The following is a 57,671-nucleotide window of genomic DNA, read 5'->3' on the forward strand; positions in this document are numbered from 1 at the left end:
CGATTATCAAAAGCATGGTTTCCTAATGTCACAACATCTGCACCCGCTTGTAATAATTGCTTATAAATTTTCTCCGTAATGCCCTTTCCATTCGCAGCATTTTCCCCATTGACAATCGTTACTTGAGGTTTATATTTTTTCTTTAATTTTGGTAAATAATCTTCAATTGCTTGACGACCTGGAGCACCAACAACGTCTCCAACAAATAATAGCTTCATGTGACTCCTCTTTCTATTTCATCTTCTATTAGTGTAACAACAAATGTTTTGAAATGGTAGTATTTTGCTGAAAGAAATTCGATTGGAATGAAAAAAACTCCTAAAGTTGAAGTGACCCCAAAAAGTTAGACTTTTTTGAGACGACTTAAGTCGTCTCTTTTTGATTAATAAAACAAAATGTATGAATAACCCCCTAGGGGGTTCGCGCCAAAATTTTTGGCGCGTTTTTTCTTGGAAATATTATTAAACTTTCAATTAGATTTACTAGTTAAGCAATACGAGCAGAGTTTGAATGAGTTATTCTGTAATTTACAGGACTTAGTCCATCCAGTTTAATTTTTATACGTTTGTTGTTGTAATAATCAATATAATCGATAATAGCTTTCTCTAATTCCTCAAGAGACTTAAATTCTTTTTCAAATCCATAAAACATTTCTGATTTCAAAATACCAAAGAAAGATTCCATCATACCATTATCTGCACTGTTCCCCTTACGTGACATAGACGGCTTTATATCTTTACTTTCTAAAAATCGATGATAAGAATCATGCTGGTATTGCCAACCTTGGTCACTGTGGAGAATAGTATTTTTGTATTTTTCATCTGTAAATGCCTCGTTTAACATTGCCTTTAGTTGATGTAAGTTAGGTGAACGAGAAAGATTGAACGCAATAATTTCACTGTTAAATCCATCTAAGACTGGTGATAAATATAGTTTCTGTTCACTACTTGGAATGGCAAACTCCGTTACATCTGTGTAACATTTTTCCATTGGTTTAGATCCTTCAAAATCACGTTGAATCAGATTATCTGATTTCTTTCCAACATCTCCTTGGTATGAATAATATTTGCGTTTACGACGAATACGGGCAATTAAACCAAGTGCTTTCATTAAGCGTTGTACCTTCTTATGATTCACTTTAAAGCCACGATTTCTTAATTCTAAATGAATTCTACGGTAACCATAGTTTTCCTTATGTTCTGTAAAAATATCTTGTATTTCATCTTTAAGCTGTTGATCCTTATCCGGTTGGTTCATTTGTTTTAAATGGTAATAGTACGTTGAACGAGCTAAATTAATTACTTTAAGAAGAATATCCAATGGAAATTCATTGATTAATTCTTGAACAATTTCAGTTTTTCTTCTTTCTCTTTTTCCTCCTTCAATCGTAGTTCCCTCAACTTTTTTAGAACAGCAATTTCCGCCTTTAAGTATAGATTTTCTAATTCAAGATGTTCTAATTCTGTCATTTCTTCTAATTTTTTCTTTGGCTTACGTCCCATTGAATTTGGTCTCCCTCTTGTTTTCTCAACAATAGTATACCCATTTTTCTTATATTGTGCTAGCCAATTTGAAAGTAGGGAACGATTAGGAAGTGCATAATCAATAGCCACACTTGTTTGTGAACGACCTTCTAAAAGAACTTTATTCATTATTTCCTGCTTTAGTTTTGGTGAATAGTAACGATTTTTTTCTTTTTTAACAATTTCTATTCCATATTGATCAATCAATCGAACTAAGTATTTAATATTAGAATCGGCAATATCGTATTTCTTTGAAAGATTCTTTAAACTTTCACCTTGTTTTCTTAGTTGATAAATTTCTATTTTATCTTCATAAGTTAATTTCATTAAAAAACACCCCAAAAGTTAGATTTTTCATGTCTAACTTTTGGGGTGCAGTACAAGTCTTCACTAGACCTCAAGAGTTTTTTCCCTCATTATGCAAATACTACTTGAATTAAAATCATATAAATCATCGTTGGAACAAAGATACTTAATAAGGTATTTTGCTTCCACCAATGTAACACTACTACACAAGCAATACTAATGAGTTCTGCTACCCCAAATGGCGCTTGTGTCCATGCTACATCTTTGACACAGTAAATGACTAATGTCGTCATAATGGCCTTAGGCAATACTTGCGCAATAAATTGCAAGCGAGGAGGTAATACATCATGATGACGGAACATCACATAGGGGAATAATCTCAATCCGAATGTTACAATAGTGGCAACCATCATGCTTAAAAAAATCATCATTGGTGTCATTTTGATACTTCCTCCTTCAATGAATGTTTCATATTTCTTTCAAAAATTATCATTAATAAAATTACTGTACAAGCTAAACTTGGTAGTAAGAAATATTTTGGACCAACTGTCATTAACCAGAATAAGGCACTACTTCCACCGATAAAGAATGGATAATAACGATCACTTTGCATGATTTGATTCACAACAATTAACACGAATAATGCCGTCATTGAAAAATCAATTCCTTTTGCTGAAAACGGAATAAAGTTACCAGCAATAACACCAACCATTGTTCCGAACACCCAGTACACATGATTTAAAAAGGCAAGATAGACGTGAACAATATCAGAATAAGTTCCCTCTTCCTCTTGTTTCATACCAACCATGACAGAAAATGTTTCATCCGATAAGGCAAAGATTAAATAGAATGCCTTCCATCCTAATCGCTTAAATAATTCAATAAAACTAATCCCATAAAACATCATACGAGCATTAATAATCAAGGTCATAATAGCAATCATTCCTAGCCCTAATCCAGCATTCATAAAGCTGACAATGGCAAATTGCATCGAACCAGCATACATAAAAATACTAGAAAATATTGCCCACCAACCGGAATAACCATCTTGTACCATTAAAATAGCAAAGGCAATTCCTAAAAATAAATAACCAAAGAAAATTGGTAATGATAATTTAAATGCTTGTTGCCATTCCTTCATTTCTTAGCTCCTTTTCTTTCATATACAAATGACAGTGTACCTAATCTTCTACAAGCTTGCAACTAATAACTATGGAAATCGCGTAATAAAATAAAATCGTAAAGTTTCAAAGTAACTTTACGGCCTAAATTATAGAACCAGAAGTTTTTACCGTATTTACAAAATACTTGTGAGTATCCAACTCTTTCAAATGGACCTATTGAAGGAATTAACAACAAGATTAAAGTACTTAAAAGAAACGCTTATGGCTACACTAGTTTCACTCATTTTAGAAATAGAATTCTACTAATGTCTAAACTATTTACTCCAACAACTAAAAAAGGAATTAAGCAACCTGACGCTGCTTAATTCCTTCACTAAAATTGTTTCATCAACCCTATTTGACAAAGAGCCAATTGTTTCATCAACCCTATTTGACAAAGAGCCAAAAATCTATACAGACCAATGCCTGTATAGATTTCATTTACTTATTCTTTTTTCTTAAAAGTATAAGTCCTGCTCCGCTTAAAGCTAACATGATTATATCCAAACCTATTCCTGGATCATATGTTTCTGGAGCTATATAATCTTGTGGAGGTGGCACTTCCTCTGATGAAGGTGGCACTTCCTCTGATGGAGGTGGTACTTCCTCTGATGAAGGTGGCACTTCCTCTGATGGAGGTGGTACTTCCTCTGATGGAGGTGGCACTTCCTCTGATGGAGGTGGTACTTCCTCTGATGGAGGTGGCACTTCCTTCGGTGGTGGTGGCACTTCCTTCGGTGGTGGTGGCACTTCCTTCGGTGGTGGTGGCACTTCCTTCGGTGGTGGTGGCACTTCCTTCGGTGGTGGTGGCACTTCCTTCGGTGGTGGTGGCACTTCTTTATCGATTATTGAAAATGTTTGGTCCTTATTTTCCAAATCATATTCTTTTCCTGCTAGAAGTCCATCTTCGAAGATTTCATAAGTTAAAACAAACTCATCTCCATTACTATATGCACTTGCGTCAAAAGTTATTGTTATAGATGCTTCACCTTTTGCTGATGTAAGTTTTCCTGTTTCATAAATTATAGGGTCTTTTGTTTTTACTTCTTTCCCACTTGCTTTATGAATTAGTTTACCTACAAATTTATATGATTTACCTTCACTTAGTTTATCAAATTCAATTTTATCAGTCACTTTTGTTTCTGTTGATTTATCTAAATTTTTGCCCTTTTGATTAGGATGAGAGGCATAAGTTTTGAAGTCAAATTTTTCATTAACTATTGTGAAAGTCGGGATACCTTGGCACGCTGTAGGTGGAATTTCACATCCACTTTCACTTCCACATCCACTTCCACTTCCACCTACAGAGCTTCCTCCTCCTCCTCCTACTACTAATTCAGGTACTGCTTGTGGGCTTATAGGTGGAACTTGTCCAGCTTCACCTCCACGTCCATGAGCAGGTATATTAGGTATATTAGGTTTTTCACAATCACCTTGATTGCCTTCAAAAATAAGCTTAGCTGGTTCTGTTATATTTTTCTCATTATCTCCAATATAGAATCTATCACGAATATCTCTTTTTATATAGAAAGTTTTTAAGCTATATCCGTTATTGGTATCTGTTCGTAGCTCTTCTACTTTATATACATCATCTACATTAGTCATTTCATCGCGGTAAACATTAATGTTGAATCCGTATTCATCTGAAAAAATTATATTTCCACCTTTAGAATCCTCTATTAATTTATAGGCTAAACGTTTTTTAGCGTAGTCAATTATTTTAGAATAATTAACTTTATTGAATTTTTCTGCATCTAGTTTTCCATAATTAATAGTAATTTCGTTCATTGCAGAATCAATTCTATATCCAGGATTTGTTTTTGTAATTTTATCAAAATAAATATCAAGTTTTAAAGATCCTACTCCATAATTAGTATGATAAAAATTAGTCGTAGTGTTTTCACCTTTATTAAGTTCTTCATATTTATAAAGATCTTTAACTATACCTTTTTCAAGAAACTTATCATTTGCATTTGGTGATGGCAGATCTGGTGGTCCATCTGATTCTCCTCCTAGAACTGGTGGTTCATCTTTATTTTGTGAATCGCCTGAAACTGGTGGTTTTTTTGGTCCTACTGGAACTGGTGGTCTTCCTGGTACTCCACCCGGAAATCTATGATTCCTAAAATCATTAATATTTCCAAATATATCAGGATTATCTTTTTCAGGGTCTATAATTTTCCCAGACTTTCTAAGTTCTTCAACTATTTTTTCTATCTCTTTTCCACTAATTTCTTCATATCTATTCTCTCTATTCTCAGGAAATAATCCGTATTCATCTTTATGAATATTCTCATTTTTATTCAAAAATAGTTTGTTGCTTTTGCCATTAGAGTCAGTTACTAAGATATGTGTTTCTCCTGTAATAAGATTTGTTATTTTAAAAGCGACTTTCATGGGATTTCCATTTTCATCTTTTTTAATTATAAGAAATCCATTTGTGGGTCTATAAAAAAAACCGCCACCACCACCGCCAGATGAACCACCCCCAATAGGTTCTGGAATTTTCTCTATTACTGTTTCATCTTCTTCTGTTGATGTTTTTGTTTGATTATCATTTTGAGTATTTTTATCTTCTACTACAGTTACAGTGTTTTCTGGTACTGTACTAGTATTTAGATTTTCAGATTCTGCTCCTACACTTGCTTTTGCTGGCAATAATAATAATAATAAAATTGTAAGAAAAAATATTTTTTTGAATTTTATATTTTGACTCATGTCTTTCATCTCCTTTCTTTATATATTTATCTTTGCTTTTATAGACAGAAACATTGTATTATTTTTTAGTGTTATTTCAAATCTTATGCTTTTTTTAATCCTTGTTTCTCGGCTTTTGAAATCATGACTCTTGCATAGTAGATTCTTAAGAATTTGTTTAAGCCTGCAAATTTATAAACTTTTTTGGTTTTTCTTTCTTTTTCTTTTTTTATCATGTATTTATATATTTCGTTTTCTGGACTTTTAGCACTTATCATACATTTCATTGCCTGGTAGCCTACTTTTCGTAGTATTGCATTTCCTCTTTTACTTATTTTCCTTTGATTTGCTTTAAAGTTTTCTAATTCATATGATGGTGCGTCTATTCCAACAAAAGATATTAGATATTTTTTAAATTTTAATAAGTCACCAAATTCTACTACTATAAATTATAGAACCAAAAGCACTACAGCAAAAATGCTTCCTTTTGAAAAGCCTCCTGATCCATGAGGGATTAGTTTTTTTTCTGGAAATGTTTAATGTATTGTTAGGAATTACTTCCTTTTTTACACTATTTATGGTACTAAAAAGAGAGCCGCATGTCTCTTAAGTTTTATTTTTGCAGTACAGCCTGTACCGTCATTCTGTCATCTAAGTAGGAACAAGTTGACAGAGTCAGAATCTTGTCTTCAAACTTAGGCAGTGGATAGTCTAGAATATTTTTGTCTTTAATTCTAGATAAAAAATCGCTCCATTTATCTTCATTATAGGACTTTGATCTGTAATCTTCGTAAGCCCCAACGTCATATACAGCAAATATCTTGTATACAAATCTTCCTTCCAAAGAATCTACTATTATATATGGATTCTTTTCAACGTACTCTCTATCCCTATACTTATTAAGAGCATTGAATACAAGTCCCGAACTTACGTTATGTCCGTAGAGGATAGTGTTTTGATCAGAGAAGTTATTGGAGTTTCTCGCATCCATGAATACCGATCCGAAAGGATGATAAGTGCCCGTGTAATCATGGTCAAGATAGAATGAATTGTCCTTTCCTTGTACGATAGGAAAATCCAAATCCAAATTTTCTATAAATATTCGTCCAATCACTTCTGGATATCGTTTGTTAAGTGACTCTACAATTTCTCTGCCCGCCTGAATCTCTTTTTCTTCTATATCATCATCAGAACTATCTATAATATCTCTAGATATTTCTTCCACCCTAGAAGAATAGTCCTTTTTCAAAATATTATAAGATTTATTATCCATCTGATAGTCGTAAATCTTATAAACGGACCAAGCGATTATTATTAGAAGGGGGATTTGTAGAAAATTTATTATCTTTTTTTTAATATAAATCCTCCTTAAAAATTAGTCTTTTTTATCTTCTTTCTTTTTCTTTTGAAGATAAGCAAGAAGTATTCCCGCAATACCTGTAGCGCCTACATATCCTCCGATTCCAGGGTCATAAGTCTTAGGAGCCTTTGAATAATCCTTCTTAGATGATTTTATGTTTTTACCTTTTACAGATTCAGAACCTTCGTTATCAGAAGCGTAATCTTCTCCAGGTTCTTTGAATGGGTCTTCACTTGGTCTACCTGGTTTATTTGGCTTTTCTCCTGGTGTACCTGGTTTGTTTGGCTTTTCTCCTGGTGTACCTGGTTTATTTGGTTTCTCTTCACCTGGCTTTTCTGGATATTTTGGATTTTCTTTACCTGGTTTTTCCAGATCTTTTGGATTTTCCGGTTTTTCTGGATCCTTACCTGGTGCTGGTGGGTTATCTGGTTTTTCGCATTTGCACTTAGTTCCCACTTTTACAATCTTCTTAACTGGTTTTTCTGTTACATTTTCTTCCCTAGAAACTTCCTTACTATTTTCGATAGTAATTGTAATTTCTTTCTTACCAAGTTTACCTTCTTGGGCTGTTTCAGTCTTTCCAGCTTCCATTTCAGGATCTTTGATAATTTCAACTTCGAAAGGAATTTCACTCTCAACTTTTACTTTGCCTTCAGTCTTAGAACCATATTCATACTTTGCATTAGTAGGTTCAGTTCTTTCAACTTTAGTTTCTATCTTACCTGTTTCCTTATTGAAAGTAGTTGTAATAGTAACCTTACCTGGAGTGCCGTCTTGAATTTTCTTAACTTCTCCGGCCTTCAATTCAGGATTGTATTCGTATTCTGTATCGTGAGGAATTTTCTCTTCTTGAACAACTGGCTTGATACCAACTTTTACAACTCTCTTAACTGGATCTTTAGTTTCTTCCTTGGTAACAAGTTTGTTTTGGTCTTTGTCATAAGAAGTTGTTATAGTAACTTTTCCTTTTTCTCCAGGTTTTACTTCTTCTTCCTTACCCATTTCAACATTTTCATCATAGATGTATTCAGTCACTAAAATTGTTTCATCAACCCTATTTGACAAAGAGCCTATTTTTTTATTTAAGTTAATGATAAATAAGTTGCCACTACATTTTCTACAGTAAATCCATAATCTTTCATAACTGTATTTCCGTTACCAGAAGCTCCGAATTTATCAATCGTTACTAATTCTCCATCGAATCCTACATAACGATGCCATCCTAAGCTTGCACCCATTTCAATAGCAACACGTTTACGAACTGAACTTGGTAATACTGCTTCTTGATATTCTTTTGATTGTTCTTCGAAGCGATTCATCGCAGGCATTGAAACTACTGAAACATCATATCCTGTTTCTCGTAATACTTTTTGAGCTTCTATTGCTAGATTCACTTCAGAACCAGTTGCGATAAGAATTCCTTCAGGAACTTCACCTTCTTGTTTGCTCACAACATATGCACCTTTATCAACTCCATCAAAAGCTAATTCCAACGAATGTTCTAATACTGGAAGATTTTGTCTAGATAGAACTAATAAGGATGGTCTAGTAGTATCTTCTAAAGCTGTTTTCCAAGCTGCGGCTACTTCATTTCCATCTGCTGGTCTAAAGACATTTGTATTTGGAGTTGCACGGAATGCTGCTAATTGCTCAATCGGTTCATGAGTTGGGCCATCTTCTCCAACAGCAATAGAATCATGCGTGTAAACATAAATTGTTGGTAATTTAGATACTGCAGCTACACGCATTGCTGGTTTCAAATAGTCTGAAAATACAAAGAATGTACCAATATATCCTCTTGTACCACCATGTAATAAAATACCATTTAGTGCTGCCCCCATTGAAAACTCACGTACACCAAACCAAATATTACGTCCAGCATAATTACTAGCTTCAAAATCAGTATCTGCTTTATTCATTGTATTATTTGAACAAGATAAATCTGCAGAACCTCCCCAGAATGATGGAATATGTTTTCCTAATTCTTGAATCACTTCTTGGCTTGTGACACGAGAAGCTTTTGCAGGACTGTTAAATTCATATTTTGGTAAGACTTCTTTCCAATCCACTTCAATTTTTCCAAAGAAAGCATCTTCGAATTGTTTCGCTAATTCAGGATATTCTTTACGATATGCTTCGAATAATTCTTGCCATTCTTGATAATCTTTTTCCCCAGTTTGTACTAATAATTTATCAAAACGATGAGCTACTTCTTCTGGCACTTCAAATGGAGCATATTCCCAGCCATAATTTTGCTTCATGATTTTAATACCTTCTTCTCCTAAAGGAGCACCATGAACTTTATTTGTTCCTTGGTTTGGAGCGCCGTATCCAATAATCGTTTTCACTTCAATTAAAGTTGGTTTTTCAGTTTCACCTTGCGCTTCTTCAATTGCCTCTGCAATTTCATCTAAGTCATTACCATCTTCAACTCGAATATAATTCCAACCTTGAGCAATAAAACGATCTTTCACACTCTCATTAAATGATTTTGATAATTCACCATCTAATGTAATATCATTTGAGTCGTATAATACAATTAATTTATTTAATTTCAAAGTACCTGCTAATGAAGTTGCTTCATAAGAAATACCTTCCATTAAATCCCCGTCCCCACACATCACATAAGTATGATGATCTACAATTGGAAATTCTGGACGATTGTAAGTTGCAGCTAGGTGTGCTTCAGCCATTGCCATCCCTACACCATTGGCGAATCCTTGTCCTAGAGGACCTGTTGTTGCTTCTACTCCATCAGTGTGACCGACTTCAGGATGCCCTGGAGTTTTACTATTAAATTGACGGAAATTTTTTACATCTTCAATTGAAACTTGATAACCTGATAAATGTAATAATGAATATAAAAGTGCTGAACCATGTCCACCTGATAAAACAAAGCGATCACGATCGACCCATTTAGATTGTTTTGGATTTACTTTTAAATATTTTGACCATAATACATAAGCCATTGGAGCAGCACCAATTGGTAACCCTGGATGTCCAGAATTTGCGGCTTGAATGGCATCCACACTCATTGTACGAATTGTATCTACCGCTAATTGATCTACTTTATCAAACATATTAACACTCCTATTCAAATAATTATTTTATTTATTTCCTATTTTGATGAAAAAATTATTCTTCGTTACGACTATGTAATCCTTTTTCTCTTTGAATTTGCTTCAATTTTTCAGGAGTTACATCATTACCGTCTTCATCGACAACTTTTAATCCTTCAATATGATTTTTCATTCCTCCACGGAACGCTTCTAAATATTCTTGACGTAATAACAATTGTTCTTCTTGCTCTACAGATGTTAATCCAACTGTTTTTTTCTTACGAGCTAATTCATTAATTCTCGCAATTTTCTTAGGATCTAACATATCAGACTTCCTTTCCTCATTTCTATTTCTACCTTTTTATCATACCATTATTTGTATAAAAAGAAAACACACTACCATGCGAACATTTGTTTGATTTAGTGTTCAATTTGTGCTATGATTACCTAAAAGAAATAGAGAAGGTGATACAATGTCAAATGGAAAAGATTCAAAACAAATCGATGTTTTACGTTTTATATATGAAAAAGTTAAAAAACATGGTTATCCACCAACTGTTCGAGAAATTTGTAATGCCGTTGGACTTTCTTCAACATCGACTGTACATGGACACCTTTCTCGTTTAGAAAAAAATGGATACATTCAACGAGACCCTAGTAAACCTAGAGCCATTGAAGTAACACCAATTGGTCTAAAAACAATTGGTGCTACAGCTACTGCTATTCCAATGTTAGGAACCGTTACTGCTGGTGCTCCTATTTTAGCAATCGAAGAGGCAAATGGATTCTTCCCCATTCCACCAGACTTACAACAAGATGCAGAAGACTTATTCATGCTGACCATTAAAGGAGACAGTATGATTAACGCAGGAATTTTCGATGGCGATTCTGTTATCGTACGAAAACAATCCACTGCTTCTAATGGTGAAATCGTCATTGCAATGACTGAAGAAGACACTGCCACATGTAAAAGATTTTTTAGAGAATCTGACCATATTCGTTTAGAACCGGAAAATGATCAACTAGATCCGATTATCTTACCTAATGTAACTATCTTAGGAAAAGTAGTCAGCCTCTATCGTAATCGAATTTTTTAATAACAATTATAGTAAACTCTTTGTTTTTTAACGAAGAGTTTTTATTTTGTAGAAAAAATCTTTCATAGTAGTAAGCGTAAAAGTTGCCGATGGGCAACTTTTACTAGGAAATTTCGAGACCTTAGGGTCGAAATTTAGACATGAGACTCACTTTTGCGAGGCTGCTACCGTCCTTTACTACTATATAGAAAGATCTATTTCAAATATTAAAATGTTTTTTGGACTTTCAACATATTTGTTGAACCTGTTTCTCCAACTTTAAGACCTGCAGTAATAATTAATAATTCTCCTTTTTCAGCAAATCCTTTTTCTAACACGGTATCATTTGCAAGCTTAAACATTTCATCAGTTGATGTAGGTCTATCGATTACAAAAGGTTGAACACCCCATACTAATGCTAACGCACGTTGTTGACGTTCAGTGTATGTGATAGCCATAATATTTGCACTTGGACGATATTTAGAAATCATTTTTGGAGTATGACCAGATTGAGTTGCAGCTACAATTGTTTTAACATCTAAGTTTTTAGCTGTATGAGCTACTGAACGAGCAATCGCTTCTGCCACATCTGTTGCATCATAAGTTTTTAGTTTAAATTTATCTTGTCCACGTAATTCTCGTTCAGTACGTACACAAATGCTTGCCATTGTTTTAACAGCTTCTACTGGGTAGTCCCCTGCTGCAGATTCACCAGATAACATTACTGCATCTGTACCATCGAAGATAGCATTTGCTACGTCTCCTGCTTCCGCACGAGTTGGGCGTGGATTACGTTGCATTGAATCTAACATTTGTGTAGCTGTGATTACTGGTTTACCACAAGCATTACATTTCTTAATTAAAGCTTTTTGAACGATTGGAACTTCCTCTGCAGGAATTTCAACACCCATGTCTCCACGAGCAACCATTAAACCATCAGATAAAGCTAAGATTTCGTCAATGTTGTCGATACCTTCTTGGTTTTCAATTTTAGGAATAATTTGAATATGAGTTGCATCGTATTCTTCTAATAAATCTCTGATTTCTTGAACGTCTGATGCACGACGAACAAAACTTGCTGCGATATAGTCGATATCATTTTCAATACCGAAGATAATATCTGCTCTATCTTTTTCAGTGATTCCTGGTAATTTAGTACTTACGCCTGGAACGTTAACACCTTTTTTGTTTTTAACAACACCGCTGTTATTTACAACTGTTACGATTTCGCCATTTGCATGGTCAATTTCAGTAACTGTTAAACCTACTAAACCATCATCGATTAAGATAGTAGATCCAACTTGAACATCGTTAATTAATTCTGGATAAGTAATAGAAATTTTTTCTTTAGTTCCTAATACTTGTGTCATTGAAATACGTAATACATCTCCAGTGAAGAATTCTAATGCTCCACCTTCCATATCATGTGTACGAATTTCTGGTCCTTTTGTATCTAATAAGATAGCAATCATTTTACCAGTTTCTTGACGTACTTTTTTAATATTGTTAATACGTGCTAAATGTTCTTCATGGTCTCCATGAGAGAAGTTTAAACGTGAAACGTTCATCCCTGCTTCTACTAATGCTGTTAATTTTTCAATTGATTCACTTGCTGGTCCAATTGTACATACAATTTTAGTTTTTTTCATAAAAAATTACTCCTTAATTAAAATGAAATTTCTTTATTTAATTGATATAATTCTAAGTTTGGTACATGTTTTCCATTTGCTAATGTTTCTACGATGTCGTTATAAACAACTTCTTCGCCACGAACACCAACGCAAACTCCACCAACGCCTTCTTTTAATAGGTCGATTGCTTTCGCACCTAAACGACTTGCTAATACACGGTCACGAGCAGTTGGTGAACCACCACGTTGAACGTGTCCTAATACTGTTACACGAGTATGGAAATCTTCATCGTATTCCCATAATTTCTTAGCAAATTCATCGCCACTCATTACACCTTCAGCCAAAAGAATAATCGTGTGTTTTTTACCCTTTGAACGACCACGTTTTAATTCAGTAGCTACTTCAGCAATATCAAATTCTTTTTCAGGAATTAAAATTTGTTCTGCTCCACTACCAATACCAGTCCATAAAGCAATATCCCCTGCATTACGTCCCATTACTTCAACAATAAATGTACGAACGTGACTTGTTGCAGTATCTCTTAAACGGTCAACTGAATCCAATACAGTATTAATCGCTGTATCAAAACCAATTGTAAAATCTGTACCTGGAATATCATTATCAATTGTTCCTGGAACACCAATCGTTGGGAATCCTAATTTCGTTAAAGCTACCGCACCTTGGTAACTTCCATCTCCACCAATAACAACTAAACCTTCGATACCGAATTTTTTCAATTGTTCGATTCCTTTTTCTTGACCTTCACGGTGTGCAAATTCAGGATAACGTGCAGAATATAAGAAAGTACCTCCACGGGCAATTATATCTCCAACATCAGAAGCTTCCAATTTACGGATGTCTCCTGCAACTAATCCTGCAAATCCATAGTTAATTCCATAGACTTCAAATCCTTCATAAATCCCTTTACGAACGATGGCACGAACTGCAGCATTCATACCTGGTGCATCTCCACCACTTGTTAAAACAGCAATACGTTTCAAGCTATTCACCTCTTAAAGTTAATTTTGGAACTCTTTTCCAATTTCTTTTCCTATTTTACCACTTTTCTACAAAAATGTCTTTTCTTTTCATTAGCGAAAAGGTTTTCGTTTTATAATTTTTACATTTTCTTCTCCGACAATATTAGAAATGGCTTTTAAAGTTTCAGCATCGACAACTATTCCAGAGTTAAAATTCATTTTTAGAACCTGATCTTTACTCTCGATGTATAAAAGAACGGTTGTGTCTCCTGGATTATTAATAATGACATTTCTAATTTGATCAAACACTTCTTTATTTTGTAGATCTTTTGTAATTTTAATATAGCATTTTATCGAAGTTGCCTGCGCTAATCCTTCTACTTCAAATAAGCTTAACACTTGTTGAACTTGTACTTGCCATTTTGAATGCAGATTTTTTCTTGTTTTTCCTTTTAATAAGACTAATTGATTTTCTTCTAATGCGGAAAACACTATTGGATAAACTTCTGAAAATACAACAAATTCCATTTCACCCGTTTCATCTTGAATGGTTCCGAACGCCATGGGTTCACCTTTTTTTGTACGAGTCTTACGAATATTTTTTAGAATTCCTAAAACTGATACTTGTTTTGATTCATAAATCGATGAAATTCGATTCGCTTTTTGCTTTTTATATAATATTTCATAAGGTTCTGTTGGAAATGTTGATACAGGAAATCCTAATACCGCAATTTCTCGTTCAATTCTCTCAATAATATTACCGTCTTCTTCTTCGAAATATTTTGGATACATTTCTTCATTCAATTCTAAAGAGAGATTACTTCCATGGAACTTGACGCTTTCAACAACAGCATCAATCGTAGCTCGTAATGTAGCACGATTTTTTCCTAATTCATCAAAAGCTCCTGCATCAATTAAAGCTTCCAACACTTCTTTTTTACAAAATCGTTTTCCAATTCTAAATGCAAAATCCATAAAGTCACTATATGGACCATTTTGTTTTCTTTGAGTAAGAATTTCTTGAATAAGATCCCTTCTTAATCCTTTAATGGCATTTAATCCAATAAAAATCCCATCTGCCGTTGCATGATATTCTTCTAAGCTTGTATTAATCGATGGATTTTTAATAACAATCCCTCTTTGTTTTGCTTCTATAAAGTAAGTTTGTAATTTTGGAGAACGATCTCCAACAAATCTTAAAATCGCCGTATAAAAAGCACGTGGATAATGTGTCTTAAAATAAGCTAATTGGTACGCCAATAAGGAATAGGCAAATGCGTGCGAACGGTTAAACCCGTAATTCGCAAAGCGCTCAATATATTGATACACTTCTGTTGCACTAGCTACATCGATGCCTTTTTCGATTGCTCCTTCGATAAAATGAGATTTTTCTTTTTCTATTACTTTACCGTCTTTTTTCCCAATAGCACGGCGTAAAATATCTGCTTGTCCTAATGTAAATCCAGCCATTTGAGATGTTACTTGCATAACTTGTTCTTGATAAACCATAACTCCGTATGTAGATTGAAGAATCGACTCTAATATTGGATGTGGATATTTCACAACTTCTTGTCCATGCTTACGCTTAATAAAAGTATCAATTTGCTCCATTGGACCTGGTCGATATAATGCATTCACTGCAGCAATATCTTCTAAATTCGTTGGTTTAAGTTTCTTTAATACCCGGCGAATCCCATCTGATTCAAATTGGAATATTCCATTTGTATCAGCATTTTGGAATAATTCAAGAGTCTTCTCATCATCTAACGGGATTTCGTTTAAAATAATTTCTTGTTGATAAATTGATTTTGTTAATTCAATTGAATCATGTAAAATCGATAAATTCGTTAACCCTAAAAAGTCCATTTTTAACAATCCAATTTGTTCCACATATTTCATCGTATATTGTGTAATTGGCAATTGTTGATCTTTATCCATTAAAGGAATTACTTCTGTTAGTGGTTTATCATATAACACTACTCCAGCAGCATGTGTGGATAAATGTCGTGGTAATCCTTCAATTCGACATGCCGTTTCAAAAATCAATTGATTTTTTGGACTTCTCGAAACTAATGCTTGTAAACTTTTTGACTGTTCATATGCACTTTTCAGATTAATCCCTAGCTGATTTGGAACTGCCTTAGACCATTCTCCGGCTTGCACGGTTGTAACACCTAATACTCTACATACATCTCTTAGCGCTTGCTTACTTCCAAAAGTTCCAAAAGTCGCAATTTGCGCAACATGATTTTCCCCATATTTTCTTCGTACATACGCTAATATGTCTTCTCTTCGATTATCTGGAAAATCTAAGTCAATATCGGGCATCGTATATCGTTCTGGATTTAAGAACCGTTCAAATAATAATTGATACTCAATGGGGTCTAACTTTGTAATATTTAATAAATAGGAGACTAATGAACCTGCGGCAGAACCACGTCCAGGGCCTGTTTGAATACCTGCTTCATGCGCATATTTCATAATATCCCATACAATCAGGAAATAATCGTCAAATCCCATTTGATGAATAATAGATAATTCGTAATTTAGTCGAGATTGATACTCTTCATTCACTAATTCTTTGTCGTTTAAAGATTGCTGACAAATTTCTTTTAAATATTCTTGACTCGCTTTTCCTTCAAGAGTTTGGAATTTTGGAAGTAACAGTTTATGCTTTGGAAGTTCCCATTTCAACGAATCAACAAATTCTTTTAATTGATGAACTAACTTTCCTTCTAATAGAGTTGACCATTGTTGCGTCAAAGTCTTCTCATCTTGCAAATAATATTGCCCACTCACTTCTGCTTGAGTTGTACTAAGTGTTTCACCTTCTCCAATAGCTTTTAATACTCGATAACTAAAATCATCTTCTGCTTTTAAATAGAATATTTTAACAAAAGGAAGAAGTTTCATCGAAAAATCTTGTCCCCATTTTTCCAATTGTTCTAATGAAATTAGCAAAGGGCGGTTTGGTTCAATCCCTAAATAAATAGTTGAAAAATAATGCTCTTCAGCTTCAAACAACCATCGTTGAAAAGCCACTTCCCCATTCGAACATTCCAATGCCCATTCACTATTTTCTTGTGGGAAAACTAATTGTAAATGTTTGGAGCCTTCTTTCATTTTTTGTTCCATGTCTTTTGTAACTACTTTGGATTTTTGATATTGAGTCGATAATTCGATTAAGGTTTGATATCCTATTTCATCTTTTGCATAGACAATCATGGATGATAAGACTTCAGCATTTCTCCATTGCTTATATTGAAAAACACAACCAATAATTGGTTCGATATTCTGCTGACGACATAAATTATAAAATTCAATTGCGCCATGCAAGACACCTTCATCTGTTAAAGCTAACTTTTGATATCCTAACGATTTTGCAGTCATGACATATTTATATAAATCAATGGTGCTTTTCAATAAGCTATAGCCACTAGTAACTTGTAAAATTGTAAATGTCATAATGATTCCTTTCTATCATTTCTTCTCATTCATTATAACGGCTGAATAGAATTTTGTACAAATATTGTGGTGTTGTTTTTGATAAAAGGTTTCCTCAAACTTCAAGAAATTTTACTTGTATGAATTAGTAGGATTGACTATAATGAAATTGAAAGAAGGTGTCGAAATGAAATACCTCGTAACTTTTGTTTGGGGATTTATTTTAAGTCAAGTGACCTATTATTTAGGTTCTGCATTAGCTCAATCTCCATATAACTTTACAAATGCTGTAGTCGTTGGAGTATTAATTTCATGCGGAATTGTTTTAATCCAACATGTCTTCATGAAACCAACCAAAACAGCACCACAAACACATCAATAAAAAAAGCATCTCTTGGAGATGCTTTTTTTATTTTAAGAAATTACACAAAACCACTCATAGTAGCTCAATAGCAGTGAGACTCGCTTCGCAAGGCTGCTTGCGTCCTAAGCTACTATAGATTAGTCTTATTTAAATATTTATTGTAATTATTGTTCAATCTCACGTTCTTGCGCCCACTCAAAATGGAACACTCCAGATTTATCCACACGATTATAAGTGTGAGCACCAAAGTAGTCACGTTGCGCTTGAATTAAGTTAGCTGGTAATACTTCTGAACGATATGAATCATAGTAAGCTAACGCACTTGAGAATGTTGGAACAGGAATTCCTGCTTGAACAGCTGTCACAACAACTTCACGAACAGCTTCTTGATAAGATTCTGTAACATATAAGAAGTATTTATCTAATAATAAGTTTTTCAATTCTGGATCACGTTCAAAGGCATCTGTGATTTTTTGTAAGAATTGAGCACGAATAATACATCCAGCACGGAAAATTTTCGCAATTTCCCCATAATTTAAGTCCCAATCAAATTCTTCACTTGCCACACGCATTTGAGCGAATCCTTGCGCATAACTCATAATTTTAGAGAAATACAAACCTTTACGAACTGATTCGATTAACGCTTGTTTTTCAGTATTTGATAATTCAGGAACTTTAATTGGAGATAATTCTTTACTAGCAATTTCACGTTCTTCTTTTAATGTAGAAATATAACGTGCAAATACAGATTCAGTAATTAACGGAAGTGGAACACCTAAGTCTAATGCACTTTGAGAAGTCCATTTACCTGTTCCTTTATTTCCAGCTGTATCCATAATCACTTCAACCATTGGCTTACCTGTTTCAGGATCTTTTTTCGTTAAAATATCTGCAGTAATTTCAATTAAGTAACTATCTAATTCACCAGTATTCCATGATTTGAATACTTCTGCAGTTTCTTCTACTGACAATCCACCTACACGGCGTAAAATATCATAACTTTCAGCGATTAATTGCATATCTCCATATTCGATACCATTATGAACCATTTTTACATAATGACCTGCTCCATTTGGACCAATATAAGTTACACATGGTGCACCATCATCTGCTTTCGCAGCAATTTCTTCTAAAATTGGTGCTACTAAATCGTACGCATCTTTTTGTCCACCTGGCATAATAGCAGGGCCTTTTAATGCTCCTTCTTCACCACCAGAAACTCCTGTACCGATAAAGTTAATGCCCGAGTTAGCTAACATTTCATTACGACGCATTGTATCTTTGAAGAATGTATTGCCCCCATCAATTAAAATATCACCTTTATCTAAATGTGGTAATAAACTTTGAATAGTTTTATCTGTTGCTTCTCCAGCTTTAACCATTAATAAAATTCTTCTTGGTTTTTCTAATGAAGCTACAAATTCTTCCACTGTATAAGTTGGAACTAATTTTTTTTCTGGATGTAATGCAATCACCTCATCTGTTTTTGAAGATGAACGGTTAAAAATTGAAACCGAATAACCACGACTTTCAATATTTAAAGCTAAATTACGACCCATTACTGCCATACCAACGACACCAATTTGTTGTTTTGACATTTAAAATTCCTCCAATTTTCAATTTAATTTACTTACACATCATACCAAAATTTGTAATTTTAGGAAAGCTATTTGCATTTAAAGAAAATTTTCATTGACAATACTACTTGAGTATTTCTTACAATTCATGTAAACTAACAATGATTTTAATTAAAGGAGAGATATTAGTGTCAAGAAAACCAAGTAAAAAACAAAAACGTAATCTTTCAACAATGGAAAAAATCACTCGTGTTGTTGTATGGTTTATGTTATTAGCAACATTAGGTGTAATTGTATTCCAATTTGCAATAACTGTTATGAATTATAAATAGTAAAAAGAGGCTGGGCAAAAAGTCTCAAAAATAGAAGAAAGCACGTCCCGATTTTGACTGAAATCAAAATTAGGACGTGCTTTTTAATAAATTCAGTAAAATCAAGGGGGATAAACCACCCTTGATTCATATTATTTAAGATATATTTCCTTAATCTCTGCAAATTCATCCCTAAAAAGAGCAGACCAATGTCATTATGAACTGCATTTTTACCTCTAACATGAGTTCTGCGCATGCCAAAATTGCGCTTCATTTGACCGAAAACTGGCTCAACTTCAATTTTTCGTTGAGCATATATACTACTTCCACGGTCACTATGTAACGCTTCTTTAATCGTTTCTTTATAAGATTCCCAAACTTGGTTTACACGGATTTGACGTTGTTGTCCAGTAGGAGTTTTCGCTAATTCATCCAATGCTTCTGTTTCTTGAATTGAATCTGTCTCATACACTTTAAATCTACGAGTAAATCCATTCTTATCGTTTCTTGTTGAATAATATTTAAAACTAAATTTTACACCTAAATGATCAATATAATAATCTTCCTCTTCATTGTAATACCAATTTTGTCTATTAGATGGATCATTTTTAAATTTCTTCGTTTGTTCTTTTTCGTACATTGTGTAAGGAATCAAAGGTGTCTTTTCATACTCTTCAAGAATCAATTGATAGTTTTCTTCACTACCGTATCCAGCATCCGCAATAATAATAGAAAATTTGTCTAATAGTTTAAATGAATTTAAAAATGGTTTAAGAGTACGCATATCTGTAGGATTAGGAAATACATCAAAACCTAAAACATATTGATGATTCGTTGCGATTTGAAGATTATAGCCAGGTTTTAATTCTCGATTTTTCATGGCATCTTCTTTCATACACATAAAAGTAGCATCGTTATCTGTTTTAGAATAACTATTCCGGTTATCAAATGTTTCCTTAGCTATCGTATATTTTTCTTTACGAGGCAGAAAATCTTTTTCAAGTTGACGTTTAAAAGAATTTAACAAGCGTTTTTTCTGTTTGTTTTTAGAACCACCAACAATATGTTTAGGTTCTTCTTCAATGAGTTCTTCTAACTGTTCTAGAGAGTTATTAGTAGCTTCAATCATGGCATGAACACCATATTCAGTAATTTTTTCTTCTTCTGATAAAGCAATATTCACTTGATTTTGAATTAATTGATCATATAATGTACTAATTTTTTCATTTAAAGCTTCATCATATCTTTCAATAGCTTTACGCCATACAAATGAATAACGATTGGCATCTGCTTGAACTTTTGTACCATCAATAAATAAACTATCTGAATCAATAATATGATAGTGTTGGAGTAATAAAGTAAAGTATACGAAAATGTTTTTAATGATAGAGGAAAACTGTTCATTACTTCTAAAATTATTAATAACATGGTAACAGACATAAGTTTGTTGAGAAAGCCACTGCATCGGAATATTTTCTTCATTTAATTGAACAATTTTTCTACCACTATACGTAGAACGAGTATAAGCGAAGAGAATCATTTTTAATAACATACGAGGATGATGAGCAGGTCTACCCATTTTTGATGTTGTATTAGGAAAGATAATAGAATCTGGAATAGAATCTACAAACTGATTAATAAATTGAGCAATGTGGTTTTTAGGGACGGTTAATGTAAAATTTAGTTCTAAAGTATCTGTTGGTGTGGTATAATTTTTGTACATAGGAGTCACCCTTTCTTATTTTATTTCATTCAAACTTATTATAACAGAGGTAGACTCCTATGTTTAATTTATAAGACTAAAAAGCACTATAAAATCCTGTTTCAGAATTTTATAGTGCTTTCTTCTATTTTTGAGACTTTTTGCCCAGCCTCTTTTTCTTTCGTTAAAATTCAGCTTTTAAAGCTTCTACTTTATCTAATTGTTCCCATGGTAAATCTACATCTTTACGTCCAAAATGTCCGTAAGCAGCAGTTTGTTGGTAAATTGGTCTACGTAATTGTAATGTTTCAATAATTCCTTTTGGAGTTAACTTGAATACTTTACGAATCGCGGCAATTAGTTTTTCTTCTGAAACATGATTTGTTCCAAAAGTATCCACAGAAATCGATACTGGTTGAGCTACCCCAATTGCATAAGCTAATTGGATTTCACATTTATCTGCTAAACCTGCAGCTACTACGTTTTTAGCAATATAACGAGCAGCATAACTTGCTGAACGGTCTACTTTAGTAGCATCCTTTCCAGAGAAGGCTCCTCCACCATGACGAGCATATCCACCGTAAGTATCTACGATAATTTTACGTCCTGTTAATCCAGAATCTCCAACCGGTCCACCGATTACAAATTTTCCTGTTGGATTAATGAAGTAACGTGTCTCATCATCTAATAATTCACTTGGTACAACAGGTTTAACAACATATTCTAAAACATCACGATGAATTTGTTCTTGAGAAATTTCTTCATCATGTTGTGTACTAACAACAATCGTATCAATACGTTTTACTTTATGATCAGTAGTGTACTCAACAGTTACTTGAACTTTGCCGTCTGGGCCTAAGTAATCTAATTGTTTTTCTTTACGAACTTTTGCTAATTGATAAGCTAATTGATGACTTAGATAAATTGGCATTGGCAAGTAAGTATCTGTTTCATTAGTAGCAAAACCAAACATTAACCCTTGGTCTCCTGCACCAAACTCTTCTTGTTGTCCACGAGTTTCTAAAGCATCATTAACCCCCATTGCGATATCTGGTGATTGCTTATCTAAAGAAACCATTACAGCAATGCTATCCGCATCATAGCCATACTTACGATCAGCATAACCAATGTTGCGAATCGTATCTCTAGCAATTTGTTGATAATCGACTGTAGCGGTTGTTGTAATTTCACCAACTAATATGACTAAACCTGTATTAACGACTGTTTCGCAGGCAACACGAGCGGTTGGATCTTGTGCTAAAATAGCATCTAATACTCCATCACTAATTTGGTCTGCGATTTTATCGGGATGTCCTTCTGTAACTGACTCCGATGTAAATAAAATTTTTTCCATTGTTTTCCCCCATTCAATTCCGGTTACAAGGCATCTACACATTGTGCATCCTCTCGGGAATATCATATTTTTTTAAGACTCAACCATTATAGCATTATTTTTCAAAATTCCTAGTATTATTTCTCTTTTTTATTCATTTATTTTGTGAAAAGGTTATGTAATCGTTTAAATTCTGCTTGACAAGCTGGATTAATTTACCTATCATGAAAATAAAAAAGTAAATTCGAGGTAATTTATATGTCCGTAAATACATTGGCACCTCAAGAAATATCTTATATGAAGCAATTGACAAATCCATTATGGAGTTTCATTTTAGCTCCTATCAGTTTTTCATTTTTAGGATTTTTTCTAGCCATTAAAACAAATGCTATTCCAATTTCTGATGTACTCGTATTATATTTTTTCTTGTTTATTCTAAACTTACAAGAAATGATGTATTCAAAATTTTATAAAGTTCCAAAACGTGGGCAATCCGTTGTACTACTCTTTACGAACTTCTTGCTACTTCTTCCAATTGTTTATTTTGTACAAACCTTTGGAATTCGAATTGGAATTATCGCAGCTTTAGTTGTCGGAGTAAATCATAGTTGGATTTTCCATTTACAATCAAATCATCCAGCATATGCATATCATGTACTATTGAATGCTTTAGCAAAATTCACAGTTGGAAACTTTTTAATGTATTATACAATTACTCATCAAATTCCTAACAGCATTTTCCAAGTATTTCTCTGCTATGCAATTTTTGGAATTAGTATCATTCAATTTAAACAAAAGGCAATTGAGCGTCATCAGTCTGAAAAATTAGAATTTCCTGTTTGGAGCTTATTCTTATCATTTGCATTAAACTTATGTTGGATCATTTCTTATCCAATTAGTTTTTATGTTTTAGGAGATCACTTTTCATTATTTGCTTTAATTTTAATTAGTATTAGTGGAATTATTCCAATTTTGTATCATCTTCTTTTAAAGAAATCTGAGAAACCTAGCCGAATTGGTACCTATTTCTATTGGTACGCTACATTATTAACGATTTTAATTGGAATTTTTTATCAATTATAGAAGAATCCCTTCGTCTTTTGGATGAAGGGATTTTTTAGTACAAAAAACCTTCTTGATTTTTCAAGAAGGTTAATCTTTCTATTAACGACGACGTTCTTGGATACGTGCTGCTTTACCACGTAAGTTACGTAAGTAATATAATTTAGCACGACGAACTTTACCGTAACGAACTACTTCAATTTGTGCTACACGTGGAGTGTGTATTGGGAACGTACGTTCCACACCAACACCGTTAGAAACTTTACGTACTGTGTAAGTTTCGCTGATACCAGCACCACGACGTTTAATAACAACACCTTCGAAGATTTGGATACGCTCACGAGTTCCTTCAACTACCTTAGCGTGAACACGTACAGTGTCACCAGGACGGAAAGCAGGAATATCAGAACGTAATTGTTCTTGTGTTAAGCTATCGATTAATTTGCTCATGTTTTTTCTCCTTCCAACAAACATTCATGATTTGGCCGAATGTCCAATCAGCGGAATATCGTTCTATATGGATAGTCTCCTATCCACTTTTGAGAGTTTATCATATAAATGAATACTTGTAAAGTATTTTTACTTTACTTTTTAAAATTTTCTTTTGAGTGTTCTAAAGCCATACGATATAAGGACAATACATGTGAATCATCTAAAGAATACCAAACATATTTTCCAACTTTTCTTGATTTGACAATACGATTGGATTTTAATTTTCGGAGTTGATGGGAAATGGCCGATTGTTCCATTTCCATAAAAGATACGATTTCTTCTACAGTCATTTCCTGTTTTTCATATAATAACGCAATAATCTTTAAACGAGTGACATCTCCAAAAACTTTAAATAATTGACTCATTTGTAGCCATAATTCTGATTCTTGAAATATTGTTTCCTTTTGCATTTGATCATTCTGAGATTGTTTCTGATTCATGATTTATGCTCTCTTCTTGAATAATTTCTTGTAATAATTTTTCTTCTTCTTTATCTAATGAATAATTCTCTAATAAATCAGGTCTTCTTTGATAGGTTCTTCTTAAAGATTCTTTTTTCTGCCATGTAGCAATTTTTGCATGATTTCCACTAAATAATACTTCCGGAACTTCCATTCCTTCATATTCTCTTGGGCGAGTATATTGAGGATGTTCTAATAATCCCATCGAATGAGAATCCCCAATAGCTGATTCATAATTGCCAAGTACATCTGGAATTAATCGAACCGTCGCATCAATCATCACCATTGCCCCTAATTCTCCACCTGTTAAAACAAAATCTCCAATGGAATATTCATCAGTTACTAGTGTTCGAATACGTTCATCATACCCTTCATAATGACCACAAATGAAAACAAGATGTTCTTCCTTAGCTAATTCTTCAGCATCGGATTGACTAAATTTCTTCCCTGCTGGATCTAGTAAAATTACTCTCTTTTTAGTTGTTGGAGTTTTCTGCTCTAAATCTTTTAATGCACGGTCAATCGGTTCTACTTTTAATAATAAACCGGCTCCTCCACCAAAGACATAATCATCTACTCGATTATGCTTATGAAAGGCAAAATCTCTAAAGTCAATAGTATGAAATGAAATCTTTTCTTTCTCAATAGCTCTCTTCATCATCGATTGTTCCATCGGTGCAAACATTTCAGGGAATAACGTTAAGACATCAATTCTCATTTTAGTCAAACAACCCTTCTAGAACATGGATAAACGCTTGTTTATTTTCTTTATCGATTTTATAAACGACTGGTTCGATAAATGGAATTAATAAGTCTTTCTTTCCTTTTTGTTTGACGACCCAAACATCATTGGAACCTGGAGATAATATTTCAGATACTTTTCCTAAATATTCTCCTTCATCAGTAATAATCTCTAACCCAACAACTTCATGATAATATAATTCGTCATCTTCCAATTCTTCTAGAGCATCACTTGACACTTTTAATAAACAATCTCTATAGCCTTCCACATCTTCAATTCGAGGATGATCTTCAAATGTTAATAAATCAAAATTTTTATGACGTCGGTGGCTTTTAATCACAAGTAATTTTTCAAACTCACCATCTCTAAATAAAGCTAATTCTACTCCTTTTTGATAACGCTCTTCTGCGAAATCCGTTGTAGAAATCACACGAACTTCCCCTTTTAATCCTTGTGTATTTACAATTTTTCCTACTTTAAAATATTGTGACATTTTTTCTACTTCCTCCTCACAATTCATTACTGTTATCATACGTGAGAATTGAACAAAATTGCAAACAAAATCCATTTTTAATGGAAATACTAAATAAAAAAGTTCAACAACTTCTAAGAGAAATTGTTGAACTTTTTTCTAGTCATTGTTTTCAATGCTTAAACGAACACGTTTTTGATTTCTAGTGCGTACACTATAAACAATTGTACGAATTGCACGAGCAACACGTCCTTGTTTTCCAATAACACGTCCAATATCTTCAGAATTCACACGTAATGTGTATTCTAAAAATTCATCTGATTCTGCAACTTCAATTGTCACATCATCAGGAAAATCAACCAATGGTTGAACGATTGCTAAAATTAATTCACGAATATCAGGCATTCTTTTCACCTCTTTACCGAATTATCTCGATGCGAATAATTACTTAGAAAACTTTGATTCGTGGAATTTCTTCATGATACCTTGTTGTGATAATAAGTTACGAACAGTATCTGAAGGTTGAGCTCCGTTAGCTAACCATTTTAATGCTAATTCTTCGTTGATTGAAACTTCTGCTGGGTTTGCAACTGGGTTGTAAGTACCAACTGTTTCAATGAAACGTCCATCACGTGGAGAACGTGAATCTGCAACTACTACACGATAGAAAGGATTTTTCTTAGATCCCATACGTTTTAAACGAATTTTAACTGCCATTTTTTACACCTCCATGTTTTCATCTCACAGTTAGTAATATTATCAGAAAAGAAATCAGTTGTAAAGTATTTTTTCTTTACACCCTTATTTTTTTGTTCAATTTTCCACCTTGCCCTCTCAACCCCTCTTGTTTCATGAAGAAATTAGCGTTTTCTTGAATTATTTGATATAATATGGCTAATATTATACTTAAAAAGAAAAGAGTTGAAAGCATGCCAAATTTAAATAACTTTCGAGAAGTTTCAAAAGAATTCTTGAATTTTTGGAATCAACCCTTGCAAAAAAACTTACGTTTTATCTTTAATGTGAGTTTCTCCGTTATCAAAAATCTATTATTTATCTTTTTATGCGGATGTATTTTATTAGGAATTTTTGGTGCGGGTATTGGTTTAGGTTATTTTGCAAGTTTAACTGCCAATGAAAAATCTTTAACACAAGAAGAAATGGCAGATGCGATTACAAATCTGAATTTAGTTTCAAGTTTCTATTATCAAGATGGTGAAAAAATTTCTGATGTAACAAGTGATGAAGTTCGATTAGTGACTACATTAGATAAGATTTCTCCATATGTAAAAGACGGAATCGTTGCGACAGAAGATAGTTATTTCTACCAACATAAAGGAATTGTTCCAAAAGCTCTAGTCCGTGCACTACTTCTAGAAGCGACCTCTTCTAGTTCAGGAGTTTCTGGTGGTTCAACTTTAACGCAACAATTAATTAAACAACAAATTTTGACAAGTGAAGTTACGTTTAAACGGAAAGCAAATGAAATTTTATACGCTCTTCGTTTAGAAAAACATTTTTCAAAAGATCAAATTTTAGAAGCTTACTTAAATGTTTCTCCATTTGGACGAAATCATAATGGATTAAATATTTCAGGTATTGAAGAAGCTGCGCAAGGTATTTTTGGAGTATCAGCAAATGACTTAACTTTACCACAGGCGGCTTATTTAGTCGGAATGCCTCAAAATCCAATTGCGTATACTCCTTATACGAACTACGCTACTCTAAAAGAAGATGTTTCTGCAGGTCTTTCTCGTATGAAGACTGTGTTGTTTAGTATGTATCGTGAAAAGAAAATTACCAAGCAACAATATGATGAAGCATTAGCTTATGATATTACTCAAGACTTTTTAGAACCAGAAGAAATTTCAACTCAACGTCAATCGTATTTATATCAAGCAGTTAATCGTGAAGCTACAAAAATTTTGATGAAAAAAATGGCTGAAAAAGATCGATTAACTTACGAGCAGTTAAAGAAAGACACAGAATTATTCAATCGATATTATGATCGTGCGAATGCAGAATTAGCAACCGGTGGATACAAAATAACTTCTACAGTTGATCAAGGCATCTATGAAGCGATGCAAGAATCCACAGCTATTAACGGAAGTAAAATTGGTCCGACTTACCAAACACCTTATATTGATCAAAATACTGGCGAAGCAAAAAAACAAACGGATATGGCACAAAATGGTGCTGTTTTAATTGAAAATAATAGTGGTCGTATATTAGGCTTTGTAGCTGGACGAGATTTCCAAGTAAACCAAGTGGATCACGCTTTTACAACTCATCGTTCACCTGGTTCTACGATTAAACCAATTCTCGTTTATGCACCTGCAATGGAAAATAATATTATTTATCCAGCAAGTATTATTCCAGATACAAAAATTAGTATTTTACAGCAAAATGGAACTTATTGGGAACCTACGAACTACGGGAACCGAATTTCCAATAATTTCTTAACAGCTCGTCATTCATTGAAGAACTCATTAAATAATCCAACCATTAAAATTTTCCAAACAATGCTTTCTAAAGGCATTAATGCTGGTGGCTATTTAAAGAAAATGGGCATTCAAGGAATAGGGGAAGAAGAATATCAAAATATTGCACTTTCAATCGGAGGTACTAAAACAGGTCCAACCGTAATGGAACAAACAAGTGCATTCTCTACATTAGCAAATGGTGGTGTGCATCACGAAGCCTACTTAATTGAAAAAATTGAAGATATTCGTGGAAAAGTTGTTTATCAACACGAAGATATAACTACTGAAGTCTTCTCTCCTGCAACGGCTTATCTAACAACCGATATTTTACGTCAAGTTGCAGCAACAACCGATTTTTATAATATTAAAAGAAACTTAAAATTCACTTCAGATATTGCAGGAAAAACTGGTACATCTGAATTTGAAATCGATAACTGGTTCGTTGGCTATACTCCTGAAGTAACACTTGGTTCATGGATTGGATACGATAACTTCTATAGTGCTCGTTACTCGATTACTGAAGCGGATGGTTATGGACATCCAACTATGAGAAGCTTAAGAAACTGGACTAGTTTAATGAATGCCATTTATAGTGCAAAACCAAGCTTGTTCAAGCAAAATGCAAAATTTGTTCAACCTTCAACCGTGTATCAAGATTCCGTTATTTCTGCAACTGGAACAAAATCAGGATCAGCCACTTATAATGGACAAACTTATTCTATTGAAGGCAGCACCACTTCTGATTTATTCAAAAAAGACTTCGGTCCAATTGCAGCAACTTATCACTTTGCTGTAGGTGCTACAAATGCTGAACTTGAAAAATACTGGAATGGACAAAGCGATAAAGAAAAAGAAGAAAAGGAAAAAGAAGCTAGTGAAGATAAAGATAAGAAAAAATCTTCATCTGAAAAACCAAAACCTTCTTCTTCAACACAGACAACGAAATCCAGAAATTAAAAGAAAGACTTCGAGATTAACCTCGAAGTCTTTTTTGGTAATTATTTAGTTGTTTGACGATACTCAATCTTATAAGGTAAAGTAATTTCAGTATCAACTACTTCTTCCTTATTCATAATTTTTGTTAAAAGTCTCATTGCAACAGCACCAATATCATATAAAGGAGGTGCAATTGTTGTTAATGTTGGGCGAGTCATTTTTGTTAATTTTGAATTATTACTTGAAATCACTTCAAAATCTTTCGGTACATTTACGCCGTGATCATACAATCCATTTAATAAACCTACTGCTGCTTCGTCATCCGTTACAATTGCAGCTGTAATTCCCGCATTCAATAATTTTTCTGATAAAGTTTCTCCTGATTGATAAGTCAATGGAATTTCAAAGACGAATTTTTCATTGTAGTCAATTTTAAATACAGATAGAGCTTCTTTATATCCATCTAAGCGTAAATCAGACGCAAAAGTATTTTTTAGCGAGGCTGTTACGAAGGCAATTTTTTCATGCCCATTTTCAATTAATGTTTGTACAGCTTCTTGAGTTGCTACTTTATAATCGATATTAACGGAAGCCACAACATGATCAGAATCAATCGTTCCAGCTAAGACAATTGGAGTTTTAGAACGTACAATTTCTGCACGTAACTCTGGAGTTAAATTATTTCCCATGTATAAAATACCATCTACTTGTTTAGATAATAATGTATTTAATACTTGGATTTCTTTATGATTGTTTTGATCTGAATTTGCTAAAATAATATTATATTTGTACATTGTAGCAATATCATCAATCCCTCTTGATAAACTTGCAAAATATAAATTTGTTACATCAGGAATAATCACTCCTACTGTGGTTGTTTTCTTACTTGCAAGTCCTCTTGCTACCGCATTTGGGCGGTAATCTAATTCATCGATAACATCTAACACTTTTTTTCTTGTTGCTGGTTTAACATTTGGGTTTCCATTTACTACTCTGGAAACAGTTGCCATTGAAACATTTGCTTCACGGGCAACATCATATATTGTAATTGTTTGTTTTTCCATATAAATTCTCCTCTAATTATTAAAAAACTATTTATTTGCACACTAATCTAAGTAAAGGTTATCATTTTTCACGAAGTTTTGCAAGCGTTTCATATAACTATTTTCATATTTTTTGAAACTCTTTACATTTTTCGAATTTTTTGTGATAAAATATGCTTACAACTATAAACATGGAGGCTTCATTATGAGTAATAAACAAACTTATTCTAACTTTATTTCGAATTTAAAAACACTGAATTGCGACATTGCATTCATTCAAGATCCAACAACGATTAGCCTACTAACTCACTATACAACAGACCCGCATGAACGTGTTTTAGCAATGGTTGTATCTGCCAATCATTCACCTCTTCTCTTTGTGCCAGCTCTCGAAAAAAATATGGCTCAAACTGCTGAACCAACCTATACGGTTATCAGTTATCAAGACCATGAGAATCCATGGTCAATTTTAACTTCTGCCATTCGAGAACAATTTGATTCTCCTACTAAATGGGCTGTAGAGAAAAACTTTATTACACTCCATACTGTTGAAAATTTGAAAAATGAAATTCCTAGCATTCAATGGACAGATAATTTAACTCCAGTTATCAATGATTTACGATTAAGAAAAGATGCTGATGCCATTCAAAAATTAAAAGATTCTGGAACATATGCTGATAAGGCTGTAGAAATTGGAATCCAAAGCTTAAAAGAAGGGATTACAGAATTAGAAGTGGTTGCCACTATCGAATATGAAATGAAAAAATTAGGCATCACTTCGATGAGTTTTGATACGATGGTGTTGTTTGGAGACCATGCTGCTGATCCACATGGACTTCCAGGAGATAGAACATTAGAAAAAAACGAATGGGTACTCTTTGATTTAGGAACCATGCATAATGGATATGCCAGTGATATGACTCGTACTATTTTCTTTGGAGAAGAAAATGCTAAAGATGTTCGTCATCAAGAAATCTTTAACATCGTAAAAACTGCTCATGATTTAGCAATTCAAGCTGTTAAACCAGGAATGAAAGCTAGTGAAATTGATGCAATTGCACGCAATTATATTACAGAAAAAGGATATGGCGAATACTTTATCCATCGTTTAGGTCATGGAATTGGTCAAAGTTGCCATGAATTTCCATCTATTATGGAAGGCAATGATATGGTGCTAGAAGAAGGCATGTGCTTTTCTGTTGAACCAGGTGTATATATTGCAAAAGACTATGGAGTTCGTGTAGAAGACTGTTTAGTTGTCACAAAAGACGGAAGTGAATTATTTACTCACTTCCCACAAGAAGTTACAAAATATTAGGATATAAGAAAACCGAGGAATCCAAAATTTCCTCGGTTTATTTTTTAATTTAAATAGAGAGACGTAGCTTGAACAATGAGACTCGCAAATACGAAGCTACTTGCGTCCTTTAGCTACTTCAGGAAAGTCTAATTTACTATTTTACCTCTTCTTTTAGTTCCGCAACAACTTCTTCTGCTTCTTCTTTTTTAGCTGAAAAAGTATCCTGAACTTTACTTACCGTTTGAGAAACTTCTTCTTTCAAATTAATTGCAGATTTTGTAACAGTATCTTTTAATTGAGAAGCTGAATCTTTTAAATTCACACGAATATCTTCTGTAGCATTTAAAGCTACTTCTGATAATTCAACACCTTTTTCAATTGAAATATCAACATAATCAGATAATTGATCCTTTAATTCATCTGCTTTTACTGCTAAATCTTCACGTAATTCTTTACCAGATTTTGGTGCAAATAATAATGCTGTCGCAGCTGCTGACACACTACCGATAAATGCTCCTAAAAGAAATCCGCCTGTTTTTTTACCCATTTTTCTTCACTCCGTTCATTATTTTTTCTTTCTTGATAAAATCGCTTTTCCAACAGATAAAACCCCTAAAGTTCGAGTTGGTTTAATACTTGATACTTTAGTCGCAAGGGAACGAGTTGAATGATTTACATCAGAAACTGTTAATCCTAAATCTCCAATAGCTGTAAATAATGGATCCGTTCTTTTTACTTTTCCATTAATATCATCTACTAAAGCATTTGTTTTATTCAATAATCCCTCTACTTCTATAGATAAATTATCGACATCCCTTGTAATAACCTCAATAGAGTTGTTCACATGGTTCAATGTTTGATCAAATTTACTTAAAATTGGATTTAATCTTAACACTAAAAAGACCACTAACCCTAAAAATGAACAGGCTGCAATTAAAGCTGCAACTTCTATTCCAGACATTTTGAACATCCCTCCTCAATTTCCGATATTATTAATCATAATACCATTATCATGCATAAAACGCTACTAAAAGTGATATAGTATTTTCTAAATTATTGTAATTATGATAAACTATATCAAGTAGTATAAAAGGAGGTAAACCTATGGATATTCGTTCGACAGTACATAGTTTTTTTGAACAATATTGGCTTTCCATTCCGTGGGAAATGATTTTATCCGATATTTTGTCAAAACTAATTTCGTTAGCTATTCTATGTATTTTATTTATAGTTGGAAAAAAAGTTTTACATAAAATTTTTCAAAAAACAGTACTTTCATCTATTAAATTATCCTCACAAAGTATTGCTAGAAAGCATACTTTAATGAGATTATTGGAAAACTGCTTAGACTATTTACTCTACTTTGTATTAATTTATTGGATTTTAGTCATTTTAGGAATTCCAATTACAAGTTTATTAGCAGGAGCTGGGATTGCTGGTGTTGCTATTGGTTTAGGTGCTCAAGGATTTCTAAGTGATGTCGTAAATGGTTTCTTTATTTTACTAGAACGCCAATATGATGTTGGAGATACCGTTATTATTGGAGCAGTGACAGGGACTGTTGCAAGTGTTGGTGTAAGAACAACTCAAGTGCGTGGATTTGATGGAACACTTCATTTCATTCCAAACCGTAGTATTTCTGTTGTCAGCAATCAATCTAGAGGAGATATGAGAGCTTTAATTGAAATTCCTCTTTATAATGATGTAGATTTAACGATTGTTTATGATACAGTCGATCAAGTCAACACTAAAAATACTGGACAATATCCAGAAATTGTAAAAGGTCCAACTATTATTGGTCCACAAACTCTTCCAAACGGACAATTTGTTTTCAAAATTAGTATTTTTACGAAAAATGGAAAACAATATATGATTTATAATCAATTCTTAAAATTGTATCAAGAAGCTTTAATTGAAGCAGGTATTTCTCTTCCAACAAGTAATACTGCACTAAATATGACTAGTAAATAAAAATGTTACTCCCGTAAAAAGGAGTAACATTTTCTTATTTTTCGACTAATTCATACTTTTTATTCAATTCATGAACCATATAATTCACTCGTTTTAATACTTCTTTTCTTGTCACAATTCCCACAAATTCTTTTTCATCATTCGTGATACATAAGAAATTACGATCCACTAATTCATTCAATACATCTTCAATTTCTGTATCAAATGTAATCGTTGGAAAATCCGTTTCCATTGCTTCTTTTACTTGAAAATCATGTAATTGACTTAAATCAATCTCTTCCAATGTTGCAACTTGATTCAAAATCATCGCTAATGAAATTAATCCTGTTAATTTATTTTGACGGTTGACAACTGGAATGAGAGAATAACGTACATGAGTTAAGACTAACATCGCATGATCTAATGTATGATCCTCTTCCAAAATCGCTACTTTGTCTGCTGCAATAAATAATTTATCCTTTTCTTCTAGTAATAAGTCTTGTACTACTCGATTAATCATGAATAAATCCTCTTTCTGCATCTAAGTGATACTGATAATGAAGTCCTTCTAACGGGTGATGTTTCATATCAAAATATTGTAATTCAATTTCTGATTTTGAATGAATCGTTAATACAGCATAAGTAGGAGTCATGGCAAAATGTCCTCTTGGATAAGAAACACTTCCTGAATTGATACATAATACTCCTTCATAAGTTTCCTCGTATAGTTTATGCGTATGCCCATAAAAAGCTACTTGAGCTCCTTGTTCTTTAGCAAACTTTGCTAATCGATACACTCCACTATTCACTGCTTGTAGATGACCATGCGTTACTAAAAATCGAATGCCACCTTCTTCAAACACTTCTACTTCCGGATAATTTGTATCATAATCACAATTTCCAGTTACTCGAAGACAGTTTTGAAAAACTTCATCTTCGTATGGAAATTCTGAATCGCCACAATGAATAAAACGAACATTTGCTTCTGATTGATAGTGTTCAATTACTTTTTGTAATGCCATTTTTTGACCGTGATTATCACTCATGATAATAATTTTCATACATTCACCTCTGACTATTGATTCACCGATTCTAGCCATTCTTCCCATTGTTCCACTAATAAGTGAACAGCTTTTGCACGATGACTGATTTTATTTTTTTCTTCACGTGTTAATTGCCCAAATGTTTTTTTGATTTCTGGGACGTAAAATAATGGATCATATCCAAATCCACCTTCTCCTGAAGGGAATTTTGCAATTTCTCCATCACAAATACCTTCAACAACTAAAGATTCATGATTTGGTGCAGCCATTACTAAGCAACAATGGAAATGTGCACTTCTTTTATCAGAAGGTAATTCCCCTAATTCAGCTAATAATTTTGCATTATTGGCAGCATCACTTTTTTGATTTCCAGCAAATCTTGCAGAATAAACTCCAGGTTGTCCGTCTAAATCATCCACACATAATCCTGAATCATCCGCTAATACAATTTTTTGAAGTCTTTCTGCAATAGTTTCTGCTTTTAAACGGGCATTTTCTTCAAATGTATGACCTGTTTCTGCTACATCTTCTAGTTCAGGAAAATCTAATAACGTTTTAACACAATATCCTTTTGGTTCAAAAATACTTGCAAATTCTTTTGCTTTTCCAACATTTTTTGTAGCGATGACTAATTCTTTTTGAGACATATTTTCCTCCATATAAAATTCTAAACAAACTTTCTCAACGGTTAATGGACTTCTATTTAACCAATTTTCCGCAATTTCTTTAAATAAAATGGGCGAACCAGTTGTATAGATTTCTAACGTTGGAGAAGGATTTGTTTCATAATTTTCTGCTAAATGATTAAAATCTAATAACGCACTAACGGTAGAAACCGTTTCTGCACCTGAATCGATTAATGTAACTTGAGGTCCTACAACTGCTTGAATTCTTTGTTTTAACAAAGGATAATGAGTACAACCTAATATTAAAGTATCAAATTCTTTTCCCATTAAAGGTTGTAATGTTTGTGCGACCACTTTTTTTGCAATCGGTGAATCCGTTTGATTACTTTCCACTAAAGGAACAAATTTTGGACATTCTAAACTTGTGACCCTTAATTCATAGTTTTTCTTTTGTAATGTTTTACGATATACATCACTTTCAATCGTTGCGTGAGTTCCTAATACTGCAATTTTCTGTGTTTTTGTTTGTTTAATCGCTGCTAAACTTCCTGGCTGAATTACGCCCACTACTGGTATTTCTAATGTTCCTTGTAACTCTTCTAAGACTACTGCTGTTGCAGTATTACAGGCAATAACAATCATTTTTACATCTTTTTTAAGAAGAAACTGAACCATTTCTTTTGTAAATTTTTGAATTTCTTCAACTGTTCGATTTCCATACGGGCATCTTGCAGAATCTCCTAAAAAAATCATTGATTCATGAGGCAATTGTTTTAAAGCTTCTTTTAAGACCGTTAGTCCTCCCACACCAGAATCAATGAATCCTATTGCTTTTGACATGTTGTTCACTCTTTCTTCTTTTCTCTTGATTCATTATACCATGGATTGTTCCATTTTGTAGGAAAAGCCGATTTTTCTTAATTTCTTCTTAAACGTGCTATTAAAAGAAATGTTGTTATTTCAACGTTTTTAAACATCCAAAATAAATAATCAACTAAAAAAACAACCAGTGAGACGAAAAAAGGTGCTATTTTTAGTAGCACATTGATTTTTTCAATATAATTTATTAATGTGATTCGAAATCTACTCTAAACGATTTTGTCTTCCAGTTAGAAACACATGATTCAATTAAAATTGGATTTTGGCATTTTCGTCCACAGTAATATTTGCACATTCTAGCATATCACCATCAGATAAATTCAAATAGTACCATTTGTCATAATATTCTAACCAACCCTCGTGCATACTGCCATCTTCATGGAAGAAGTACCACTTACCATGAATGAATTGCCAACCTTTCGCCATTGCTCCATCAGATTTTAACCAATACCATGTATCGTCTTGAGCAATCCATTCATTCGTTAAAATGTAGCCTTCCGAGTTAAATTTATACCACGCCCATTGATTTCTTTCCATTGATTAGTAGGAGTACCATCTGTATCACGATAAGTCCATCCATTTTCATCTAAAAACAGTTTTGATTTGTCTAATAAGCCATTCACAATTGAAGTATCATGAACTTTGCTACTAATTTGCATTGAAATAGCGTAGTTTAATTTCATATCTGCCATTTCTAGTTCATATTCTTCTTTTTGCGTTTTGTACTTCTTATCCAAATCATTGTATTTTTGCAATAGTTCAGCATTACCTTCAGTTTCTTTTTTGAGTACCTTCAAATCATTGTCACGTTCGTCCAATAATTTCTGCAGACTAGTTGCGTTACCCTCCGCAGTAGATAACATATTTTGCAACTCTTGAGTAGACTTGCCGTGTTCTGCCATGATTTGAGCAATCTGTTCTTCAGATAACCCTATCTTTTCCAAAAATTTTCTATTCATTTCTTTCTCCTCCTTACGACTGTTTAACGTGGCAACGACCACGCTGTCGGACAAAATAAAAAAGCCTTTTTTATGTCGTGCTTAGGACAAATTTTATTTAAAAACTTTATTTGAAACTTTTGAATAGACATCAACATAAGTTTCGTTTTTATCGCCATTATGAGTAATTTCAGCGTAATCTCCGCATGGTTCGTCAGAAGAAATTTCGTTCGTTCCTACTAACACTTTCCAATTCTGAAGAACTTTGCTAAACCACACTACATAGCAATCTTTTGCTTTGATTTCACGTCCTGACAATCGAGTAAACTCTTCAGACGCTAATCGTCTAGCTTTATCCAACATATACACCCCTCCTTTCGTTTAAAAAAGTGTATAAAAAAAGCACTTAGATTTCTCTAGGTGCTTCTATAATTACTAATAAGCAAATTCAATTTTGGTTTTTATATCTTGATAAAGTTCTAATATTTCAAGAGGAGTATCTTCACGGAAGATAAATTGTTTCTTTCCTGAAATAGTTTTATCACCAATAATCCAATGCCGGATTTTTTTTGTAAAAATCAAAATTTCTTTACTAGGCATAGCCATTACTTCCACGATAACACCTCCTTGACTTTCTTTAACAGAATTGAATTCATATCTTAATTATACATATTTTTCCTATCTATCTCAAACAATGCTTTAACTAAGTGCTTTATTTTCTTGTTCTTTACGTTCTAGTTCTAAAACTTTAATTTTGTTTTCCTCGGGCAGTTCCTCCCATAATTTTTTACACATTTCTATTAAGTCTACTTCTGGTTTTCCGTCTAATTTTAAAAAATGGTCTTCCATAATGGGTCACCTACCTTAATTTATATTTCACACCAACATTATACAATTCATCTAACACTTTCTCAAGGTCTTTGTTAATATCACCAGTTGAATTAATATTACTAATTGATTTTAAAGCTCTATCATAACTATAATTTGATGTTTTAGTTATAAACATAACCTTACCTTGATTTGTAACAATAGTTAATGTTTTAACAGAATTTGTTCTTAAAAAGAAATAAATATCATTTGCAGAAAACGTAGACCCACCCGGATGATTATGTAAAACAGTTAAACTTTTTTCAGGAGCTACATTAAATAAATAAACCGCATCAGAGAACTTGAAAAATCAACGTATTTCTCATTTCCCCATATTTTTATTGGCTTACTATTCGTTAATACATAAGCTATTTCATTTGAGTTATTATTTAACATTGAATCTCTCAATAATTGTTTATGCATTAATTGTATATTGGTGTTTTCTTCAAAGTTATATTCTGGAATATCAACTAATTTAACTTTCTCTATCGCTTGTTCCATAATCATAACTTTTTTACCTTTTTGTTTGGCTTGATTAATGATAGGATATGTAATTTTACCAAGTAATCTATCCCCTTCACGTTTCCATTCATCAAATACATCACTCAATGACTTATCACTCGGAGCTACATTCACTTTATGATCGTTCATTAAAATATCAATATAAGGATTGTCGCTCTTTTCTCCATCTTTTGATTGATGACTTGGCATGATAGTAGAACGACAACGAACATGAAAAGGTGGTGCAGTTTGACCTGCTTCATATTCTGAGATAGGATATATTTTTTTATTCTCATGACGGCAAATATCTGAGGTTCTAGTATCTTATTAAGGTAAAATACATTTGTGACAAAAAGAGTACAAAAAAAGAGAACCAATGTTCTACTGAAGTTGGGAAAAAATCAGGAAAGAGGTTCTCTTATGAAATCTATTATAACAGAAGAAATCAAATTAAGACAGCGTGCAGTAGAATATGCCATAAAACATGATAATAACGCTAAAGCAGCAAGAAAATACCATACAACTAGACAACAAATTGCTCGATGGAGAAGTCGATATGATGGCACTGCACAATCATTGCTTCCAAAGAGTCGAAGACCTTTACATCATCCGAATGAACATAAAAAAGAAGAATTAGAACTGATACGTAAAATGTACAAACGTTATAACAGAGATGGATTAGCAGAGGTTTATGTACAATGTCAAAGAAGAAGGTACACACGTTCATATGGAGCTATGAAAAAAATGATTAAAAAACTTCAATTAACTGAAAAGAAAGAAAAAAAGAACGTATCCTATGACCCAGAAGTGACAACTAAAAAAACGATTTTCGAACAAAAATTAGAAGAAAAAGGCATCAAACATATAAAAACTAGACCATACTCACCATGACAAAACGGAAAAGTAGAACGTAGTCATAGAGAAGATGGAAGAAGATTTTATAATCGAGTATTTAAGAGTTTAGATAGTTTAGTTAAAGCACATACAAGATATATTAGTAGAGGTAATCATGTAGCTAGATGTGTATTAAAATTTAAATCTCCCAATCAAATAGTACAGCAGCACTTGTTACAATCGGCTTAATGTATTATAGTTCAACGCCTTCTTCCTTTGTCAAGGGACGCTTCGCTCTAAAGCCCTTGACAAATCCAGGCGTTAAACTGTTTTGTGGCTAAGCCAATTGTCCCACAAGTTGTATTGACACTGGTTCGTGTCACAAATGTTTGTGTTTCTTAGACGAAATATTTCTCCTAAACTTTCCTATATTGATTATAGATAACTTTCCGTCTATACTGATGTGTAAAAACAATGTGGTATTTACACATCCATTTTGTATGTGATAAACTATTAGCTTTTTCAGCCATATTTTTTCTCCTCTCGCTATATGATAGGCTTGAACACCTTTATTGTATCGAGATTGGAATTTTTTTGGTATAACCTTTGACGCGCACCTACGGAGCGTGACGGACTGAAAGTCACTAAAATAAAATTCGAGACCTAGGCTCGAATTTTAGCCATGAAACACCAAAGGTGGCTACTGGCGACGTTGCAGACAAAGGAAATTTTCTCTTTTTGAATTTTATCATACGAAAAAAATCCTGTCGAGAATCAATTTGATTCATCAACAGAATTTATCTATCAACCTAAAAGAAAAAGACTTTTAGCAAGTAAACAGCAAAAACTGTCTACTTGCGTCCTTTGCTACTTTTAGAAAAGTCTATTTCCTATAAATATTGTTCTAACAATTCTTCTAATTGTTCTTTAGAATGGTAGCCAATAACTTTATTTACGACTTCTCCATCTTTCTTAACAATTAAAGTTGGAATACTCATTACTCCAAATTGACGAGCAGTATTAGGACTTTCATCAACATCTACTTTTGCAAAAGTTACTTTATCTCCCAATTCTTCGTCTAATACATCGATAACTGGAGCTTGCATACGACATGGTCCACACCAAGGTGCCCAAAAGTCTACTAACACAACTCCTTCATTTGTTTTTTCTACAAAATTGCTATCATTTAATGATTGTACCATTAAAATCACCCTTTCTCTCACTTGTAAACATAGTATATCAAGCCTTATTCCATTTACAAAACATTCTGCTCACGAAAAAATTCCACAGTAGTAAGAAGAATGAAACTAACATTTTTGCAGGGCCGCTTCTATCTTTTGGATACTAGTACTAGGGAAAATTGAGACCTTAGGCTCAATTTTTAGCCATGAGACTCGCTTTTACGAGGCTGCTGGCGTCCTTTGCTACATCAGAAAAGTCTAATTCTAAACTATTTGAATAAAACTACAGTAGCCCCGTTTCCGCCCATATTCATTGGAGCAAATTCATAAGATGCCACACTACGATGTTTCTTTAGAGTCTTATGAACTCCTTGTTGAATCGCACCCGTTCCACGACCATGAATAATCGTCACACGAGGATATCCAGCTAATAAAGCTGCATCTAAGAATAATTCTAAATCCTTAATAGCTTCTTCATAACGTTTCCCACGTAAATCCAATTCCGTTGAAACATGACTCGAACGATGACTCTTCACAATAACTTGAGTTGGCTTACTTGGTTCTTCCTCAATACTAATCAAATCTTCAACAGGCAATTTCATCTTAATAATGCCCATTTGAACAACCCATTCTTGCTCGGAAATTTTTTCAACTAATGTTCCTCTTTGTCCAAAACTTGTAACTTCCACACTTTGTCCAGGACGCAATGATTTCTTAGCTTTTTCTCGTTTTAGTACTTTATTTTTCTTTAACGCTTGTTCGTGTTTCAAATCTGTTAAAGCTGTTTTCTTCTCAATTAATTCGTGTTCTTTTACAACTGTTTCCTTACTCTTCAATTGCATTGCACGAATATCTGACAAAATTTTTTCTGCATCTTCTTGACTTTGAGATACTAATTCATTGGCTTTTTCTTTTGCTTGTTCAATGAGTCGAGCTTTATTTTCTTTGAAGTTTTCTGTTTCAAGTTTTAATGCTTCTAATAATTGCGAACTTTCTTTTAATTGCTGTTGAATCACAGATTTTTCTTGGTCCACAATGCGACGTTTTCTTTCTAGATCAGAAATCATTTCATTCAATTCTTGACTTTCAACAGAAATAAATTGTCGTGCTTGTTCAATCACAACTTTTGGAAGTCCTAGTCTTGCCGAAATATCAAAGGCATTACTTCGTCCTGGAACTCCTAATAGAAATCGATACGTTGGTTGAAGTGTATCACTATCAAACTCCATACTTGCATTAATCGTTCCTACTCGATTATATCCATAGACTTTCAATTCAGGATAGTGAGTTGTTGCAATCACATAACTTTGTTTTGTTCCAATATAATCTAAAATAGCAATGGCTAGTGAAGCTCCTTCTTGCGGGTCAGTTCCTGAACCAATTTCGTCCATTAATACTAAACTTTTCTCATCAATTTTATGTAAAATTGAAACGATATTTGACATATGGGATGAAAATGTACTCAAGTTTTGTTCAATCGATTGTTCATCTCCAATATCTGCAAAAATTTTCGTAAAGACGCCTACACGACTATCCGGTAGTGCTGGAATATATAATCCCATTTGTGCCATTAATTGGATAATCCCAATCGTTTTTAAAAGAATGGTTTTACCACCCGTATTCGGTCCAGTAATGACAATGGATTGATATTCTTGCCCTAAAATAATATCATTAGCGACTACTGATTTTGGTGAAATAAGCGGATGTCTTGCTTGCCAAATGGCAATATGGTTCTCTTCATCAATAATCGGCTCATTTGCTTTAATTTGTTTGGCATAGAGTGCTTTTGCATTTGCAATATCTAAACGAGATAATACATAGTGATTTTGTGTTAGTGAAGGTGTGTGAGGCATTAATTTTTCTGATAATTCCAGTAAAATACGCTCGACTTCTTTCTTCTCTTGTAATTGATAATCTCGTAATTTATTATTTAAGTTTACAATCGCTTGTGGTTCCATAAATAATGTTTGCCCTGTTGCACTTTGGTCATGAACAATTCCTCCAAAAGTTGATTTGTATTCTGCTTTAACAGGAACAACATATCGATCATTACGAATTGTAATTAAAGAGTCTGTTAAATATTTTGCATATTTTCCAGTGACATATGTATTCAATTGTCCTTTAATTTCTTGTTCGGTTCTGGAAATTCCTTGTCGAATTCCTTTTAATGTGATGGAGGCATCATCTAATACATACCCATCTTCACGGATAGATAACTGTAATTGTTTGGAAATTTCTGGTAAACATTCTAATTTTTCTACTAATTGTGGCAATCGATCTAATGTAATCTCTTCTTCCTTCACTTTTTCAAAGAATGTAGCCACTTGATTTGTTGTTTGTAATACTTTTAAAATTTCGCTTAATTCTCTTCCATTTAATCCTGCTTCTACTTCTAATCGTTTAATAGATACACTAATATCGGCCAATTTAGGAATAGGGATTCCTTGTTTTAATCGTAACAGCGTCACTGCATCTCTTGTTTCTTCAATTTTATTTCGAATTTTTTGAGCATTCGTTTCAATTGGTAATTGAAGTATCATTGTTTTTGCTTTTTGAGTATTGGCAAATTCTCTTACTGCATGACGAATTTTATGAAATTCTAAAATATCTTCAATTTTTTGATTCATGCTTTCTCCTCCTTTAGACAGAAAAAAAGTGAAAAATAAAATTATTTTCCACTCTTATAGATTCTACTATTTTTCATTGAATGGATTTCTAATCATAGATTATGAAAATAACCACATTTTAACAATTCCTGAGAATAATGGAGTATTAGTCACAATCCAATTTGCTAGAGTATGTCCTTCAAAAATCTTTTGTACTGAATCTGTAGGAATCATCGCTACTAAATATAATACAAAGAAAATGGCTACATAGTGGAAAACAAATCCTAAAATCGCTCCTCCTAATGTATTAAATTGCTTTAAAATTGGTAATTTCTTCATTTCTTTAATCACAGTTGTAATCAAACGAACGATTGCCCAGTTCACAACCATAATGATAATAAATGAAAATAAGTAATAAAATGATTGGTCCATTCCTAATGCTTGACCTTCAGAAAAAATCGCTAAATGCGTTCCAGGAATATAAGATGGGAAAGGGACATACATTTCTATCATTTTAGAAAATGCACGATAACCCAATATAGCAATAAAAGTAGAAATAATATAACCAACAAAATGAATTAATTGTAAAGCTAATCCTCTTCTAGCACCTGTATAAATTCCTAATAATAAAAATAATAAAATGCCAATTGTTACCATCGAGCACCTACTTTCTCCATAAATCTTCTTGTTCTGCAAATTGTTTTTCAAATTCTTCCTTACGTTCTAGAGCAATACTTTGACGTTTACTTCCTCTTTGATGGGGAACATTTTTCTTCAATTGTTGATTTTCTTCTTCTAACCTCATTAATTGTTCTTGTTTTTCTAATTGTACACTCACTGCATTAATCGCTAGTAAAATGGCTTTTTCTTCATTAGAACATTCTTTAGCAACTTCACTGAGTTCATTCCACTGTTCATTTAATAATTTAATAACGCTATGCATATGCTGATGAGATTTTGTACCTAAAATGGTATACGTCTTTCCAGCAATATTTGCACGATAACGCTGTTTCTTTTGAGACACAACTTTCATCCTTTCATTCGTTACCATATTATGTTAAGTTTACCATTTTTCAGACAAAAAAAGAAGCCGTGAGGCTTCTTTTTTGTTTTAGAAGAATAAATTATTATTTTTTTCTGATTGATAATTATCACGTACACGTTGTGCAGAACCAGGATCCACTTGATTCAATGCTTTTTCAATAATCTCTAATGATTCAGCATAGCGATAGAAATGATTGAATTGTTCTAAAGCTTGTTGAATAGCTATATCCATTTCAGGATGTTCTAAACGGTAACGATTCGCTTGTTGAATCATATATTCTGTTAATTGAGCATTATCCACTATTTCTTCAGTCATAATATCTAATTTTTCAACATCATCTTCAATTGTTTGATTTAATCCTGTAATTTCAATCATATCTAATTTTACACGATTCATTAATTGAGATAATTGTTCAATACGAGAACTTGTTGCAAAGAATAATTCTAAATATTCTTTTGGTAATCCTGGTAAATGATATTTTTCAATTGTACGTTTCATATTACGTAAATCTAATTCAAATACATCTAAACCATCACGAATGCTCTTTTCTTGTTGACTTAAATCTGTCAATGTATTCACTAATGCTAATTGATTTTCATCAATTTCTTTCAATGTATTTAATACAATTTCATAATGTTCTTTCACAATAGAATAAGGAACTTGTTGATTTTGTAATGCTTTACTATAGTATGCAACAGCCTCTTGTTCTTTTTCTAATTGTTTTGCAAAATCTTGTACACGATTAAATTCATTATTCGCTAATACAAAGTTTTGAGATACACGATCTACTTCAACATTTACATAACGGTTACTTTGTAATACTTGATTTAATTTTCTTTCTACTTGAGCACGATTTCTCTTCACGAATACTTTTGCTTCATATTCAGTTTCCATTACTAAATATAATTGATCAATTTCTCGTGCTACTTTATCCAATTGTTGACGAGCTTCTCCTAATTCAGTTGCCTTAATATGTTCTCTTGCAACAGCAATAATTTCTTCAATTTTTTGAATTTCAGTTGGAATAGAAATTTTAGGGAACTGATAATGTTCTTCCACCATTTTTTGATAGCCTTCTTTTAAGTCGGCTACTTGATCTTCATATTCTTCTTCGATTTCTTTTAAGTATTTAGGCACTTCTTCTACAATTTGTTCAAAATCTTGCATTTCAGTTTCGATTCGGCCTAATACTTCTTTAGCTTCTAAGTGGTCACATTCATTTGTTAAAGTATTAAATTTTGTAAAATCTAATTCTAAATAAGATAACCGTTTTTCTAATGACTCTAACGCTTCACCAAATGAAAAACTATGAGCTAATAAATCTTTACGCATACTTGCATAACGTTCTTGTAACACTTCTAATTCTTCACGGTTTTTCTTGTCGCTATCTAATAATTTTTGTAATGCTGTGTAAATTTTATCGACTTCTGCTTTTGTTTCCTCAATTAATTGACTAGCCTGATTAGAAATTTGAGCGCCTTTTACAAAATTTAAACGTTGTGTATATTGTTCTGCACTCACTAATGAAGCTTCAATTTCTGGGAAACGGAAACGAGTGATTGTTTGCCAAGTTGCTTGCCAAGTTTCATACGTACGTTTTGTTTGACCTGTTAAATTCAGACTTTTTAACGTAAATAAAATATCTGCAATTGGAACGGTCATTAATTTTTGTTTTTTTACTCCTAATTCTTCGATAACTTTACTTTGTTTTTGACTTAAGTAATGTGCTACTCCATAACCAATGGCCCCTAACACCACGATTATAAGTAAGAAATATAAAAATCCCATATCTCTTCCTCCAAATTTATTTATCTACATATTCATTTACATACAGGATTAGTATATCACGTTTGTATACTCTATAGCAAAAATTTTTTCGAAAAAAAGAACCAAAATCCGCAATTTATAGCGAATATTTAGTCCTTTAGAAAGTTTCTTTAATTTCTTATTTGATTAATTCATAAATTGCTTCAGCATAAATTGCTGTTGAACGGAATAAATCATCTAATGCAAAGAATTCATTTGCTTGGTGCATTGTATCAATTGAATCTGGGAATAAAGCTCCATACGCTACTCCACGTTCAAAAATACGTCCATAAGTTCCTCCACCGATGGATTGTTCATGCGCTGGAAGTCCTGTTTGTTTTGCATATACCTCTAATAATGTTGCTACCAATGGATCTTCTGGTGAAACATAGTGAGGCACTTGAGATTTACCAGCAGAAACCGTTAATCCATAATTAGAAGATACTTCATCTGCTTTTGCTTGTAATGTTTGTGCATCAATCCCACGTGGGTAACGGAAGTTAACTACTAATTTTCCTCCTACTTCAGGAGTGAATGTTAAAATACCTGCATTGGCAGTTAATGGTCCCATTACTGAATCTTCAAATGCTACATTTAATTTTGCACCATCTGTATCTAAGTGAAGGACATCTGCAGCAAATGATAAGAAATTTTTCGCTTGCCCTGCAAAATCATATTGATTTAAGAATACTGCTAAATAAGTTGCTGCATTAATTCCTGCATGAGGTGTTGAACCATGAGCCGATTTACCAACTACATCTAATACCACTACCTCTTCTTGAACTTTAGCTGTTCCTTCTACTGGATTTTCAGCAATATAAGCGTCAAACGCTGCTACAAACTCTGAAGAATTTGGAACGACTACTTCTGCATGAGCATCTTGAGGTACCATATTTTCTCTTAAGCCAGAATGGAAGTTTTTCAATTGGAATTGTCCACTACTTTCTCCTGCAGCTAACTCAAAATGTAGCGATAAAATTCCTTTTTCTCCGTTAATAATTGGGAATTCAGCATCTGGTGAAAAACCAAAATCTGGCATTTCTTCTGTTTGGAAGTAACGATCCATACATTTCCAACCAGATTCTTCATCTGTACCAATAATGAAACGAACACGTTTTGAAACTGGTAAGCCTAATTCTTTTATGATTTTTAATGCATAATAAGCTGCCATACTTGGCCCTTTATCATCACTTGAACCACGAGCATAAATACGGTCATTGATAATTTGTGGTTCAAAAGGATCTGTTTCCCAACCTGTTCCAACAGGAACAACGTCTACATGTCCTAAAACACCTAATGTTTCTTTATAATCAGGATTTGGAGCAAATTCAATATGACCTGCTAAATTTCCAACCATTTTTGTTGTAAATCCATCACGTTCCCCAATGGCTAAAAAGGCTTCTAAAGCTTTTTTAGGACCAGGACCTACCGGTTCATCCTCACTTGCTTTTGAATCATCACGTACACTATCAATACGTAATAAGTCAAATAAATCTTTTAATAAGTCTTCTTTACGACTTTCAACTTCTTTTTTCCAATCAATTGTCATATTATCGCTCCTTTACGAAATTCATTAGGTTTATCTTATCATTTTTCCATATATTTTGCTAGAAGAGATAACTAAAAAAGGAATAAGAAACATTCATTTCTCACTCCTCTATTGATTATAATTCTACATTAAACATTTTTAAGGCTTCTAATTCTGAATCATTTAAACGACGAAAATCTCCAAGTTTTAAGGATTCATCTAAGTGTAATGGCCCCATACTGATTCGTTGTAAATCTACTACCGTTTTACCGCATGCTTTCACCATACGTTTCACTTGATGAAATTTACCTTCTTTTATCTTAATTTGGACCAGTGACATTGGATGACTATCATCCACGGAAAGAATCTCTAAATGAGCCGGCATACATTCATAACCATCATCCAATGTAATTCCCTTTTCAAAAGATACTTGATCTTCACCTGTCATGACCCCCTCGATTTTAGCAACATAGGTTTTTTCAACATGTTTTTTAGGGGATAACATCGCATGACTCAAAGATCCATTATTCGTTAATAATAGAAATCCATGCGTATCAATATCGAGTCGTCCTACCGGAAAAACTCCACGTTTCTGTGCTAATTCACCAATTAAGTCCAACACGGTTGCATGTTTCGTATCCTCTGTTGCTGATATAACCCCTTTTGGCTTATTCATCACATAGTACAAATATTTCTCATAATACACTCGTTCATCATCTAAATAGATTTCATCTAGTTTCTCATCAATTTGTACCTTACCATTCGTTACAATTTCTTGATTTTTTCGAACTCGCTTTTGTTTTAAAATTACTTTTACTTGGGAACGTGTTGCTACTCCAGAATCTGATAAAAACTTATCTAGTCTCACTGAACTTACTCCTTCATTTTTAGTTTTCTACGAATCGCAACCATTCTTTGCCCTAATAATTCGTCTGCTAATCTTGTATACAAGCTCATCACTGCATAAGCAATCGCTCCAACAAAACCAACAATCACAACAGAAATCATCGCCATTAATTTTCCATCAATGTTAATGATTTGTTTTAATCCTACCAAAGTTAAGGAACTGACAATCATCATAACCAATGAAATTCCCACTACTTTAGCTAATTGAATAGCGACTTTTTTAAGATTAAATAAGGTCTGATAATATAAATGATACCCCATATAAATAGTTGCTAAAATAAACCCAAGACTTGTCGCCCATAATGGCCCTGCACCTTCAAAGAAATAAATCATCATCGGTTGCCATAACATTTTTACTACTAAAGCAATCACTAAAGCTTTAATCGCAACCATATGTTGCTGCATGGATTGTTGAATCGAAGTAAAGACTGTAAAAGCTCCCATAAAAATACATAATACACAGGAAATCATTAATAAATACGTTCCATCTTTACTTGGAGAATAAAACACATTGTAAATTGGCTCTGCTACAACTGCCATCCCAACAGAAGCTGGAATCATAATAAAGGAATATAAACCAATATTTTCCTCGATCACATTTTTCACTTCTACATGATTTTTCACGGAATAATGAGAAGCTAATAATGGTAATGCCGCTGTTGAAATACTAATGGCAAGAGATAAAATAATCATAATAATTTTATTGGCATTAAATCCAAAAATCGTTAATAATTCTTTACTTTGTTCAAAATTCAAATGAGTAAATGTCATCGCTAGTGGTTGGAAAGTTTCTTGATCTAAAATACTAATTAACTGTATGCTTGAAGTCACAATGACAAATGGTAATGCTTCACGAATCACTTCAAATACAATACGACCAAAACTCATATTACGAGCAGGACGCCCTTCACTCATTAATTGCTTCATGCCAGGAATATCTTTCCACATTTTATACCCTAAATAGATAAATGCGACAACTGCCCCCACAAATGCAGCAAACGTTGAATGCGCTACTGCAACTGCATAACTACCACCGAATAACTTCATAACGATGAACGTTAAGAGTAACATATAAATAATACGCACAATTTGTTCCCATAATTGAGATTTAGCAGAAGGTGCCATATCACTATACCCTTGATAATACCCTCTTAATAAACTTAATGGTGGAATAATTACCACTGCTGGAACAAGCGAACGAATGACCATGATACTATCTTGAATTTCTTGAGCGGAACCACCTTTTGCAAAATAAGGAGCTGTTACAAACATGACAATTGCACTGACAATCCCTGTTGCGGTCATAAATAACATTCCGCCTTTGAAAATATTCCAACTTGTCTCGTAATCTTTTCTTGATTGATTATCCGCCACAATTTTTGAAATGGCTACTGGAATTCCAGCCGTTGAAATTTGTAATACTAATGCATAAATATTGTATGCAATGAAATATAAAAAGTTGGCATCATCTCGTTGAGTAGCAAACATTGCTCCCCATGGAATGATGTATAATGCTCCTAATAATCTGGAAACCATACTACCTATTGTTAGCCAGGAAGAACCTTCTAATAGTATTTCTTTTGAATCTCTTTGCATACGGATTTTATCACTTAATCCAATTGATTTTTTACTGTTCCGTATCATAATATCCTACTTTCATGAAAACTTTTTCTCCCCTAAGCGTACAATATTTTTCAAGCATTGTAAAATAAAAAATAAAATGACTGTTTTAGATTTTTTCTACTAAAACAGTCACCCCTTCTCTTTGACATTCTGTAATGTATACATGGAAAACCACAAAGACTTTTCATAGTAGTTTAGGCATGAGACCGTAGGGCTGCTGACGTCCATTATCACTATAGAAAAGTCATTTTAAATTAAGGCTGGACCAAATGATGCTTAAATGCATAAATCGTTGCTTGTGTACGATCTTCAACTTGCAACTTCGATAAAATATTCGAAACATGCGTCTTCACCGTTTTTAACGTAATAAAACACTCATCCGCAATTTCCTGGTTCGATTTTCCTTGTGCAATCAATAAAAGCACTTCTTTTTCACGAATCGTTAATTCCTCAAACAAACGAAACTCTTCTTCCACTTGATGACGATGCTCTAACTTCTCACTCACTTCTTTTTCGAATACCCCTTCTCCACGATAAGTATCCCGAATCGCTTGTGCAATTTCAGAAGCAGACGAAGTTTTTAATAAATAACTTTTTGCCCCAGCACTAATAGCTGGATAAACTTTTTCATCATCAATAAAACTTGTCACAATAATAATTTTAGCTTCTTTCCACTTCGATAAAATTTCTTTTGTTGCTTCAATTCCATCCATAACAGGCATGACTAAGTCCATTAAAATAATATCCGGTTTTAATTCCAACGCTTTTTCAACACCAATTTTTCCATTTTCCGCTTGAGCAATCACTTCAATATCTTCTTGAACCGATAAATAAGCTGATACCCCTAATCGAACCATCTCATGGTCATCTACTAATAAAACTTTAATCATTCAACTACTCCTTCTCCTACTTTTGAGGAATTTTTATTTCTATAATGGTTCCTTGATTGACAATACTAATAATTTTGCATTGTCCTCCCATTCCTGCAACACGTTCTTCAATATTTTTCAAACCATAGCTTCCAGATTTGGAAACACTTGTATCAAAACCAATTCCATCATCAACTAGTTTCAAAATAATATAATCATCCATTTGTTTTAAAAAGACTTCTAATTGTTTAGCTTTTGCATGTCGTAATGTATTCGATACCAATTCTTGTACAATTCTAAAAAGATGATCTTCAAATGTACTTGGAAGTGTCACTTCATCCAGTTCCCAATGAAGCGATAATTGCACTTTTGTAGTTAATTCTCTTAATAAACTCTCAATCCCTTGAACTAATGTTTTATTTTCAAGTGAAATTGGACGTAAGTGTAATAATAAAGCTCTCATTTCTGATTGAGAATCATTAATAACTTTCTCTACTAATGCTAATTGTTGCTGGATTGCTGGAGATAATTGTTCTTTTTGCTCATTCATAGCTGATAACATCATCATCGCTGCAAACAATTGTTGGCTCACTGAATCATACAACTCTCGAGCAATACGATGTCTTTCTAATTCAATAATTTCTTCCTTCGTTTCTTCTCCGATATATTCCGGTCTAGAAGAAATTTGTTGAAGCTTTTGAACAAATTGCTCTTGCATCTCTACAATTCTAGCAGTTTCTTGGAAAAATGTATCCAATCGTATCATTAATAAAAGATGATACCAAATTTCATCCACCGACTTTTTAACATTTGAAAATTGCTGATTTCTAATAGCTTCTAGTTGATTATAAATAACAGAATCCGTTAATCTTTGTATGAAAAATACAATACTTGCTGCCATAAAAGTTATAATAAAGACGATTATCGTCACTACTAAAAATAATACGATTAATTGATTCGAAGATAATTTTTCTAATAATTCAATATCAAATAATGAATGTAGGACATTAACTCCAATTAGAAAAATACTGGAGACAAATAAAAACACGACAAAACAGATTCGTAAAAACCACTTCTTCATGCTTCAATCACCTCGATTTCTCCTACAAGGACTGATGAGATAATCGTAATTTTCTTATTACTCGATTCAAAACGTTCTGAATACATGGTAATCGTCTCATTTTTCAATTCTATCTGTTGGTCATCAAATTTTACCTCGCCAATAAACGCATTATGACAAAGTTTTACACCAATTCCAATTGGAACAATGACACGAATTCGACCAATTCCTTTTCGAATCATAATCGTATTTTGTTCATTAGGAAGAACGGTATTTCCTAAATCGATAATCGTATCTCCCATCAATTGGCTAATATTAATATCATCCCATTCAAATGTATCTTTTCCAATTTTTTGGACTCCAATCCATTCCTGTCTTTGCGTATCAAATCGTTCAGATGGTTCTTCTAACTTAACAGAAACATATCTTTTTTTCTTCCAAATCCATTCACTGCCATCTGAAAAATATTTTTTAATTAATTTTCTTCCATAGGATAGAACATAAACGATTAAAATACTTCCTGCTAGCCAAATTCCCCATGTAGAAAATACCGCTAAAAGAATCATTAATATTCCAAAGAAAAGTCCATTCGTACGAATAAAACGATTTTTTAATTGAACAGCAATTCCTACAAAAATAATTCCTAACACAAATAAATAGAATAAATGGGCATTGGTAAATAACTGAAATCCTGTTAAAAACATCCCAACTACTATAATAAATAGAATGAAGATGAATCGATTATTTTTCATTTTTATCCTTCTTTCTTAGAAAACTTTCACACTGTAAAAGTACCATATTCCTTCTTCTCTGACTATCCATCTAAAGACTGATTTCAAAAAATGCTAGGTTAGTGAAGCTTTATCGTTAGGTATTATTCTAACATTTTGGCAACACTTATCCTAGCATTTACTGATTATCCAATTGGTGGGTCTTGCGGTTCATTGTCATGACTAAAAGCATCCAAGTTTACTTTTCTTGGCTTACTTCCTTCTGAAGGCCCTACGTAACCTCTTGCTTCTAATTCTTCAATTAAACGAGCGGCACGATTGAATCCAATTTTAAATCGACGTTGAATATAAGATGTACTAATCGTTTCTAATTCTCGAATCATTTCTAATACTTCATAAAATAAATCATCTTCAGGATCATCCGAACTTCCTTCTGATGTTTCGGGTAGCATCATTGTCTCATCATATTCCACTTCTTGTTGTGTTTTTACAAACTCAACAATTCTTTCTACTTCTTCATCGGTTAAATAAGCTCCTTGTACACGAATCGGCTTATTCTCACCCATTGGAATGTATAACATATCCCCTCTACCAAGTAATTTTTCAGCACCACTTGAATCAATAATCGTACGTGAATCTGTACCACTAGATACTGCAAAGGCAATTCTTGAAGGCACATTTGCTTTAATAATTCCCGTAATAACATCAACTGATGGACGTTGCGTTGCTAAAATCATATGAATCCCCGCTGCACGAGCCATTTGTGCTAAACGAATAATCGCATCTTCGACTTCATTACTTGCAACCATCATTAAGTCAGCTAACTCATCCACAATTACTACAATATATGGGAGTAATGGATTCTCTTCTCCAGTTTCAGCATTATAAGAAGCTACATGCGCATTATAACCATCGATATTTTTCATCCCCATTGCGGCAAACATTTCATAACGTTTTTCCATTTCAGTCACAACTTTTTTCAAAGCTTGCGCTGCTTTTCTTGGATTTGTCACAACAGGCGTTAATAAATGAGGAATCCCATTATAGCCATTTAACTCTACCATTTTCGGGTCAATCATCATTAATTTAACTTCATGAGGTTTTGTCTTCATCAAAATACTTGTAATAATCCCATTAATACACACTGACTTCCCGCTACCAGTTGAACCAGCAATTAATAAGTGAGGCATTTTAGAAATATCACATAATCGAACATTTCCAGAAATATCTCTTCCCAATGGGACATCCAATGGTTTTGGTGATTGAAGAGCTGCTTGAATGACATCACTGAAGGCCACAAAACTTGTTTTACTATTTGGAACTTCAATTCCTACATAAGGTTTTCCAGGAATTGGCGCTTCAATACGAATATCTTTTGCAGCAAGAGCTAAAGCAATATCATCACTTAAATTCACAATTTTACTAACCTTCACTCCAATAGCAGGCTTAATTTCAAATTTCGTTACAGCAGGCCCTACTAATGGATTTGGCATCACTTTTGCCTCTACTCCAAAACTTTCAAATGTTCGTTCTAAAATTTTGAGATTTTTCTCAACAATCATCTTCTCATCGGATTGATCAGAAGATGGAATTGGATTTAATAACGTTAATGGTGGTAATTGGTAATCGGAATCATCCGTTCCACCATTAATGGCAAAGTCTTCTAAGTCTTCTGTATCTTCCTCTTCTTGTGTTGGTTCGATAAAAGGACTGAAAGAAGTTGGCTCTTCTCTTTTCGGTTGAACAAATTCTTCTTCTACAACTGGTTTTATAACAGATGGTGATGTTACTTCAGGAGAAATTTCTTCAAACTCCCACTCTTCTTCCTCTTCATCAAAAACAAAATGTTTCATCTTGTCGATTAAAGAAGCTTTCTTTTCTTTTGGTTTTGTTTCAACAACTTCTACTTCAGCTTCCCGTACACGAGATTCTTTTTCTACTTTTTTTTCTTCCAGTTGATGTTGAATTTGAGCAGTCCAATTTCTTAACACTTCAAAAACATCTTTTAAATGAATCTCAAATGCTACAAAAATAGCCATTAAAAAAAGGATGCCAATGGTCAAATAAGTTCCCCATTGAGAAACTAAGAAATACGTCACCGTATAAAACAATGCCCCAATCATTCCGGAACCCAAATTCTGTTCGATAGCATTTGCTTTAAAATCAATCGCATAACGAGCTATAATTTCTTTAAATAACTGACCGCCTTCTTGAACATGATTACTAAATACAGCCACTTCTACCCAAAGAAAAATCGCAATCAACAGACACGTAACGACCCAAATCCATTTTTTCGGAATGGAATGTATTCTCCCGCGGAATAAAACTCCTATTGAAGCGAGTATTCCAACAATCCCCGCATATATCAATAAATCTCCTACAAAAAAACGAATACTATTGGCAAAAAATCTTCCTAAAAATCCTAATTTAAAAATGGCTAAAAATTGAATTAGAATCAAAATTGCCATTACAATTTCAATCGACATTGCAGAATCCGTATTCTTTTTCGTAGATTTTCGTTTTCTTTTTTGTTCTTGCTTAGCCACTTTACTCTCCTTCTGAATATAGTTTTCCTTCTGGTGTTAAAATGAGGACTCCATAATAGAGTTGCAAACAATCTTCACAGGACTCACAATATTCACATTCATTTTCATTCCAAAATGCACAAGAAAACTGCTTCTCACGTTTCTTTTGATATTGCACTGTATATGTTTCTACTAATTCTTGATAACGTTTTTTTGCTTCTTCTATACTGGAACAAAATTCTTCTAAAGCAATCATCTCTTTCCAGTCGTCCATCATCCACCAAGGTTCATCGACTCCTTTTGTTTGGATAACACAATACATACAAATCACCTCTTACTAACAGTATACCAAACTTTTTCAAAACTTGTTATCTTCATCCATTGAAAATTCATATATTTTTGTTAGTATGATTAAAAGGAGGAATTCAAATGATTACATTACGTCTAAGAGTTTGGGGACTTGTTCAAGGAGTTGGCTTTCGTTTTTATACAAAACGATTAGCAGACCAATTACAGATGAACGGAATGATAAAAAATAAAATCGATGCTTCCGTCGAAATAATTGTCCAGGATACACCCGAGAGAGCCTATGCTTTTGTAGATCGAGTAAAAACTTCTCCTCCATCCCCGTATGCAAAAATCCATACATCAACTTTAGAAATTATCGAAAATGAACCGATTTATAAAGGATTCTCAATCTATTATTAAGGAAAAAATGAAAGAGAGAAAGCTACATACGTCTAATTTTCATTGCTATTCTATTCAATATAAAGTAAAATGATTGTGTTTGACAGAAAAAAATAAAGGAATGTGATTCATGAAATTAACAAAAAAAGTTCAATTAGCAGCTCTATCAAGCTTACTTGTGCTATTCCTATCCGGATGTGTACAAATCGACAAAGCCACTAATCAACCATATGGGGTTGTGTATGATTATTTAGCGGTACCGACTCAAACTATTTTAAACTGGATTGCTTCAGCAATCGGTGGAAACTATGTCATTTCTATTATGATTGTTTCAATTGTAGTTCGTATTATTTTAATGCCAACTATGTTTAAACAAATGAAAACAATGTTAATGAACCAAGAAAAAATGGCATTAGTAAAACCATATATTGATAAAATGAACGAACGTTATGGGGATGACCCAACACCTGAACAACGTATGGAAGTTCAACAATATACAATGGAAATTTATCGTTTAAATAATGTGTCATTAACAGGTGGGCTTGCTTCTGGATGTCTTCCAGTATTAGTCACAATGCCAGTCTATAGTGCTCTATATAATGCGATTTTATACTCTCCAGAAATTTCAAATAGTACTTTTATGGGAGTTTCATTAGGAAGCACGTATTTACCAATTGCGATTGCTACTGCTGTGATTTATTTAATTCAAGGTTATATCAGCCAATTATATATGGATGAAACGCAAAAAGCTCAAGCTAAAGCTACACTATATATGATGCCAGTGATGATGTTAATGTTCACGGTTGGTACGGCTGCAGGGATTGGGATTTACTTCTTCACTTCTGGATTAACTGCAATCTTACAAACTTGGATTCAAAACCAATTCATTCGTCCAAAAGTAAAAGCTGAAATCGATTCGGAATTAGAAGCTCAAGGCAATAAAGTCATTCTTCCAGAGACTTCAAACGTTGCTAAGAGTGCTAATCATGCCACTACTGCACCAGCTCAACAAACATTTGCACAAAGGAACCGCACATCAACAGGAAAAAACAGCGGAAAACAAAATAGAAAATAACACAATCACAAAAAGGTCTTTTCTTACTTAATAGCATTAGGACGCCAGTAACCAGCTATGCTGTCTCTTCGCGTCCTAATGCTATTAAAGAAAAGACCTTTTTATTTTATTCATCTTTAATAAGCATACAAAAAAAGTGAAAGAAAAAATAGTTTTCTAACCTCTAACTATTAAAAAACGTGAAGTTGGAAGTTTTCCTTCTTTCCTTCACGACAATTGTTCCGTCTACTAAATTACTTTTCTTTCGAATGGGTCGATGCTGATTCCTTGTTCTAATACTTGTTTTGCGTATTCTTTTGCGCCGAACAATGAATGATCTTTGTAGTTTCCACATTGAATAGCTGAAATTCCTTGAATATCTTCAAAACGAATTTCATTAACAATTTGTTCTAGTGTTGCTTTTAATGCAACGGCAATTGTTTCTGCACTTGGTGTTCCCCATGTAATTAAATGGAAGCCAGTACGGCATCCAAATGGAGAAACATCAATAATTCCGTCAACTCTATCTCTTAATAAGTCCGCTAATAAATGTTCAAATGTATGAATCACACCTGTTGGCATTTCTTGCTTATTTGGTTGTAAAAATCGGATATCGAAATTCGTAATACAATCTCCTTTTTCTCCAACTTCTTCTGTAATTTTACGCACATAAGGTGCAATCACTTTATTATGATCTAATGTAAAGCTTTCTACTTCTGCCATAACAAAACCTCCTAGTAATCTTTATAACAGAGCCACTATACACCAAAATAGAAAGCACTGTCAATGAAATACAATTCATCCTTTTATGTAGTTTAGAAGTATCATGGTATAATTGATAAAGAAATTTATTAATAGCAAAAGGAAATGATTATGAAAAGAAAAACATCTTTCA

The 57,671-nt window shown here is 33.2% G+C and carries 58 protein-coding genes, 3 pseudogenes and 1 riboswitch (2 of these 62 running past the window's edge); of the genes and pseudogenes, 12 read left to right on the forward strand and 49 right to left on the reverse strand.

Annotated features, from left to right (window positions below; all coding sequences use genetic code 11):
• The 4 genes from LK443_RS08815 to LK443_RS08830 form a co-directional block, all read right to left on the reverse strand.
• A protein-coding gene (locus tag LK443_RS08815; protein WP_227931540.1) for a TIGR00282 family metallophosphoesterase crosses the window boundary here: on the reverse strand, window positions 1-218 show its 5' portion. 580 nt of this gene lie to the left of the window's left edge; the window shows 218 of its 798 coding nt (coding positions 1-218); its start codon is at window positions 216-218; the stop codon falls past the left edge of the window.
• A 268-nt stretch (window positions 219-486) separates the two neighbouring features.
• Window positions 487-1,850, reverse strand: a protein-coding gene (locus LK443_RS08820; RefSeq protein WP_227931110.1) for an IS3 family transposase whose coding sequence is annotated in 2 segments (ribosomal slippage) — window positions 487-1,409 and window positions 1,409-1,850 — 1,365 coding nt in all. Because the reading frame shifts where the segments join, the coding sequence is not laid out codon by codon here.
• Between the two features lie 89 nt (window positions 1,851-1,939).
• Window positions 1,940-2,269 (reverse strand): branched-chain amino acid transporter permease, encoded by a 330-nt coding sequence (locus tag LK443_RS08825; protein WP_227931541.1) that lies wholly within the window; start codon window positions 2,267-2,269, stop codon window positions 1,940-1,942.
• Complete coding sequence (locus LK443_RS08830; RefSeq protein ID WP_227931542.1) at window positions 2,266-2,970, reverse strand: AzlC family ABC transporter permease; 705 nt, start codon at window positions 2,968-2,970, stop codon at window positions 2,266-2,268. The genes LK443_RS08825 and LK443_RS08830 overlap by 4 nt, the downstream gene beginning before the upstream one ends.
• A gap of 144 nt (window positions 2,971-3,114) precedes the next feature.
• On the opposite strand from LK443_RS08830, the pseudogene LK443_RS08835 reads away from it, so the two are divergent.
• Window positions 3,115-3,318: pseudogene (locus tag LK443_RS08835) on the forward strand (transposase); the annotation flags it as partial.
• A gap of 115 nt (window positions 3,319-3,433) precedes the next feature.
• Here LK443_RS08835 and LK443_RS08840 read toward each other — a convergent pair.
• The 6 genes from LK443_RS08840 to LK443_RS08865 all read right to left on the reverse strand — a co-directional run bounded on the left by LK443_RS08840 (window position 3,434) and on the right by LK443_RS08865 (window position 10,433).
• Window positions 3,434-5,650 carry a VaFE repeat-containing surface-anchored protein gene (locus LK443_RS08840; RefSeq protein WP_227931543.1) on the reverse strand — a complete coding sequence of 739 codons (2,217 nt, stop codon included), beginning with the start codon at window positions 5,648-5,650 and terminating at the stop codon, window positions 3,434-3,436.
• A gap of 143 nt (window positions 5,651-5,793) precedes the next feature.
• Window positions 5,794-5,976, reverse strand: coding sequence for a hypothetical protein (locus LK443_RS09410; RefSeq protein ID WP_265416420.1), 183 nt, complete (start codon window positions 5,974-5,976; stop codon window positions 5,794-5,796).
• A gap of 326 nt (window positions 5,977-6,302) precedes the next feature.
• Window positions 6,303-7,052 (reverse strand): class B sortase, encoded by a 750-nt coding sequence (gene srtB / locus LK443_RS08850; protein WP_322563578.1) that lies wholly within the window; start codon window positions 7,050-7,052, stop codon window positions 6,303-6,305.
• A 12-nt stretch (window positions 7,053-7,064) separates the two neighbouring features.
• Window positions 7,065-8,084 carry a G5 domain-containing protein gene (locus LK443_RS08855; RefSeq protein WP_227931544.1) on the reverse strand — a complete coding sequence of 340 codons (1,020 nt, stop codon included), beginning with the start codon at window positions 8,082-8,084 and terminating at the stop codon, window positions 7,065-7,067.
• A 47-nt stretch (window positions 8,085-8,131) separates the two neighbouring features.
• Window positions 8,132-10,129, reverse strand: a complete 1,998-nt coding sequence (gene tkt, locus LK443_RS08860) for a transketolase (RefSeq protein WP_227931545.1) — start codon at window positions 10,127-10,129, stop codon at window positions 8,132-8,134.
• 55 nt (window positions 10,130-10,184) lie between these two features.
• Window positions 10,185-10,433 carry a DUF896 family protein gene (locus LK443_RS08865; protein ID WP_227931546.1) on the reverse strand — a complete coding sequence of 83 codons (249 nt, stop codon included), beginning with the start codon at window positions 10,431-10,433 and terminating at the stop codon, window positions 10,185-10,187.
• 148 nt (window positions 10,434-10,581) lie between these two features.
• On the opposite strand from LK443_RS08865, the gene lexA reads away from it, so the two are divergent.
• Window positions 10,582-11,205 (forward strand): transcriptional repressor LexA, encoded by a 624-nt coding sequence (gene lexA, locus LK443_RS08870; protein WP_227931547.1) that lies wholly within the window; start codon window positions 10,582-10,584, stop codon window positions 11,203-11,205.
• A gap of 218 nt (window positions 11,206-11,423) precedes the next feature.
• Here lexA and pyk read toward each other — a convergent pair.
• The 3 genes and pseudogenes from pyk to dnaE all read right to left on the reverse strand — a co-directional run.
• Window positions 11,424-12,833 (reverse strand): annotated as a pseudogene (pyk, locus tag LK443_RS08875) (pyruvate kinase); the annotation flags it as partial.
• A gap of 17 nt (window positions 12,834-12,850) precedes the next feature.
• Window positions 12,851-13,816, reverse strand: coding sequence for a 6-phosphofructokinase (gene pfkA, locus LK443_RS08880; RefSeq protein ID WP_227931548.1), 966 nt, complete (start codon window positions 13,814-13,816; stop codon window positions 12,851-12,853).
• 90 nt (window positions 13,817-13,906) lie between these two features.
• A complete protein-coding gene (gene dnaE / locus LK443_RS08885; protein WP_227931549.1) occupies window positions 13,907-17,260 on the reverse strand; it encodes a DNA polymerase III subunit alpha in 3,354 nt (1,117 codons plus the stop codon).
• 142 nt (window positions 17,261-17,402) lie between these two features.
• Between dnaE and LK443_RS08890 the strand changes: the two genes are divergently transcribed.
• Window positions 17,403-17,621 (forward strand): YjzD family protein, encoded by a 219-nt coding sequence (locus tag LK443_RS08890; RefSeq protein WP_227931550.1) that lies wholly within the window; start codon window positions 17,403-17,405, stop codon window positions 17,619-17,621.
• Window positions 17,622-17,767: 146 nt separating this feature from the next.
• Here the strand turns inward: LK443_RS08890 and gndA are convergent, their stop codons facing one another.
• On the reverse strand, window positions 17,768-19,201 hold the full coding sequence (gene gndA, locus LK443_RS08895) for an NADP-dependent phosphogluconate dehydrogenase (protein WP_227931551.1): 1,434 nt from the start codon (window positions 19,199-19,201) through the stop codon (window positions 17,768-17,770).
• Between the two features lie 167 nt (window positions 19,202-19,368).
• On the opposite strand from gndA, the gene LK443_RS08900 reads away from it, so the two are divergent.
• Window positions 19,369-19,512, forward strand: coding sequence for a DUF4044 domain-containing protein (locus LK443_RS08900; RefSeq protein WP_227931552.1), 144 nt, complete (start codon window positions 19,369-19,371; stop codon window positions 19,510-19,512).
• Here LK443_RS08900 and LK443_RS08905 read toward each other — a convergent pair.
• Window positions 19,496-21,214 carry an IS1182 family transposase gene (locus tag LK443_RS08905; RefSeq protein ID WP_227931553.1) on the reverse strand — a complete coding sequence of 573 codons (1,719 nt, stop codon included), beginning with the start codon at window positions 21,212-21,214 and terminating at the stop codon, window positions 19,496-19,498. The genes LK443_RS08900 and LK443_RS08905 overlap by 17 nt on opposite strands.
• A gap of 163 nt (window positions 21,215-21,377) precedes the next feature.
• Window positions 21,378-22,547: a methionine adenosyltransferase gene (metK, locus tag LK443_RS08910; protein WP_227931554.1), complete on the reverse strand. Its 1,170-nt coding sequence runs from the start codon at window positions 22,545-22,547 to the stop codon at window positions 21,378-21,380.
• A riboswitch (SMK box riboswitch) is annotated at window positions 22,545-22,620 on the reverse strand. It overlaps the preceding gene by 3 nt.
• A gap of 203 nt (window positions 22,621-22,823) precedes the next feature.
• On the opposite strand from metK, the gene LK443_RS08915 reads away from it, so the two are divergent.
• On the forward strand, window positions 22,824-23,609 hold the full coding sequence (locus tag LK443_RS08915) for a hypothetical protein (protein WP_227931555.1): 786 nt from the start codon (window positions 22,824-22,826) through the stop codon (window positions 23,607-23,609).
• Window positions 23,610-23,690: 81 nt separating this feature from the next.
• Here LK443_RS08915 and rplS read toward each other — a convergent pair whose 3' ends face one another.
• The 6 genes from rplS to rpsP all read right to left on the reverse strand — a co-directional run bounded on the left by rplS (window position 23,691) and on the right by rpsP (window position 26,472).
• Complete coding sequence (gene rplS / locus LK443_RS08920; protein ID WP_227931556.1) at window positions 23,691-24,038, reverse strand: 50S ribosomal protein L19; 348 nt, start codon at window positions 24,036-24,038, stop codon at window positions 23,691-23,693.
• 134 nt (window positions 24,039-24,172) lie between these two features.
• Entirely contained in the window at window positions 24,173-24,520 is a 348-nt protein-coding gene (locus LK443_RS08925; RefSeq protein ID WP_416217195.1) for an ArsR/SmtB family transcription factor, read from the reverse strand.
• On the reverse strand, window positions 24,495-25,259 hold the full coding sequence (gene trmD, locus LK443_RS08930; RefSeq protein ID WP_227932491.1) for a tRNA (guanosine(37)-N1)-methyltransferase TrmD: 765 nt from the start codon (window positions 25,257-25,259) through the stop codon (window positions 24,495-24,497). The genes LK443_RS08925 and trmD overlap by 26 nt, the downstream gene beginning before the upstream one ends.
• Before the next feature lies 1 nt (window position 25,260).
• A complete protein-coding gene (gene rimM, locus LK443_RS08935) occupies window positions 25,261-25,776 on the reverse strand; it encodes a ribosome maturation factor RimM (RefSeq protein ID WP_227931557.1) in 516 nt (171 codons plus the stop codon).
• A gap of 138 nt (window positions 25,777-25,914) precedes the next feature.
• Window positions 25,915-26,160 (reverse strand): KH domain-containing protein, encoded by a 246-nt coding sequence (locus LK443_RS08940; protein ID WP_006702873.1) that lies wholly within the window; start codon window positions 26,158-26,160, stop codon window positions 25,915-25,917.
• A 39-nt stretch (window positions 26,161-26,199) separates the two neighbouring features.
• Window positions 26,200-26,472: a 30S ribosomal protein S16 gene (gene rpsP, locus LK443_RS08945; protein ID WP_005606737.1), complete on the reverse strand. Its 273-nt coding sequence runs from the start codon at window positions 26,470-26,472 to the stop codon at window positions 26,200-26,202.
• A gap of 212 nt (window positions 26,473-26,684) precedes the next feature.
• Here rpsP and LK443_RS08950 point away from each other — a divergent pair, with 212 nt between their 5' ends.
• Window positions 26,685-29,195 (forward strand): transglycosylase domain-containing protein, encoded by a 2,511-nt coding sequence (locus LK443_RS08950; RefSeq protein WP_227931558.1) that lies wholly within the window; start codon window positions 26,685-26,687, stop codon window positions 29,193-29,195.
• Window positions 29,196-29,236: 41 nt separating this feature from the next.
• Here the strand turns inward: LK443_RS08950 and ccpA are convergent, their stop codons facing one another.
• Complete coding sequence (ccpA, locus tag LK443_RS08955; protein ID WP_227931559.1) at window positions 29,237-30,238, reverse strand: catabolite control protein A; 1,002 nt, start codon at window positions 30,236-30,238, stop codon at window positions 29,237-29,239.
• A gap of 184 nt (window positions 30,239-30,422) precedes the next feature.
• Between ccpA and LK443_RS08960 the strand changes: the two genes are divergently transcribed.
• Window positions 30,423-31,535: an aminopeptidase P family protein gene (locus LK443_RS08960; RefSeq protein WP_227931560.1), complete on the forward strand. Its 1,113-nt coding sequence runs from the start codon at window positions 30,423-30,425 to the stop codon at window positions 31,533-31,535.
• A 136-nt stretch (window positions 31,536-31,671) separates the two neighbouring features.
• Here the strand turns inward: LK443_RS08960 and LK443_RS08965 are convergent, their stop codons facing one another.
• Both LK443_RS08965 and LK443_RS08970 read right to left on the reverse strand, forming a co-directional pair.
• Complete coding sequence (locus LK443_RS08965; RefSeq protein ID WP_227931561.1) at window positions 31,672-32,064, reverse strand: YtxH domain-containing protein; 393 nt, start codon at window positions 32,062-32,064, stop codon at window positions 31,672-31,674.
• A gap of 18 nt (window positions 32,065-32,082) precedes the next feature.
• Complete coding sequence (locus tag LK443_RS08970; protein ID WP_227931562.1) at window positions 32,083-32,478, reverse strand: DUF948 domain-containing protein; 396 nt, start codon at window positions 32,476-32,478, stop codon at window positions 32,083-32,085.
• Window positions 32,479-32,621: 143 nt separating this feature from the next.
• On the opposite strand from LK443_RS08970, the gene LK443_RS08975 reads away from it, so the two are divergent.
• On the forward strand, window positions 32,622-33,488 hold the full coding sequence (locus tag LK443_RS08975; RefSeq protein WP_416217200.1) for a mechanosensitive ion channel family protein: 867 nt from the start codon (window positions 32,622-32,624) through the stop codon (window positions 33,486-33,488).
• Between the two features lie 34 nt (window positions 33,489-33,522).
• Here LK443_RS08975 and cbpB read toward each other — a convergent pair whose 3' ends face one another.
• The 9 genes from cbpB to LK443_RS09020 form a co-directional block, all read right to left on the reverse strand.
• Window positions 33,523-33,987 carry a cyclic-di-AMP-binding protein CbpB gene (cbpB, locus tag LK443_RS08980; protein WP_227931563.1) on the reverse strand — a complete coding sequence of 155 codons (465 nt, stop codon included), beginning with the start codon at window positions 33,985-33,987 and terminating at the stop codon, window positions 33,523-33,525.
• Window positions 33,980-34,528 (reverse strand): YfcE family phosphodiesterase, encoded by a 549-nt coding sequence (locus LK443_RS08985; protein ID WP_227931564.1) that lies wholly within the window; start codon window positions 34,526-34,528, stop codon window positions 33,980-33,982. The genes cbpB and LK443_RS08985 overlap by 8 nt, the downstream gene beginning before the upstream one ends.
• A 14-nt stretch (window positions 34,529-34,542) precedes the next feature.
• On the reverse strand, window positions 34,543-35,976 hold the full coding sequence (gene racE / locus LK443_RS08990; RefSeq protein ID WP_227931565.1) for a glutamate racemase: 1,434 nt from the start codon (window positions 35,974-35,976) through the stop codon (window positions 34,543-34,545).
• Window positions 35,977-36,264: 288 nt separating this feature from the next.
• A complete protein-coding gene (locus tag LK443_RS08995) occupies window positions 36,265-36,552 on the reverse strand; it encodes a hypothetical protein (protein ID WP_227931566.1) in 288 nt (95 codons plus the stop codon).
• Window positions 36,498-36,974 carry a phage scaffolding protein gene (locus LK443_RS09000; protein WP_227931567.1) on the reverse strand — a complete coding sequence of 159 codons (477 nt, stop codon included), beginning with the start codon at window positions 36,972-36,974 and terminating at the stop codon, window positions 36,498-36,500. The genes LK443_RS08995 and LK443_RS09000 overlap by 55 nt, the downstream gene beginning before the upstream one ends.
• A gap of 93 nt (window positions 36,975-37,067) precedes the next feature.
• Window positions 37,068-37,316, reverse strand: coding sequence for a DUF6275 family protein (locus LK443_RS09005; protein ID WP_227931568.1), 249 nt, complete (start codon window positions 37,314-37,316; stop codon window positions 37,068-37,070).
• Window positions 37,317-37,388: 72 nt separating this feature from the next.
• Window positions 37,389-37,568 (reverse strand): hypothetical protein, encoded by a 180-nt coding sequence (locus tag LK443_RS09010; protein WP_227932503.1) that lies wholly within the window; start codon window positions 37,566-37,568, stop codon window positions 37,389-37,391.
• An 84-nt stretch (window positions 37,569-37,652) separates the two neighbouring features.
• Window positions 37,653-37,802: a hypothetical protein gene (locus LK443_RS09015; protein ID WP_227931569.1), complete on the reverse strand. Its 150-nt coding sequence runs from the start codon at window positions 37,800-37,802 to the stop codon at window positions 37,653-37,655.
• Between the two features lie 288 nt (window positions 37,803-38,090).
• A complete protein-coding gene (locus LK443_RS09020; RefSeq protein WP_227931570.1) occupies window positions 38,091-38,531 on the reverse strand; it encodes a hypothetical protein in 441 nt (146 codons plus the stop codon).
• A 210-nt stretch (window positions 38,532-38,741) separates the two neighbouring features.
• Between LK443_RS09020 and LK443_RS09025 the strand changes: the two genes are divergently transcribed.
• Entirely contained in the window at window positions 38,742-39,212 is a 471-nt protein-coding gene (locus LK443_RS09025) for a helix-turn-helix domain-containing protein (RefSeq protein WP_227931571.1), read from the forward strand.
• A 368-nt stretch (window positions 39,213-39,580) separates the two neighbouring features.
• Here the strand turns inward: LK443_RS09025 and LK443_RS09030 are convergent.
• From LK443_RS09030 to LK443_RS09095, 14 genes and pseudogenes are all read right to left on the reverse strand, one after another.
• Window positions 39,581-39,685 (reverse strand): annotated as a pseudogene (locus tag LK443_RS09030) (IS200/IS605 family transposase); the annotation flags it as partial.
• A gap of 360 nt (window positions 39,686-40,045) precedes the next feature.
• Window positions 40,046-40,357 carry a thioredoxin gene (gene trxA, locus LK443_RS09035; protein ID WP_227931572.1) on the reverse strand — a complete coding sequence of 104 codons (312 nt, stop codon included), beginning with the start codon at window positions 40,355-40,357 and terminating at the stop codon, window positions 40,046-40,048.
• 248 nt (window positions 40,358-40,605) lie between these two features.
• On the reverse strand, window positions 40,606-42,963 hold the full coding sequence (locus LK443_RS09040) for an endonuclease MutS2 (protein WP_227931573.1): 2,358 nt from the start codon (window positions 42,961-42,963) through the stop codon (window positions 40,606-40,608).
• Between the two features lie 99 nt (window positions 42,964-43,062).
• Entirely contained in the window at window positions 43,063-43,599 is a 537-nt protein-coding gene (locus tag LK443_RS09045; RefSeq protein ID WP_227931574.1) for a CvpA family protein, read from the reverse strand.
• A gap of 7 nt (window positions 43,600-43,606) precedes the next feature.
• Window positions 43,607-43,993, reverse strand: a complete 387-nt coding sequence (zapA, locus tag LK443_RS09050; RefSeq protein ID WP_227931575.1) for a cell division protein ZapA — start codon at window positions 43,991-43,993, stop codon at window positions 43,607-43,609.
• Between the two features lie 60 nt (window positions 43,994-44,053).
• Window positions 44,054-45,775: a septation ring formation regulator EzrA gene (locus LK443_RS09055; protein WP_227931576.1), complete on the reverse strand. Its 1,722-nt coding sequence runs from the start codon at window positions 45,773-45,775 to the stop codon at window positions 44,054-44,056.
• A 157-nt stretch (window positions 45,776-45,932) separates the two neighbouring features.
• Complete coding sequence (gene pepV, locus LK443_RS09060) at window positions 45,933-47,342, reverse strand: dipeptidase PepV (RefSeq protein ID WP_227931577.1); 1,410 nt, start codon at window positions 47,340-47,342, stop codon at window positions 45,933-45,935.
• A gap of 115 nt (window positions 47,343-47,457) precedes the next feature.
• Complete coding sequence (locus LK443_RS09065) at window positions 47,458-48,189, reverse strand: pseudouridine synthase (protein ID WP_227931578.1); 732 nt, start codon at window positions 48,187-48,189, stop codon at window positions 47,458-47,460.
• Between the two features lie 5 nt (window positions 48,190-48,194).
• Window positions 48,195-49,871 (reverse strand): putative polysaccharide biosynthesis protein, encoded by a 1,677-nt coding sequence (locus LK443_RS09070; protein ID WP_227931579.1) that lies wholly within the window; start codon window positions 49,869-49,871, stop codon window positions 48,195-48,197.
• Between the two features lie 233 nt (window positions 49,872-50,104).
• Window positions 50,105-50,740, reverse strand: coding sequence for a response regulator transcription factor (locus LK443_RS09075; RefSeq protein ID WP_227931580.1), 636 nt, complete (start codon window positions 50,738-50,740; stop codon window positions 50,105-50,107).
• Between the two features lie 16 nt (window positions 50,741-50,756).
• Window positions 50,757-51,800 carry a sensor histidine kinase gene (locus LK443_RS09080; protein WP_227931581.1) on the reverse strand — a complete coding sequence of 348 codons (1,044 nt, stop codon included), beginning with the start codon at window positions 51,798-51,800 and terminating at the stop codon, window positions 50,757-50,759.
• Window positions 51,797-52,531 (reverse strand): cell wall-active antibiotics response protein LiaF, encoded by a 735-nt coding sequence (gene liaF, locus LK443_RS09085; RefSeq protein WP_227931582.1) that lies wholly within the window; start codon window positions 52,529-52,531, stop codon window positions 51,797-51,799. Before liaF ends, LK443_RS09080 begins: the two co-directional genes overlap by 4 nt.
• Window positions 52,532-52,695: 164 nt before the next feature.
• Window positions 52,696-54,996, reverse strand: coding sequence for a DNA translocase FtsK (locus tag LK443_RS09090; RefSeq protein ID WP_227932493.1), 2,301 nt, complete (start codon window positions 54,994-54,996; stop codon window positions 52,696-52,698).
• A gap of 61 nt (window positions 54,997-55,057) precedes the next feature.
• On the reverse strand, window positions 55,058-55,357 hold the full coding sequence (locus tag LK443_RS09095; protein ID WP_227931583.1) for a DUF1033 family protein: 300 nt from the start codon (window positions 55,355-55,357) through the stop codon (window positions 55,058-55,060).
• Window positions 55,358-55,464: 107 nt separating this feature from the next.
• Here LK443_RS09095 and LK443_RS09100 point away from each other — a divergent pair, with 107 nt between their 5' ends.
• Both LK443_RS09100 and yidC read left to right on the forward strand, forming a co-directional pair.
• A complete protein-coding gene (locus LK443_RS09100; RefSeq protein ID WP_227931584.1) occupies window positions 55,465-55,743 on the forward strand; it encodes an acylphosphatase in 279 nt (92 codons plus the stop codon).
• A 109-nt stretch (window positions 55,744-55,852) separates the two neighbouring features.
• Complete coding sequence (gene yidC / locus LK443_RS09105) at window positions 55,853-56,797, forward strand: membrane protein insertase YidC (protein ID WP_227931585.1); 945 nt, start codon at window positions 55,853-55,855, stop codon at window positions 56,795-56,797.
• 228 nt (window positions 56,798-57,025) lie between these two features.
• Here the strand turns inward: yidC and LK443_RS09110 are convergent, their stop codons facing one another.
• The gene (locus LK443_RS09110) at window positions 57,026-57,499 is read right to left on the reverse strand and encodes an S-ribosylhomocysteine lyase (RefSeq protein ID WP_227931586.1); all 474 of its coding nucleotides are present in this window, start codon (window positions 57,497-57,499) and stop codon (window positions 57,026-57,028) included.
• Window positions 57,500-57,649: 150 nt separating this feature from the next.
• Here LK443_RS09110 and LK443_RS09115 point away from each other — a divergent pair, with 150 nt between their 5' ends.
• Window positions 57,650-57,671: the 5' portion of an endonuclease/exonuclease/phosphatase family protein gene (locus LK443_RS09115; protein WP_227931587.1), read on the forward strand. It continues 1,067 nt past the right edge of the window; only the first 22 of its 1,089 coding nucleotides appear in the window; it begins with the start codon at window positions 57,650-57,652; its stop codon lies beyond the right edge, outside the window.

It is taken from the genome of Granulicatella elegans (genome assembly GCF_020735385.1).
Classification (GTDB): domain Bacteria; phylum Bacillota; class Bacilli; order Lactobacillales; family Aerococcaceae; genus Granulicatella; species Granulicatella elegans_B.

Coding starts and splice junctions, on each gene's coding strand:
- LK443_RS08825 (WP_227931541.1), bottom strand. CDS start 2,269: ATGACACCAATGATGATTTTTTTAAGCATGATGGTTGCCACTATTGTA.
- LK443_RS08830 (WP_227931542.1), bottom strand. CDS start 2,970: ATGAAGGAATGGCAACAAGCATTTAAATTATCATTACCAATTTTCTTT.
- LK443_RS09410 (WP_265416420.1), bottom strand. CDS start 5,976: ATGAAATGTATGATAAGTGCTAAAAGTCCAGAAAACGAAATATATAAA.
- tkt (WP_227931545.1), bottom strand. CDS start 10,129: ATGTTTGATAAAGTAGATCAATTAGCGGTAGATACAATTCGTACAATG.
- LK443_RS08865 (WP_227931546.1), bottom strand. CDS start 10,433: ATGTTAGATCCTAAGAAAATTGCGAGAATTAATGAATTAGCTCGTAAG.
- lexA (WP_227931547.1), top strand. CDS start 10,582: ATGTCAAATGGAAAAGATTCAAAACAAATCGATGTTTTACGTTTTATA.
- dnaE (WP_227931549.1), bottom strand. CDS start 17,260: ATGACATTTACAATTTTACAAGTTACTAGTGGCTATAGCTTATTGAAA.
- LK443_RS08890 (WP_227931550.1), top strand. CDS start 17,403: ATGAAATTGAAAGAAGGTGTCGAAATGAAATACCTCGTAACTTTTGTT.
- gndA (WP_227931551.1), bottom strand. CDS start 19,201: ATGTCAAAACAACAAATTGGTGTCGTTGGTATGGCAGTAATGGGTCGT.
- LK443_RS08905 (WP_227931553.1), bottom strand. CDS start 21,214: ATGTACAAAAATTATACCACACCAACAGATACTTTAGAACTAAATTTT.
- metK (WP_227931554.1), bottom strand. CDS start 22,547: ATGGAAAAAATTTTATTTACATCGGAGTCAGTTACAGAAGGACATCCC.
- LK443_RS08915 (WP_227931555.1), top strand. CDS start 22,824: ATGAAGCAATTGACAAATCCATTATGGAGTTTCATTTTAGCTCCTATC.
- rplS (WP_227931556.1), bottom strand. CDS start 24,038: ATGAGCAAATTAATCGATAGCTTAACACAAGAACAATTACGTTCTGAT.
- LK443_RS08925 (WP_416217195.1), bottom strand. CDS start 24,520: ATGAATCAGAAACAATCTCAGAATGATCAAATGCAAAAGGAAACAATA.
- trmD (WP_227932491.1), bottom strand. CDS start 25,259: ATGAGAATTGATGTCTTAACGTTATTCCCTGAAATGTTTGCACCGATG.
- rimM (WP_227931557.1), bottom strand. CDS start 25,776: ATGTCACAATATTTTAAAGTAGGAAAAATTGTAAATACACAAGGATTA.
- LK443_RS08940 (WP_006702873.1), bottom strand. CDS start 26,160: ATGCCTGATATTCGTGAATTAATTTTAGCAATCGTTCAACCATTGGTT.
- rpsP (WP_005606737.1), bottom strand. CDS start 26,472: ATGGCAGTTAAAATTCGTTTAAAACGTATGGGATCTAAGAAAAATCCT.
- LK443_RS08950 (WP_227931558.1), top strand. CDS start 26,685: ATGCCAAATTTAAATAACTTTCGAGAAGTTTCAAAAGAATTCTTGAAT.
- ccpA (WP_227931559.1), bottom strand. CDS start 30,238: ATGGAAAAACAAACAATTACAATATATGATGTTGCCCGTGAAGCAAAT.
- LK443_RS08960 (WP_227931560.1), top strand. CDS start 30,423: ATGAGTAATAAACAAACTTATTCTAACTTTATTTCGAATTTAAAAACA.
- LK443_RS08965 (WP_227931561.1), bottom strand. CDS start 32,064: ATGGGTAAAAAAACAGGCGGATTTCTTTTAGGAGCATTTATCGGTAGT.
- LK443_RS08970 (WP_227931562.1), bottom strand. CDS start 32,478: ATGTCTGGAATAGAAGTTGCAGCTTTAATTGCAGCCTGTTCATTTTTA.
- LK443_RS08975 (WP_416217200.1), top strand. CDS start 32,622: ATGGATATTCGTTCGACAGTACATAGTTTTTTTGAACAATATTGGCTT.
- cbpB (WP_227931563.1), bottom strand. CDS start 33,987: ATGATTAATCGAGTAGTACAAGACTTATTACTAGAAGAAAAGGATAAA.
- LK443_RS08985 (WP_227931564.1), bottom strand. CDS start 34,528: ATGAAAATTATTATCATGAGTGATAATCACGGTCAAAAAATGGCATTA.
- racE (WP_227931565.1), bottom strand. CDS start 35,976: ATGTCAAAAGCAATAGGATTCATTGATTCTGGTGTGGGAGGACTAACG.
- LK443_RS08995 (WP_227931566.1), bottom strand. CDS start 36,552: ATGGAAAGAAATCAATGGGCGTGGTATAAATTTAACTCGGAAGGCTAC.
- LK443_RS09000 (WP_227931567.1), bottom strand. CDS start 36,974: ATGAATAGAAAATTTTTGGAAAAGATAGGGTTATCTGAAGAACAGATT.
- LK443_RS09005 (WP_227931568.1), bottom strand. CDS start 37,316: ATGTTGGATAAAGCTAGACGATTAGCGTCTGAAGAGTTTACTCGATTG.
- LK443_RS09015 (WP_227931569.1), bottom strand. CDS start 37,802: ATGGAAGACCATTTTTTAAAATTAGACGGAAAACCAGAAGTAGACTTA.
- LK443_RS09020 (WP_227931570.1), bottom strand. CDS start 38,531: ATGCCAAGTCATCAATCAAAAGATGGAGAAAAGAGCGACAATCCTTAT.
- LK443_RS09025 (WP_227931571.1), top strand. CDS start 38,742: ATGAAATCTATTATAACAGAAGAAATCAAATTAAGACAGCGTGCAGTA.
- trxA (WP_227931572.1), bottom strand. CDS start 40,357: ATGGTACAATCATTAAATGATAGCAATTTTGTAGAAAAAACAAATGAA.
- LK443_RS09040 (WP_227931573.1), bottom strand. CDS start 42,963: ATGAATCAAAAAATTGAAGATATTTTAGAATTTCATAAAATTCGTCAT.
- LK443_RS09045 (WP_227931574.1), bottom strand. CDS start 43,599: ATGGTAACAATTGGCATTTTATTATTTTTATTATTAGGAATTTATACA.
- zapA (WP_227931575.1), bottom strand. CDS start 43,993: ATGGTAACGAATGAAAGGATGAAAGTTGTGTCTCAAAAGAAACAGCGT.
- LK443_RS09055 (WP_227931576.1), bottom strand. CDS start 45,775: ATGGGATTTTTATATTTCTTACTTATAATCGTGGTGTTAGGGGCCATT.
- pepV (WP_227931577.1), bottom strand. CDS start 47,342: ATGACAATTGATTGGAAAAAAGAAGTTGAAAGTCGTAAAGAAGACTTA.
- LK443_RS09070 (WP_227931579.1), bottom strand. CDS start 49,871: ATGATACGGAACAGTAAAAAATCAATTGGATTAAGTGATAAAATCCGT.
- LK443_RS09075 (WP_227931580.1), bottom strand. CDS start 50,740: ATGATTAAAGTTTTATTAGTAGATGACCATGAGATGGTTCGATTAGGG.
- LK443_RS09080 (WP_227931581.1), bottom strand. CDS start 51,800: ATGAAGAAGTGGTTTTTACGAATCTGTTTTGTCGTGTTTTTATTTGTC.
- liaF (WP_227931582.1), bottom strand. CDS start 52,531: ATGAAAAATAATCGATTCATCTTCATTCTATTTATTATAGTAGTTGGG.
- LK443_RS09090 (WP_227932493.1), bottom strand. CDS start 54,996: ATGTCGATTGAAATTGTAATGGCAATTTTGATTCTAATTCAATTTTTA.
- LK443_RS09095 (WP_227931583.1), bottom strand. CDS start 55,357: ATGTATTGTGTTATCCAAACAAAAGGAGTCGATGAACCTTGGTGGATG.
- LK443_RS09100 (WP_227931584.1), top strand. CDS start 55,465: ATGATTACATTACGTCTAAGAGTTTGGGGACTTGTTCAAGGAGTTGGC.
- yidC (WP_227931585.1), top strand. CDS start 55,853: ATGAAATTAACAAAAAAAGTTCAATTAGCAGCTCTATCAAGCTTACTT.
- LK443_RS09110 (WP_227931586.1), bottom strand. CDS start 57,499: ATGGCAGAAGTAGAAAGCTTTACATTAGATCATAATAAAGTGATTGCA.